General features: G+C 73.5%; 38 protein-coding genes and 3 pseudogenes (1 of these 41 running past the window's edge). 22 read left to right on the top strand and 19 right to left on the bottom strand.

The genetic code is table 11. The features are described from left to right. The 3 genes from ACFUJY_RS18335 to ACFUJY_RS18325 form a co-directional block, all read left to right on the top strand. Window positions 1-11,996, top strand: the 3' portion of a protein-coding gene (locus tag ACFUJY_RS18335) for an amino acid adenylation domain-containing protein (RefSeq protein WP_383300393.1). It extends 2,296 nt beyond the left edge of the window; the window shows 11,996 of its 14,292 coding nt (coding positions 2,297-14,292); its start codon lies off the left edge, out of view; the stop codon is at window positions 11,994-11,996. Further along, window positions 11,993-19,522: an amino acid adenylation domain-containing protein gene (locus ACFUJY_RS18330; RefSeq protein ID WP_383300390.1), complete on the top strand. Its 7,530-nt coding sequence runs from the start codon at window positions 11,993-11,995 to the stop codon at window positions 19,520-19,522. The genes ACFUJY_RS18335 and ACFUJY_RS18330 overlap by 4 nt, the downstream gene beginning before the upstream one ends. 107 nt (window positions 19,523-19,629) lie before the next feature. After that, window positions 19,630-20,079: a spore-associated protein gene (locus ACFUJY_RS18325; protein ID WP_383300387.1), complete on the top strand. Its 450-nt coding sequence runs from the start codon at window positions 19,630-19,632 to the stop codon at window positions 20,077-20,079. A gap of 62 nt (window positions 20,080-20,141) precedes the next feature. Here ACFUJY_RS18325 and ACFUJY_RS18320 read toward each other — a convergent pair whose 3' ends face one another. After that, window positions 20,142-21,068, bottom strand: a complete 927-nt coding sequence (locus ACFUJY_RS18320) for an NAD(P)-dependent oxidoreductase (RefSeq protein WP_383300384.1) — start codon at window positions 21,066-21,068, stop codon at window positions 20,142-20,144. A gap of 83 nt (window positions 21,069-21,151) precedes the next feature. Between ACFUJY_RS18320 and ACFUJY_RS18315 the strand changes: the two genes are divergently transcribed. Continuing rightward, window positions 21,152-21,523, top strand: coding sequence for a winged helix-turn-helix transcriptional regulator (locus tag ACFUJY_RS18315; protein WP_383300381.1), 372 nt, complete (start codon window positions 21,152-21,154; stop codon window positions 21,521-21,523). A 61-nt stretch (window positions 21,524-21,584) separates the two neighbouring features. Here ACFUJY_RS18315 and ACFUJY_RS18310 read toward each other — a convergent pair whose 3' ends face one another. Next, on the bottom strand, window positions 21,585-24,779 hold the full coding sequence (locus ACFUJY_RS18310) for a TIM-barrel domain-containing protein (protein ID WP_383300378.1): 3,195 nt from the start codon (window positions 24,777-24,779) through the stop codon (window positions 21,585-21,587). A gap of 353 nt (window positions 24,780-25,132) precedes the next feature. Here ACFUJY_RS18310 and ACFUJY_RS18305 point away from each other — a divergent pair, with 353 nt between their 5' ends. Further along, window positions 25,133-25,861: an alpha/beta fold hydrolase gene (locus ACFUJY_RS18305; protein WP_383300375.1), complete on the top strand. Its 729-nt coding sequence runs from the start codon at window positions 25,133-25,135 to the stop codon at window positions 25,859-25,861. A gap of 69 nt (window positions 25,862-25,930) precedes the next feature. On the opposite strand, the gene ACFUJY_RS18300 is transcribed toward ACFUJY_RS18305, so the two are convergent. Together ACFUJY_RS18300 and ACFUJY_RS18295 are read right to left on the bottom strand one after the other, a co-directional pair. Continuing rightward, on the bottom strand, window positions 25,931-27,112 hold the full coding sequence (locus tag ACFUJY_RS18300; protein ID WP_383300373.1) for a hypothetical protein: 1,182 nt from the start codon (window positions 27,110-27,112) through the stop codon (window positions 25,931-25,933). A 157-nt stretch (window positions 27,113-27,269) separates the two neighbouring features. Beyond that, complete coding sequence (locus tag ACFUJY_RS18295; protein WP_383300371.1) at window positions 27,270-28,070, bottom strand: GNAT family N-acetyltransferase; 801 nt, start codon at window positions 28,068-28,070, stop codon at window positions 27,270-27,272. Window positions 28,071-28,184: 114 nt separating this feature from the next. Between ACFUJY_RS18295 and ACFUJY_RS18290 the strand changes: the two genes are divergently transcribed. Then, on the top strand, window positions 28,185-29,123 hold the full coding sequence (locus ACFUJY_RS18290; RefSeq protein ID WP_383301032.1) for an aldo/keto reductase: 939 nt from the start codon (window positions 28,185-28,187) through the stop codon (window positions 29,121-29,123). On the opposite strand, the gene ACFUJY_RS18285 is transcribed toward ACFUJY_RS18290, so the two are convergent. After that, on the bottom strand, window positions 29,083-29,979 hold the full coding sequence (locus tag ACFUJY_RS18285; RefSeq protein ID WP_383300369.1) for a helix-turn-helix transcriptional regulator: 897 nt from the start codon (window positions 29,977-29,979) through the stop codon (window positions 29,083-29,085). The two genes, ACFUJY_RS18290 and ACFUJY_RS18285, sit on opposite strands and share 41 nt — an antisense overlap. 144 nt (window positions 29,980-30,123) lie before the next feature. Between ACFUJY_RS18285 and ACFUJY_RS18280 the strand changes: the two genes are divergently transcribed. The 5 genes and pseudogenes from ACFUJY_RS18280 (at window position 30,124) to ACFUJY_RS18260 (ending at window position 36,344) form a co-directional block, all read left to right on the top strand. Beyond that, complete coding sequence (locus ACFUJY_RS18280; RefSeq protein WP_383300367.1) at window positions 30,124-30,903, top strand: NAD(P)H-dependent oxidoreductase; 780 nt, start codon at window positions 30,124-30,126, stop codon at window positions 30,901-30,903. A gap of 136 nt (window positions 30,904-31,039) precedes the next feature. Continuing rightward, a complete protein-coding gene (locus ACFUJY_RS18275) occupies window positions 31,040-31,834 on the top strand; it encodes an SDR family NAD(P)-dependent oxidoreductase (RefSeq protein ID WP_383300364.1) in 795 nt (264 codons plus the stop codon). Between the two features lie 141 nt (window positions 31,835-31,975). Beyond that, entirely contained in the window at window positions 31,976-33,424 is a 1,449-nt protein-coding gene (locus tag ACFUJY_RS18270; protein ID WP_383300361.1) for a glycoside hydrolase family 76 protein, read from the top strand. Between the two features lie 1,554 nt (window positions 33,425-34,978). Then, window positions 34,979-35,836, top strand: a pseudogene (locus ACFUJY_RS18265) (excinuclease ABC subunit UvrA); the annotation flags it as partial. Window positions 35,837-35,840: 4 nt separating this feature from the next. Further along, entirely contained in the window at window positions 35,841-36,344 is a 504-nt protein-coding gene (locus tag ACFUJY_RS18260) for a GNAT family N-acetyltransferase (RefSeq protein ID WP_383300358.1), read from the top strand. Between the two features lie 6 nt (window positions 36,345-36,350). On the opposite strand, the gene ACFUJY_RS18255 is transcribed toward ACFUJY_RS18260, so the two are convergent. Genes ACFUJY_RS18255 through ACFUJY_RS18240 form a run of 4 tightly spaced genes read right to left on the bottom strand, consistent with a single transcriptional unit; the run spans window position 36,351 to window position 40,535 of the window. Then, entirely contained in the window at window positions 36,351-37,265 is a 915-nt protein-coding gene (locus tag ACFUJY_RS18255; protein ID WP_383300355.1) for an SAM-dependent methyltransferase, read from the bottom strand. Next, the gene (locus tag ACFUJY_RS18250) at window positions 37,262-38,374 is read right to left on the bottom strand and encodes an NAD(P)-dependent alcohol dehydrogenase (protein ID WP_383300352.1); all 1,113 of its coding nucleotides are present in this window, start codon (window positions 38,372-38,374) and stop codon (window positions 37,262-37,264) included. Before ACFUJY_RS18250 ends, ACFUJY_RS18255 begins: the two co-directional genes overlap by 4 nt. After that, window positions 38,371-39,771, bottom strand: a complete 1,401-nt coding sequence (locus tag ACFUJY_RS18245; RefSeq protein ID WP_383300351.1) for an aldehyde dehydrogenase family protein — start codon at window positions 39,769-39,771, stop codon at window positions 38,371-38,373. The genes ACFUJY_RS18250 and ACFUJY_RS18245 overlap by 4 nt, the downstream gene beginning before the upstream one ends. An 8-nt stretch (window positions 39,772-39,779) precedes the next feature. Beyond that, window positions 39,780-40,535 (bottom strand): (5-formylfuran-3-yl)methyl phosphate synthase, encoded by a 756-nt coding sequence (locus ACFUJY_RS18240; protein ID WP_383301030.1) that lies wholly within the window; start codon window positions 40,533-40,535, stop codon window positions 39,780-39,782. 173 nt (window positions 40,536-40,708) lie between these two features. Here ACFUJY_RS18240 and ACFUJY_RS18235 point away from each other — a divergent pair, with 173 nt between their 5' ends. Continuing rightward, entirely contained in the window at window positions 40,709-40,996 is a 288-nt protein-coding gene (locus tag ACFUJY_RS18235) for a hypothetical protein (protein ID WP_383300349.1), read from the top strand. A 66-nt stretch (window positions 40,997-41,062) separates the two neighbouring features. Here the strand turns inward: ACFUJY_RS18235 and ACFUJY_RS18230 are convergent, their stop codons facing one another. Beyond that, on the bottom strand, window positions 41,063-42,964 hold the full coding sequence (locus tag ACFUJY_RS18230) for an RICIN domain-containing protein (RefSeq protein WP_383300346.1): 1,902 nt from the start codon (window positions 42,962-42,964) through the stop codon (window positions 41,063-41,065). A gap of 316 nt (window positions 42,965-43,280) precedes the next feature. Between ACFUJY_RS18230 and ACFUJY_RS18225 the strand changes: the two genes are divergently transcribed. Both ACFUJY_RS18225 and ACFUJY_RS18220 read left to right on the top strand, forming a co-directional pair. Further along, window positions 43,281-43,844 (top strand): TetR/AcrR family transcriptional regulator, encoded by a 564-nt coding sequence (locus ACFUJY_RS18225; RefSeq protein WP_383301028.1) that lies wholly within the window; start codon window positions 43,281-43,283, stop codon window positions 43,842-43,844. A gap of 139 nt (window positions 43,845-43,983) precedes the next feature. Further along, entirely contained in the window at window positions 43,984-44,490 is a 507-nt protein-coding gene (locus tag ACFUJY_RS18220) for a hypothetical protein (protein WP_383301025.1), read from the top strand. A 441-nt stretch (window positions 44,491-44,931) separates the two neighbouring features. On the opposite strand, the pseudogene manB reads toward ACFUJY_RS18220, so the two are convergent. The 3 genes and pseudogenes from manB to ACFUJY_RS18205 all read right to left on the bottom strand — a co-directional run. Beyond that, window positions 44,932-45,650 (bottom strand): annotated as a pseudogene (gene manB / locus ACFUJY_RS18215) (phosphomannomutase/phosphoglucomutase); the annotation flags it as partial. A gap of 82 nt (window positions 45,651-45,732) precedes the next feature. Beyond that, a pseudogene (locus ACFUJY_RS18210) lies at window positions 45,733-46,029 on the bottom strand (alpha-amylase family glycosyl hydrolase); the annotation flags it as partial. Window positions 46,030-46,046: 17 nt separating this feature from the next. Further along, window positions 46,047-46,712, bottom strand: a complete 666-nt coding sequence (locus ACFUJY_RS18205) for a ScbR family autoregulator-binding transcription factor (RefSeq protein WP_383300344.1) — start codon at window positions 46,710-46,712, stop codon at window positions 46,047-46,049. A 384-nt stretch (window positions 46,713-47,096) separates the two neighbouring features. Here ACFUJY_RS18205 and ACFUJY_RS18200 point away from each other — a divergent pair, with 384 nt between their 5' ends. Then, window positions 47,097-47,777 carry an HAD family hydrolase gene (locus tag ACFUJY_RS18200; protein ID WP_383300341.1) on the top strand — a complete coding sequence of 227 codons (681 nt, stop codon included), beginning with the start codon at window positions 47,097-47,099 and terminating at the stop codon, window positions 47,775-47,777. Window positions 47,778-47,790: 13 nt separating this feature from the next. On the opposite strand, the gene dhaL is transcribed toward ACFUJY_RS18200, so the two are convergent. Next, entirely contained in the window at window positions 47,791-48,453 is a 663-nt protein-coding gene (gene dhaL / locus ACFUJY_RS18195; protein ID WP_383300338.1) for a dihydroxyacetone kinase subunit DhaL, read from the bottom strand. A gap of 39 nt (window positions 48,454-48,492) precedes the next feature. Then, window positions 48,493-49,491, bottom strand: coding sequence for a dihydroxyacetone kinase subunit DhaK (locus tag ACFUJY_RS18190; protein ID WP_383300335.1), 999 nt, complete (start codon window positions 49,489-49,491; stop codon window positions 48,493-48,495). Between the two features lie 267 nt (window positions 49,492-49,758). Between ACFUJY_RS18190 and ACFUJY_RS18185 the strand changes: the two genes are divergently transcribed. From ACFUJY_RS18185 to ACFUJY_RS18170, 4 genes are all read left to right on the top strand, one after another. After that, a complete protein-coding gene (locus ACFUJY_RS18185; protein WP_383300333.1) occupies window positions 49,759-50,262 on the top strand; it encodes a hypothetical protein in 504 nt (167 codons plus the stop codon). Window positions 50,263-50,287: 25 nt separating this feature from the next. Next, complete coding sequence (locus ACFUJY_RS18180; protein WP_383300330.1) at window positions 50,288-50,824, top strand: tetratricopeptide repeat protein; 537 nt, start codon at window positions 50,288-50,290, stop codon at window positions 50,822-50,824. 70 nt (window positions 50,825-50,894) lie between these two features. Further along, entirely contained in the window at window positions 50,895-51,404 is a 510-nt protein-coding gene (locus ACFUJY_RS18175) for an ArsR/SmtB family transcription factor (RefSeq protein ID WP_383300327.1), read from the top strand. 50 nt (window positions 51,405-51,454) lie between these two features. After that, on the top strand, window positions 51,455-52,309 hold the full coding sequence (locus ACFUJY_RS18170) for a M23 family metallopeptidase (RefSeq protein WP_383300324.1): 855 nt from the start codon (window positions 51,455-51,457) through the stop codon (window positions 52,307-52,309). Here ACFUJY_RS18170 and ACFUJY_RS18165 read toward each other — a convergent pair. After that, complete coding sequence (locus tag ACFUJY_RS18165; RefSeq protein WP_383300321.1) at window positions 52,297-52,908, bottom strand: dihydrofolate reductase family protein; 612 nt, start codon at window positions 52,906-52,908, stop codon at window positions 52,297-52,299. The two genes, ACFUJY_RS18170 and ACFUJY_RS18165, sit on opposite strands and share 13 nt — an antisense overlap. Window positions 52,909-53,207: 299 nt before the next feature. Here ACFUJY_RS18165 and ACFUJY_RS18160 point away from each other — a divergent pair, with 299 nt between their 5' ends. Beyond that, complete coding sequence (locus tag ACFUJY_RS18160; protein ID WP_383300318.1) at window positions 53,208-53,747, top strand: hypothetical protein; 540 nt, start codon at window positions 53,208-53,210, stop codon at window positions 53,745-53,747. 35 nt (window positions 53,748-53,782) lie between these two features. Here the strand turns inward: ACFUJY_RS18160 and ACFUJY_RS18155 are convergent, their stop codons facing one another. After that, on the bottom strand, window positions 53,783-54,268 hold the full coding sequence (locus ACFUJY_RS18155) for a hypothetical protein (RefSeq protein WP_383300315.1): 486 nt from the start codon (window positions 54,266-54,268) through the stop codon (window positions 53,783-53,785). A gap of 197 nt (window positions 54,269-54,465) precedes the next feature. On the opposite strand from ACFUJY_RS18155, the gene ACFUJY_RS18150 reads away from it, so the two are divergent. Further along, window positions 54,466-55,014, top strand: coding sequence for a YciI family protein (locus ACFUJY_RS18150; protein WP_383300312.1), 549 nt, complete (start codon window positions 54,466-54,468; stop codon window positions 55,012-55,014). A 59-nt stretch (window positions 55,015-55,073) separates the two neighbouring features. Here the strand turns inward: ACFUJY_RS18150 and ACFUJY_RS18145 are convergent, their stop codons facing one another. Further along, entirely contained in the window at window positions 55,074-56,543 is a 1,470-nt protein-coding gene (locus tag ACFUJY_RS18145; RefSeq protein ID WP_383300309.1) for an MFS transporter, read from the bottom strand. Window positions 56,544-56,700: 157 nt separating this feature from the next. Between ACFUJY_RS18145 and ACFUJY_RS18140 the strand changes: the two genes are divergently transcribed. Next, window positions 56,701-57,348, top strand: coding sequence for a TetR/AcrR family transcriptional regulator (locus ACFUJY_RS18140; protein ID WP_383301022.1), 648 nt, complete (start codon window positions 56,701-56,703; stop codon window positions 57,346-57,348). Between the two features lie 10 nt (window positions 57,349-57,358). Here the strand turns inward: ACFUJY_RS18140 and ACFUJY_RS18135 are convergent, their stop codons facing one another. After that, window positions 57,359-57,613 carry a DUF6332 family protein gene (locus tag ACFUJY_RS18135; RefSeq protein ID WP_383301019.1) on the bottom strand — a complete coding sequence of 85 codons (255 nt, stop codon included), beginning with the start codon at window positions 57,611-57,613 and terminating at the stop codon, window positions 57,359-57,361. Window positions 57,614-57,671 lie beyond the last annotated feature (58 nt).

Here is a 57,671-nt window from a genome sequence, read left to right as displayed (position 1 = left end):
TGCAACGGGTGGCCGCCGCCTCGCCCGGCACGGTCGTCCTGCACGTGTACGGCCCCACCGAGACCACCACCTTCGCCACCCGCCACCCCGTCACCGCCGGCACCTCCGGCGCGCCGCCCATCGGCCGCCCGCTGGACGGCATGGGCCTGTACGTCCTCGACGGCACCCTCGCCCTGGTGCCTCCCGGCGTGGTGGGGGAGCTGTACGTGAGCGGGCACGGCGTCGCCCGCGGCTACCAGGGCCGCGCCGCGCTCACCGCCGCCCGCTTCGTCGCCGACCCGTACGGGGCGCCCGGCAGCCGGATGTACCGCACCGGCGACCTGGTGCGCTGGACCGCGGCGGGCGACATCGAGTACGTCGGGCGCGCCGACGAACAGGTCAAGCTGCGCGGCTTCCGCATCGAACCGGCCGAGACCGAGCACGCCCTGCTCGCCGACCCGGACGTGCGCGGTGCCTGCGTCGTCGTCCGCGAGGACACCCCCGGCGACCGCAGACTCGTCGCCTACGTCGTGCCCGCCCCCGGACTCCGCGCGGACACCACCGCGCTCGCCCGCCGCGTCGGGCGCACGCTGCCCGCGTACATGGTGCCGTCCGCCTTCGTCGTCCTCGACGCCCTGCCCCTCAACCCCAACGGCAAGGTCGACCGCCGCGCCCTGCCCGCGCCCCGGACCGCCACCGGCACCGGCCGGGCGCCGCGCACCGCGTACGAGGAAGTGCTCGCCGGGCTGTTCGCCGATGTCCTGGGCGTGGAGGCGGTCGGGGTGGACGACGGCTTCTTCGCCCTGGGCGGCCACTCGCTGCTCGCCACCCGCCTCACCGGCCGGGTCAGGGCCGCCCTCGGCGTCGAACTCGCCCTGGCCACGCTCTTCGACCACCCCACGGTGGCCTCCCTGGCCGCAGTCCTGGACACGGCAGCCGCCGCCCGGCCCGCCCTCGTCCCGCAGACCCGGCCCGACACGCTGCCCTTGTCCTTCGCGCAGCAGCGCCTCTGGTTCCTCAACCGGTCCGAGGCGCCCGGCGACAGCTACAACGTGCCGCTCGTCCTGGAACTCGACGGCCCCCTGGACACCGAGGCGCTGCGCGGCGCCCTGGCCGACGTGGCCGTCCGGCACGAGAGCCTGCGCACCGTCTTCGCCGAGCACGACGGCGTCCCCCGCCAGCGCGTCGTCGACGCGGACCGAGCCGCGACGCTCGTCCCCCTCACCCTCGAACACCCTCCGGCGGACGGGGACGCGGACGCCTGGGAGACGGCGACGGTACGCCGGCTGAGCACCGCCCCCTTCGACCTGAGCCGTGACCCCGCCGTGCGCGCCCACCTGCTCCGGCGCGGCCCGGCCCGGCACGTCCTGGTCCTCGCACTGCACCACATCGTCGCCGACGGCTGGTCCCTCGCCCCGCTCTGCCGCGACCTCTCCGCCGCCTACCTGGCGCGTACACAGGGCACAGGCACCCCGGACTGGGCGCCGCTGCGCGTGCAGTACGCCGACTACACCCTCTGGCAGCACCGGCTGCTCGGCGACGCCGGCGATCCGGACAGCCTCGCCGCCCGGCAGACCGCCTTCTGGCGGGAGACGCTGCGCGGCGCCCCCGGCCTGCTCGACCTGCCCCTCGACCGGCCGCGCCCCGCCGAGCCCAGCCACCGGGGCGCGTCCGTCCCCTTCGACCTGCCCGCCCCGGCGCACGCCGCGCTCGTCCGGCTCGCCCGCACCGCGGGCTGTACGCCGTTCATGGTGCTCCAGGCGGCCCTCGCCGTGACGCTCGGCGCCCACGGCGCGGGCAGCGACATCCCGTTGGGCACGGCGGTGGCCGGGCGCACCGACGAGGTGCTGGACGATCTGGTGGGCTTCTTCGTCAACACCGTCGTCCTGCGGACCGACCTCTCCGGCGAGCCCACGTTCCGCGAACTCCTCGACCGGGTCAAGCGGTCCGACATCGCGGCCTTCGGCCACAGCGACCTGCCCTTCGAACGGATCGTGGAGGCCGTCAACCCGGAGCGGTCCGGCGACCACCACCCCCTCTTCCAGACGATGCTGGTGCTCCAGAACCAGGACCGGGCCGAACCGGAGCTCCCGGGCATCACCGTCCGCGACCGGTCCCGGCACCACGGGGGCAGCAAGTTCGACCTCACGTTCTCCCTGACCGAAACCACCGGGACCGCGGAGGCCGAGGAGGCCGCCGGGGGCATCGGCGGCTACCTGGAGTACGCGACCGACCTCTTCGACGCCGCCACCGCCCGCGCCCTCTGCGCCCGCTTCGCCCACGTCCTCACCCAGGCCGTCACCCACCCCGGCCGCCCCGTCGGCGACCTGGACCCCCTCACCCCCGCCGAGCGGGCCGGCCTCCTCGCCCGGGGACACGGCGCCCCCCGGCCCCGGCCGGCGCTCACCGCCCCCGAAGCGGTCCGGGAACAGGCCCTGCGCACGCCCGGAGCCGTCGCCGTGCGCGACGCGCACACCCACCTCACCTACGCCGAGTTCGACGCCCGGGCCGACGCCCTCGCCCAGGTACTGCGCGAGCGCGGTGCGGGCCGGGAGACCAGAGTCGCCGTCGCCGCGCAGCCCTCCGTGCACACCGTCGTCGCGATGCTGGCCGTGCTGCGGTCCGGCGCCGCGTACCTGCCGGTCGACCCGGCCTACCCGCCCGCCCGCATCCGCCACATGCTGGACGACGCCCGGCCCGTCCTGGTCCTCACCACACAGGACGTGCCCACCGGCGACATTCCACGGCTCGCCCTCGACGCCCCGCTCCCGGCGCCCGCGGCCCCCGCCACCCGGGCCCCGTCCACCCCTCACCCGGAAGATCCGGCCTACGTCATCCACACCTCCGGGTCCACCGGCCGCCCCAAGGGCGTGGTCGTCACCCACGGCGCCCTGGCCAACCACATGGCCTGGATGGCGGGACACCTGGCGCTCACCGCGCGGGACCGGGTCCTCGCACGGACGTCCACGAGCTTCGACGCCTCCGTGTGGGAGGTGTGGCTCCCGCTGATGTACGGCGCCGAGGTGTGCGTGCTGCCGCCCGGAGCCAACACGGAACCGCACACGCTGGTGTCCTGGATGAGCCGATACGACGTCACCGTCGCCCAGTTCGTGCCCTCGCACCTCGCCCTCGTCCTGTCCGAGGCCGCCGACGCCGCGCCCCTGCCCGGCCTGCGCGCCGTCCTGTGCGGCGGGGAGCCGCTGCCGCGCGCCCTCGCCGGGGAGACGGCCGCGCGGTGGCGTACGCAGGTGCACAACCTGTACGGCCCGACCGAGGCCACCATCGACGCGACCGTCCACCGCGTGCCCGCCACGCCGGACACCCCCTTCGAGACGGTGCCGATCGGCCGGCCCGTCGACACCATGCGCGCCTACGTCCTGGACGACCGGCTGCGGCCCGTCCCGCCCGGGGTCACCGGTGAGCTGTACCTCTCCGGCCCCAACCTCGCCCGGGGCTACCTGGACCGGCCCGGGCTCACCGCCACCCGGTTCGTCGCCGACCCCTTCGACGCGGCCGGCGCCCGCATGTACCGGACCGGCGACCGCGTCCGGTGGAACGCGGCCGGGCTGCTCGACCACGTGTCCCGCGCCGACGACCAGGTCAAGCTGCGCGGCTTCCGCATCGAACCCGGCGAGATCGAAGCCGCCCTGCTCGCCCGCCCCGGGGTCACCGCCGCCTGCGCGGTGATCCGGGAGGACACGCCGGGGGACCGACGGCTCGTCGCCTACGCCGTCACCACGGACGAGGGGCCGTCCCCGGCCGCCCTGCGCGACGCCCTCGCGGAGGCGCTACCGCACTACCTGGTCCCGGCCGTGGTCGTCGTCCTGGACGCACTGCCGCTCCTGCCCAACGGCAAGACGGACCGGCGCGCCCTGCCCCGGCCGGACGACGGCGCCGCGGCCAACGCCGGGAGCCCCGGCGCGCTCGGCCCGCGCGAGGACCTGCTCGCCGGGATCTTCGCCGAGGTGCTGGGCCGCCCCGCCGTCGGCCCGCACGACGGCTTCTTCGAGCTGGGCGGTCACTCGCTCCTCGCGATGCGCGTCGTCAGCCGGGTCCGCACGGTCCTCGGTGCCGACCTCGCCGTGCGCACCCTGTTCGAGCACCCGACCGTCGCCGGGCTGGCCCGGGCCCTGGACACCCGGGGGCGCTCCCGCCCGCCGGTCCTGCCCGTGGCCGACCGGCCCGAACCGCTGCCGCTGTCGTACGCCCAGCAGCGGCTCTGGTTCCTGAACCGGCTCGAAGGCCCCAGCTCCTCGTACAACATCCCGCTGGTGCTCGACCTCGACGGACCGCTGGACACCGACGCCCTGCGCGCCGCGCTGCGGGACGTCGTGGAACGGCACGAGGCGCTGCGCACCGTCTTCCCGGAACAGGACGGCATACCACACCAGTTGGTGCTGTCCGCCGACATCGTCGCGCCCCGGCTGCCTGTTGAGAGCACCGCACCGGCCTGGTTGGAGGCCGCCGTCATGAACGCGGTGGACGAGCCGTTCGACGTGGCAGCCGACCCACCGCTGCGCGCCAGGCTGCTGCGGACCGCCCCCGGCCACCACGTCCTCGTGCTGGTCCTGCACCACATCGCGGGCGACGGCTGGTCCCTGGCCCCGCTCGCCCGCCACCTGGGCGACGCCTACCGGGCCCGCCTCGCGGGCCGGGAGCCCGAGCCCGGCGCCGGGCTCCAGTACGCGGACTACACCCTGTGGCAGCACACCGTCCTGGGAGACCCGGACGCCCCCGGCAGTGTGCTGCGCGAGCAGCTGGACCACTGGCACACCGCGCTCGCCGGCCTGCCCGGCCTCATCGACCTGCCGCTCGACCGCCCGCGCCCGGTCACCACCGACCCCTCGGGGGCCGTCCACGCCTTCGACGTCCCGGCGGCGCTCCACACGGGACTCCGGCGCCTCGCACGGGAGTCCGGCACCACCCTGTTCATGGTGCTCCAGGCGGCCGTGGCCACGCTGCTGCACCGGCACGGCGCGGGGGACGACATCCCGCTCGGCACGCCCGTCGCGGGCCGCACGGACGAGGCGCTGGAAGACCTGGTCGGGTTCTTCGTCAACACCCTCGTCCTGCGCACCGACCTCTCCGGCACCCCCACCTTCGGAGAACTCCTCCAGCGGGTGCGGGAGTTCGACCTCGGCGCCTACGCGCACCAGGACGTGCCGTTCGAGCGGCTGGTCGAGAGCGTCAACCCGGTCCGGGCCCGCAACCACCACCCCCTCTTCCAGACCATGCTGGTCCTTCAGAACCAGGACGCCGTACGCCCCGAGCTGCCGGGGCTCGACGTCGAGGACCGGCTCGTCCACAACGGCCTGAGCAAATTCGACCTCACCTTCGCCTTCGGCGAGGAGCAGGACGGGGGCGGCCTCACCGCGGGAATCGAGTACGCCACCGCCCTCTTCGACCGTGCCACCGCCGAAGCCCTGGCGGCGCGCCTGCTGCGGCTCCTGGAACAGGTGGCGGCCGACCCCGCCCGGCCCCTCGCGGACTACGACCTGCTGACCCCGGACGAGCGGACCCGCGCCGCCCACCGGGGCACCGGCCGCGAACTGCCCGCCCCCGCACCGGACACCACCCTGCCCGCGCTCTTCGCCGCACAGGTCCACCGCACCCCGGACGCCGTGGCCGTGACCGGCGACGGCACCACCCTCACGTACACCGCGCTCGACGCCCTCACCGCCGACCTCGCCGGGGCCCTCGCCGGCCTCGGAGCGGGCCCGGAGACCGGCGTCGGCGTGCTGCTCTCCCGGTCACCGGCCGTCGTCACGGCGTCGCTCGGCACCGTGCGCGCCGCCGCCGCGTACGTGCCGATGGACGCGCGCTGGCCCCGGGAACGGCTCGACCAGGTCGCCGACGTGGCGGACGTGCGGGTCCTCGTCGTGGACGAGCCGGCCGCCGGGTCCGCCTGGGTCACCGAGGCCGCCCGCCGCATCCCGGTCCTCGTCGTGGACCGGGCCGGCCGCGTCCTGCGCGGCACGCCCCGGGCACCCGGCGGGCCCGCCGCCGTACCGGGCCCGGACTCGCTCGCGTACGTCATGTTCACCTCCGGCTCCACCGGCCTGCCCAAGGGCGTCGGGGTCACCCACGCCGACGTGGCGGCGCTGGCCGAGGACTCCGCCTGGGAGGACGGCGCGACCGACGCGGTCCTGATGCACTCGGCGTACGTCTTCGACGCGTCCACCTTCGAGATGTGGGCACCGCTCCTGCGCGGCGGCACGGTCGTCGTCGCACCGGAAGGCGTCCTGGAGGCCGGCACCCTCCGCGAAGCCGTACGTGAAAGGGGCGTCACCGCCGTCTTCCTGACGACCGCTCTGCTCAACGTGATCGCGGACACCGATCCCGGCGCCTTCGCCGGACTCCGCCTCGTCTGCGCGGGCGGCGAACTCGCCTCGCCCGACGCCATGCAGCGGGTCGCGGGTGCCGCGCCCGGTGTCCGCGTCCTGCACGTGTACGGCCCCACCGAGACGACCACCTTCGCCACCCGCTACGACGTGGCCGCCGACCTGCCGGCGGGCCCGCCGCCCATCGGCCGGCCCCTGGACGGCATGCGCCTGTACGTGCTCGACGGCTCGCTGGGCCGGGTCCCGGCGGGCGTCACGGGCGAGCTGTACCTCGCCGGGCGCGGCGTCGCCCGGGGCTACACCGGCCTGCCCGCCCTCACCGCCACCCGGTTCGTCGCCGACCCCTTCGACGCGGCCGGCGGGCGCATGTACCGCACCGGCGACCTCGTGAAGTGGACCCCGGACGGGCAGATCGCCTACGTCTCCCGCGCCGACAGCCAGGTCAAGCTGCGCGGCTACCGCATCGAACCCGGCGAGATCGAGTCCGTGCTCGCCTGCTGCGAGGGGGTCGCCGACTCCTTCACCGTCGTACGCGAGGACGTCCCCGGCGACCGGCGGCTCGTCGCGTACGTGGTGCCCGCCGGGACCGTCCGCCCCGACCCCGCCGATCTCGCCGAGGCCGTCGGCCGGTCCCTGCCCGCCTACATGGTGCCGTCCGCGTTCGTCCTGCTGGACGCGCTGCCGCTGACCGTCAACGGCAAGGTGGACCGGCGCGCCCTGCCCGCGCCCGGACAGCACACCGCGCCACGCGGACGCGCCGCCCGCACCGCGCGCGAGGAGATCGTCTGCGGGCTCGTCGCCGATGTCCTCGGTCTCCCGGCCGTGGGCGCCGACGACGACTTCTTCGCCCTGGGCGGCCACTCCCTGCTCGCCACCCGGCTGGTCGCCCGCATCCGCACCGCGCTCTCCGCCGAGGTCCAGGTCAAGGCGGTCTTCGAGCACCCCACGCCCGCCGCGCTCGCCGCCGCCCTCGACGGCGCCGAAGCCGCCGCCCCGCCGCTGCTGCGCGCGCCGCGCCGGCCGGACCCGCTGCCGCTGTCCTTCGCGCAGCAGCGCCTGTGGTTCCTCAACCGCTTCGAGGGCCCCAGCCCCACCTACAACGTGCCGATGGTGCTCCGCCTGGACGGCCCGCTCGACGCCCCGGCCCTGGAACGCGCCCTCAGGGACGCCGTGGAGCGGCACGAGAGCCTGCGCACCGTGTTCCCCGAGACCGGCGGGGTGCCGCGTCAGCTCGTCCTCGCCGCCGACCTCGCCGACCTGGACCTGACCCCCCGGGCCGTCCGCCCGGACGGCCTGGACGAGGCGCTGGCCGCCGAGGTGGCGCACGCCTTCGACGTCACCGCGGACCTGCCGGTACGGGCCCGGCTGCTCCGCCTGGACGCCGAGTCCCACGTGCTCGTCCTCCTCGTCCACCACATCGCCGGCGACGGCTGGTCCCTGGCCCCGCTGGCCCGGGACCTCGGCGACGCCTACCGCCACCGCAGCCGGGGCGAGGCACCCGACCGGCCCGGACTCCGCGTCCAGTACGCCGACTACACCCTCTGGCAGCGCGCTCTCCTCGGCGACGAGGACGACGCGGACAGCAGGGCCGCCCGCCAGCTGGACTTCTGGCGCACCGCGCTGGCCGGCAGCCCCGGTCTGCTCGCCCTGCCCCTGGACCGGCCGCGCCCCGCCGTCCTCACGTACCGGGGCGACGCCTTCGCCTTCCCCGTGGAGGCGGACACGCACCGGGCGCTCGCCGAGCTGGCGCGGGCCCGGGGATGCAGCCTCTTCATGGTGCTCCAGGCGGCCGTGGCGGTCCTGCTCTCCCGGCACGGCGCCGGCGAGGACATCCCCCTCGGCACCGCCGTCGCCGGACGCACCGATGAAGCCCTGGACGACCTGGTGGGCTTCTTCGTCAACACGCTCGTCCTGCGCACCGACCTGACCGGCGACCCCACCTTCGCCGAAGTCCTCGACCGGGTGCGGGCGTTCGACCTGGCCGCCTACGCCCACCAGGACCTGCCGTTCGAACGCCTGGTGGACGCCCTCGCCCCGGACCGGGCACAGGACCACCACCCGCTCTTCCAGACCATGATCGTCCTCCAGAACCAGGCGGACACCGCGCTCGGCCTCGACGGTCTCACCGTGACCGAGCAGCCCGTGCGGACCGGGATCAGCAAGTTCGACCTCACCTTCACCTTCACGGAGACCCGCGACGACGCCGGCCGGCCCACCGGGCTCGACGGACACCTGGAGTTCTCCACCGACCTCTTCGACCCCGCCACCGCCCACGCCCTGGCCGCGCGCCTGACCCGCCTGCTCGCCTCCCTCGCCGCCGACCCCGACGGACGCGTCCGCACCGCCGCGTTCCTGGACGCGGCCGAGCTCGCCGGACTGGACCGGGCCGCCCCGGGCCCCGTCCGCCCGGTCCGAGCCCGGACCGCCCCCGAGGCGTTCCGCGCCCAGGCCGCCCGGACGCCCGGGCGGATCGCGGTCCGGGCCGGCTCCCGGCAGCTCACCTTCGCCGAGCTGGACGCCCGCTCCGACGACCTGGCCCACCACCTCCACGACCGGGGCATCGGCCGCGGCGACCTCGTCGCCCTCGCCGCCGACGGCACCGCCGACCGGGTCGTCGCGATGCTGGCGGTCGCCAAGGCCGGGGCCGCCTGCCTCCCCGTCGACCTGGACTACCCCGAAGCCCGCGTCGCCCATATGCTCGACGACGCCCGCCCGGCCCTGTTCCTGGTCCACGACGCACCGCGGGCCGCCCGGTTCACGGCCGTCCCACGCCTCGCGCTCGGCGACCCCGCCGCCCGGACCGCCGGACGGGGGGCACCACCGGCCGCCGCCGCGCCCGGCCCGGACGACGCCGCGTACGTCATCTACACCTCGGGCTCCACCGGCCGGCCCAAGGGCGTCGTCGTCACCCACGGCGCGCTCACCAACCACATGGCCTGGATGGCCGGCCACTTCGGCCTCACCGACGACGACCGCGTCCTCGCCCGCACCTCGCCCAGCTTCGACGCCTCCGTGTGGGAGACCTGGCTGCCCCTGCTGCACGGCGGCGCCACCTGCCCCGTACCGGCCGCGCTCAACCACGACCCGGCCGGGCTGCTGGCCCGGATGCGCGACGAGGGCGTCACCCTCGCCCAGTTCGTGCCCTCCCACCTCGCGCTCCTGCTCACCGAGACCGGACCCGAAGCGGCGCCCCCGGCGCTGCGGGCCGTCGCCTGCGGCGGCGAGCCCCTGACCCGCGCCCTGGCGGCCCGGGCCCGGCGGGCGTGGGCGGCCGAGGTGCACAACCTCTACGGCCCGACCGAGACCACCATCGACGCCACCGCCCACCACGTCCGCCCCGAGGGCGCGGGGGAGGAGGGCGGGGTCCCGCTCGGCCGCCCCGTCGACAACACCCGCGCCTACGTCCTGGACGCCGCGCTCCAGCCCGTGCCGGCCGGAGTCACCGGCGAACTCCACCTCGCCGGCGACGGCCTCGCCCGCGGCTACCTCGGCCGCCCCGGGCTCACCGCCGCCCGGTTCGTCGCCGACCCCTTCGGCCCGGCCGGCAGCCGCATGTACCGCACGGGCGACCTCGTCCGCCGGGACACCGACGGCCTCCTCCACTACGTCTCCCGCGCCGACGACCAGGTCAAGCTGAACGGCTTCCGCGTCGAACTCGGCGAGATCGAGGCCGCCCTCACCGCCGTCGACGGCATCACCGCCGCCTGCGTCCTGCTCCGCGAGGACCGGCCAGGCGAACGGCGCCTGACCGCGTACACCGCGGGCGACCGCCTCACCGACGGCGCACTGCGCACCCGGCTCACCGCCGCCCTGCCGCCGTACATGGTGCCCGCCGCCTTCGTGGCCCTGGACGCACTGCCCACCCTGCCGAACGGCAAGACGGACCGGGCCGCCCTGCCCGCACCGGCGCGCCCGGACGCCGCCCGGCCGGGCCGGGAGCCCCGCACCGGGCCGGAACGCGTCCTCTGCGAGGCGTTCGCCTCCGTCCTGCGCGCGCCCGCCGTCCGCAGCGACGACGACTTCTTCGCGCTCGGCGGCGACAGCATCCTCTCCATCCAGCTCGTCAGCCGCGTCCGGGAAGCCGGGCTCGCCGTCCACCCCCGGGACGTCTTCGTCCACCGCACACCCGAGGCCATCGCGGCCGTCGCCGCACCGCTGGACGACGCCACCGAGGAACCGGACGGCCACGGCACCGGCACGATGGAACCGACCCCCATCGCCGCCTGGTTCCTGGAACGCCCCGGCACCACCGACGGCTACAACCAGTCCGGTGTGCTCAGCACCCCCGCCGGGGCCCGCGAGGACACCCTCGTCGCCGCGCTCCAGCTCCTCGCCGACCACCACGACATGCTCCGCCTGCGCGTCACCCGCACCGCCGGGGTCGACCCCGTACTCGAAACGCTGCCGCCCGGCGCCGTCACCGCCCGGCGCCGCTTCACCCGCATCGACATCGCCGGGCTCGACGCGGAGGCCGCCCGGGCCGCGCTCACCGAAGCGGGCGAACGGGCCCGCAGACGGCTGCGGCCCTCCGCCGGCGCGGTCTTCGAGGCCGTCTGGGGCGACGCGGGACCCGGCGCGCGGGGGCGGCTGCTCCTCGTCGTGCACCACCTGTCCGTCGACGCGGTCTCCTGGCGCATCCTCGCCGACGACCTCGCCCACGCCTGGCGGACCGCCACCGGGGCCGGCGGCTCCGCATCCGCGCTGCCCGCCGCCACCACCTCGTACCGGCGCTGGTCCCAGCTCCTCGCCGAACAGGCCCGCACACCGGCCCGCACCGGCGAACTGCCCCTGTGGGAGGAGGCACTGAGGACACCGGACCCCCAGCTCGGATACCGGCCGCTCGACCCCTTCCTGGACACCGCGGACGGCACCCGCACCCTCACCACCCACCTGCCCGCCACCTGGACGAAGCCCCTCCTCACCACCGTCCCCGGAGCCTTCCACGCCGGAGTCGACGACATCCTGCTCACCGCGCTCGCCCTCGCCGTCAACACCTGGCGGGGCCGCCCGGACACCGCCGTGCTGCTCGATCTGGAGAGCCACGGCCGGGAACAGATCGCCGACCACGTCGACCTGTCCCGCACGGTCGGCTGGTTCACCAGCCTGTACCCCGTACGGGTCGATCCCGGGCCCCTGGACGTCCGTGACCCGGCACGCTTCGACGGCTCGCTCGTTGAACGTGCAGTGAAGCGCGTCAAGGAACAGCTGCGCGCCGTCCCCGACCACGGCCTGGGCCACGGCATGCTGCGCCGGCTCAACCCGGCGACCGCCCCCCGCCTGTCCGCCCCCGCCCCCCAGATCGGCTTCAACTACCTGGGACGGTACGCGGCGCCCGGCCGGGCGGCGGGCGGCGACTGGGAGGTCCTGCTCGACGCCGGCGGACCCCGCGCCCAGGACCCCGACATGCCCGTGCACCACGTCCTCGACATCAACGCGCACACCGAGGACCTGCCGGAGGGCCCGCGCCTGGTCGCCCGCTGGACCTGGCCCAGCGACCTGCTGAAGGAGGAGGACGTGGGCGCACTCGCCGAGGCGTTCAACCGCGCCCTGCGCGCCGTCGCGGAACACGCCGAACAGCCCGGAGCAGGCGGCTACACGCCGTCCGACCTTCCCCTGGTCTCGCTCAACCAGGCCCAGATCGACCGACTGCAGAACAAGTGGGGTGGACGCAAGTGAACGGGTTCCGACTGGAGGACGTACTCCCACTGACGCCGCTGCAGGCCGGGATGTACTTCCACGCCCTGTACGACTCGCACGCCGTGGACGTCTACACCGCGCAGTTCGTCTTCGACCTCGACGGCCCCGTCGACGTCGCGACGCTGCGCGCCGCCGTCGCCGGCCTGCTCCGCCGCCACGCCAACCTGCGCGTCGGCTTCCTCCACGAGGACCTGGACGAACCCGTGCAGGCGGTGGCGGCCGAGGTCCCCGTACCCCTGGACGAACTGGACCTGTCCGGCGACGACGCGGACACCGTCCCGGACCGCCTCACCGCCTTCCTCGCCGCCGACCGCACCCGCCGCTTCGACCTGGCGACGCCGCCCCTGATGCGGTTCACCCTGGTGCGGACCGCGCCGGACCGGCACCGCCTGGTCATGACGAGCCACCACATCCTGTTCGACGGATGGTCCCTGCCCCTCCTCGTGCGGGAGCTCTTCGAGCTGTACGCGGCCGGCGGCGACGACAGCGCGCTGCCGCGCGTCACCCCGTACCGCACCTACCTCGTCTGGCTCTCCCAGCAGGACCGCGCCGCCGCCCTCGACACCTGGTCGGCCGCCCTCGCCGGCATCGAGGCGCCGACCCTCCTCGCGGAACGCGACGGCCCGGACGGGGCCGCCGAACTGCCCGAGACGCTCGTCCTCGACCTGGACGCGGCCGTCACGCACCGGCTCCGCGAGACGGCCCGCGCCCACCGCCTCACCCTCAATACCCTGGTCCAGGGCGCCTGGGGCCTGCTGCTCGGCCACCTCACCGGCCGCGACGACGTGGTCTTCGGCACCACCGTGTCCGGGCGCCCCCCGGAGCTCCCCGGCGTCGAGTCCATGGTCGGCCTGTTCATCAACACCGTGCCCGTGCGGACCGGCCCCGCGCCCGGCGAGACCTTGGCGGAGTTCCTGACCCGGCTCCAGGCCGAGCAGGGCCGGCTCCTCGGCAGCCAGCACGTCGGCCTCAGCGACATCCGGGGAGTCACCGGCCTGGACGAACTCTTCGACACCCTCGTCGTGTTCGAGAACTACCCGATGGACGCCGAGGCCCTGCGCACCGCCCAGCGCGGACTGCCCGGCCTCTCCGTCACCGGTTTCAGCGGCACCGACGCGGCCCACTACCCGCTCACCCTCACCGTCGCCCCCGGCGACACCCTGCGGATCACCTTCGGCTACCGGGCCGCTGTGCTCGACCGCCAGGAGGTGGCCGAGACCGTCTCGCGCATGCGGCAACTGCTGACGGCGATGGCCGAGGACCTCGGCCGGCGCGCCGACACCGCGCCCCTCCTGCTCGACGGCGAACGCGACCGGCTCATTGCCCGGGGGACCGGCGCCCCCCTGCCCGGCGGCACCACGGCCCTGAGCATCCCGGAGGCCGTCGCCGACCGGGCCGCCCGCCGCCCGGACGCGGTGGCCGTATCGGGCTCCGGCGAGCAGCTGACGTACGCTCAGCTCACCGGCCTCGCGGACCGGCTCGCCGCCGCCCTGACCGGTCTGGGGACCGGGGCCGAGGACGGCGTCGGCATCCTCGTCGCCCGCTCGGCCGCCACCGTCACCGCCTCACTGGCCACCCTGCGCGCGGGCGGAGCGTATGTGCCGCTCGATCCCCGCTGGCCCACCGAACGGCTCAACCGGGTCACCGAGGTCGTCCCCCTGCGCGTCCTCGTCGTGGACAGGACGACCGCCTCGCTGCCGTGGGTCCGCCAACTCGGCCCGGAAACCGCCCTGCTGACCGTCGACAGCACCGGCCGCGTCCTCACCGGCGGCCCCACCGCCCCCGGCCCGCTCCCCGCCTCACCGGGCGGCGACCGGCTCGCCTACGTCATGTTCACCTCCGGGTCCACCGGGCTGCCCAAGGGCGTCGGCGTCAGCCACGGCGACATCGCGGCCCTGGCCGCCCACCGCGGCTGGGACGGCGCCGCCGACGCCGTCCTGCTGCACTCCGCCTACGTCTTCGACGCCTCGACCTTCGAGCTGTGGGTCCCGCTCCTGCGCGGCGGGCGCGTCGTCGTCGCCCCGGAGGGCCCGCTCCAGCCCGACACCCTGCGGGAGCTAGTGACCCGGCACGGCGTCACGGCCGCCTTCCTGACGACCGCCCTCTTCAACGTGCTGGCCGAGACCGACCCCGGCGCCCTCGGCGGCCTGCGCCTGGTCGCCGCCGGCGGTGAGGCCGCCGCGCCCGGGGTCATGCAGCGCGTCGCCGCCGCCCACCCCGGGACGACCGTCCTGCACGTGTACGGCCCCACCGAGACCACCACCTTCGCCACCGCCCACCACGTCGGCCCCGACCACACCCCCGGCGGCGCCCCGCCCATCGGCCACCCGCTCGACGGCATGCGCGCCTACGTCCTCGACGCCGCCCTGAACCCCGTCCCGCCCGGCGCCGAGGGCGAGCTGTACCTCGCGGGCCCCGGCGTCGCCCGCGGCTACCTCGGCCGGGCCGCCCTCAGCGCGACCCGCTTCGTCGCCGACCCCTTCGCGGGCGACGGGGCACGCATGTACCGCACCGGCGACCTGGTGCGCCAGGACGCCGACGGCACCGTGCGCTACGTGGCCCGGGCCGACCAGCAGATCAAACTGCGCGGCCACCGCATCGAACCCGCCGAGATCGAAACGGTCCTGCGCGACCACCCGGCGGTACGCGCCGCCTGCGTCCTCGTACGCGAGGACCTGCCCGGCGACCGCACCCTCACCGCGTACGTCGTCCTCGCCCCCGGCGAGACCCCCGACCCCGGACTGCTCGCCGCGCACGTCGGCCGGCTGCTGCCCGCGTACATGGTCCCGGCCGTCGTCCAGCCGCTGGACGTTCTGCCCCTGACCCCCAACGGCAAGATCGACCGGGCCGCCCTGCCCGCGCCCACCGCGCCCCGCACGGCGGCCGGGCGGGCACCGCGCAGCGCCATGGAGGAGATCCTGGCCGGGCTGTTCGCCGATGTGCTCGGCGTCGACCGGGTCGGCACCGACGACAGCTTCTTCGCCCTGGGCGGCCACTCGCTGCTCGCCACCCGCCTCGTCGGCCGCATCCGCACCGCCCTGCACACCGAGACCGACATCCGCACGCTGTTCGAGCACCCCACCGTCGCCGCGCTCGCCACCGCCCTGGAGGGCGCGGAGGGCGGTACGCGCCCCGCCCTGGTCCCGCAGCCACGCCCCGCCGAACTCCCGCTGTCGTACGCCCAGCAGCGGCTGTGGTTCCTGCACCGGCTCGACGGCCCGTCCGCCACGTACAACATCCCCCTCGCCGTACGCATCGACGGACCGCTCGACGCCGACGCCCTGTGCACCGCCGTGGCCGACGTCATCGCACGGCACACCGCCCTGCGCACCGTCTTCCCGGAGGGCGAGGACGGCCCCTGCCAGCACATCACCGCACCCGGCGACGTCGTCATCCCGTTCGCCATGGAGAGCGTCGAGGAGGCGAAGCTGCGCCACCGCGTCGCCGCCGCCACCGCCGAGGCCATCGACATCGAGCGCAGCCTGCCGCTGCGGGCGACCCTGCTCCGCCTGGCCCCCGACGCCCACGTCCTGGTGCTCGTCGTCCACCACATCGCGGCCGACGGCACCTCACTGCCGCCCCTCGCCCACGACCTCGGCCTCGCCTACCGCGCCCGCGCCCGGGGCGAGGCGCCCAACTGGGCACCGCTCCCCGTCGACTACGCGGACCACACCCTCTGGCAGCGCGACCTGCTCGGCGACGAGAAGGACCCCGACAGCCTCGTCTGCCGGCAGCTCTCCCACTGGCGGCACGCGCTGGACGGGCTGCCCGAGGCCATCGAACTGCCCTGGGACCGGCCGCGCCCCGCCACCTCCCGGCACACCGGCGCCACCCTCGGCTTCTCCGTGGACCGCGCCACCGCCCGCCACGTGACGGAGCTCGCCCGCAGCTGCGGTTCCAGCGCCTTCATGGTCCTCCAGGCCGCCCTGGCGACCGTCCTGTCCCGGCACGGCGGCGGTGAGGACATCCCCCTGGGCACCGCCGTCGCCGGACGGACCGACGAGGCGGCGAACGGTCTCGTCGGCTTCTTCGTCAACACCCTCGTCCTGCGCACCGACCTGAGCGGCGACCCCACCTTCCGTGAACTCCTCTGCCGCGTGCGGGAATTCGACCTGGCCGCCTACGCCCACCAGGACGTGCCCTTCGAGCGGCTGGTCGAACTCCTCAACCCCGCGCGCGCCCAGAGCCATCACCCGCTCTTCCAGACCATGCTGGTCCTCCAGAACCAGGCACCCGCCGCCATCGACCTGCCCGGCCTCACCGTCACCGGGGTGCCCGCCGAGGCGGAAGTCAGCAAGTTCGACCTGTCGTTCGCGCTCACCGAGACCTACGACGACACCGGCGCACTCGACGGCATGCGGGGCACCGTCGACTACGCCACCGAACTCTTCGACGCGCCCACCGTCCAGGGTCTCGCCGACCGGCTCGTCCTCCTCCTCGGTGCCGTCACCGCGGACCCCGACCGCCCCCTGCACACGTACGACCTGCTCACCCCCGCCGAGCACGACCGCCTCACCGCCCTCGGCACCGGGCCCGCCGACGACCTGCCCGCCACGACGGTCCCCGCGCTCTTCGAGGAGCGGGCCCGGCGCAGCCCCGCCGCCCCGGCCGTCCGGGACGCGCACACCACCCTCACTTACGGCGAACTCGACGCCCGGGCCGACGCCCTGGCCCGGCACCTCACCGAGCGGGGCGTGGGCCCCGAGGACCGGGTGGCCGTCGCGCTGCCCCGGACGTCCGAGCTCGTCGTGGCGCTCCTCGGCGTCCTCAAGGCGGGCGCCGCCTACCTGCCGCTGGACCCCGACTACCCGGCCCGGCGCCTGTCCTACATGCTGGACGACGCCCGCCCCCGCCTGCTCCTCACCACCCCGGAGCTCCACCGCCGCCTGCCCGAGCACCCGGTGCCGCACCTGTACACCGACGCCCTCGGCGCGAGCGGCGCTCCACCCCGGCCGGTCCGCGTCGACCCGGCCAACCCGGCGTACGTCATCTACACCTCCGGCTCCACGGGCCGCCCCAAGGGCGTCGTCGTCACGCACCGGGGCGTGCGGGCGATGGCCCGGACCCAGAGCGAACGGCTGCGCGTCGGACCGGGCAGCCGGGTGCTGCACATGGCGTCGGTCAGCTTCGACGCCGCGTTCTGGGAGCTGTGCATGGGGCTGCTCACCGGCGCATGCCTGGAGATCGACACCCGCGACGCCCTGCTGCCGGGACCGGCCCTCGCCGGCCTGGTCCGCGACCGGGGCGTCACCCACCTCACCATCCCGCCCGCCGCCCTCGCCGTGATGCCCCCGGACTCCCTCCCCACCGGCCTCACCATGGTCCTCGCCGGCGAGGCGTGCCCGCCCGCCCTCGTCCACGCCTGGGCGCGGGACCGCTTCCTCGTCAACGCCTACGGCCCGACGGAGACCACCGTCTGCGCCACCATGAGCGCCTTCCAGCAGGCGGACGGGCCCCTCGCCCCGGACCGCGCCGTCCCCATCGGCGCCCCCGTCGACGGCACCCGCGTGTACGTCCTGGACGACCGGCTGACGCCCGTACCGCCAGGTGTCACCGGCGAGCTGTACGTGGCCGGCGAGGGCGTCGCACGCGGCTACCACGGCCGGGCCGGGCTCACCGCCAGCCGCTTCGTCGCCGACCCCTTCGACCGCGCGGGCGGCCGGATGTACCGCACCGGGGACCTGGTGCGGTGGACGCCCGGCGGGCGCCTCCTCTACGTCTCCCGCGTGGACGACCAGGTCAAGCTCCGCGGCTTCCGCATCGAACTCGGCGAGATCGAGGCCGCCCTCTGCTCGCACCCCGGGGTCGCCGCCGCCTGCGTCACCGTCCGCGAGGACCGCCCCGGCGACCGGCGCCTCGTCGCCTACACCGTGGCCGCCGCGGGCCGGCCCGCCCCCCGCTGGGCCGAACTGCGCGCCCACCTCGCCGCCACCCTGCCGGAACACATGGTGCCCACCGCCCACGTCCGGCTCGGCGCCTTCCCCGTGACGCCCAACGGCAAGACCGACCGGCGCGCGCTGCCCGCCCCGGAGAGCCCGGCGGCGGCCGGCGGACGGGCCCCGCGCACCGCCCGCGAACGCGCACTCTGCGAGGTGTTCGCGCAGACCCTCGGCGTGCCCGAAGTCGGCGTCACCGACGACTTCTTCGCGCTCGGCGGCCACTCCCTGCTCGCCGTGACCCTGGCCCGCCGGATCGGGGAGCGCTGCGGAGTACGGCCGTCCCTGCGCGCCCTGTTCGCGACACCCACCGTCGAGGGCGTCGACCGCCTGCTCGGCGGGGCGCCCGGGGAGGAGGAGCGGGCGGAGCCGGCCGCGCCGGACTTCGCCGCCGAGGTCCGGCTCGCGCCCGACATCACCGCCGAGCGCCGGGGCCCCGGGGAGCGCCGTCCCGCGCGACCCTCCGCGCGGCCTCTGCTCACGGGCGCCTCGGGCTTCCTCGGCGCGTTCCTCCTGAGGGACCTGATCGAGGCCACGGACGGCCCCGTCGACTGTCTCGTCAGGGCCGCGAGCCCCGCCGTCGCGGCCCAGCGGCTCCGGGCCAACCTGGAGCACTACGGCCTGTGGCAGTCCCGGTACGCAGACCTGATCCACGCCGTCCCCGGCGACCTCGCGGCCCCCGGCCTCGGCCTCGACCCCGACGAACGGACCGCCCTCGCCCGGCGCCTGGGACCGGTGCTCCACAACGGGGCGCGCGTCAACTTCGCCGCCCCGTACGGGGATCTGCGCGCCCCCAACGTGGCCGGCACCGAGGAACTGCTGCGCCTCCTCGCGGACTCCGGCTCGCCCGGCCTGCACTACGTCTCCACCACCGGTGTGTACGCCCCGTCGCGCGGGACGGACCCCGCGCCGCTCACCGAGTCGTCCCCGACCGGCCCGGCGGCCGACCTGCCCGACGGGTACGCGCAGAGCAAATGGGTCGCCGAGCAACTGGTGGGCCTCGCCCGCGAGCGCGGCCTCCCGGTGACCGTGCACCGTCCGGGCCGCATCAGCGGCGACACCGCGACCGGTGCCTGCCAGGACCGCGACCTGCTCTGGCAGCTCATCAAGGGCTGCCTCCAGGCCGGAGCGGTGCCCGATCTGGCGCACGGCACGACCGACTGGGTGCCCGTGGACTACGTCAGCGCCGCCGTCGCGGCCCTCAGCACCTCCGACCGGCCGGGGGCGCGGGCCTACCACTACACCAACCCGGACGCGCCCGGCCTCGACCGGGTCTTCGAGGTGGCCGCCCGCCTGGGATACGCCCTGCGCCCCGTGACGCCGGGGGAGTGGCGGGCGTGCGTGGCCGAACACCCGGACAACGCCGCACAGTTGTTCCTCGGCGACGACGGACAGGCCGGTCACGACGAGGCGGACCACCGCCGCTTCGACTCCGGCCGCACCGCCCGGGCGGCGGCGGAGGCGGGCGTGCGCCAACAGCCGCTCACCGACGAGGTGCTGACGCGCTACCTGACGTACTTCCAGGTCACCGGCTTCCTGCCGGCCCCCGGAACGCTCCCGGAGGCGTGAAAGATCACCAAACGGCAGGTCCCCGGCAATTCGCATACAACCATCCGTGCCCCTCGGAGGTCACAACAAGTGGGAGCAAATCGCTCCCGGAGCTACAAGGGGGAAATATGCGAAACATCCGTATGCTCGCCACCGCCGGGGCCCTGACCACCCTGATGGTGGGTGCGACGGCCGTCTTCGGCCCGACCGCGTCCGCCGCACCCAACACCACCCCGCAGAAGGTCTGCGGCAGCTCGTACAAGACCGTGAACTCCGCCGCCATCGGCTCCCTCGGCACGGTCTACCTGACGTACAACGCGTCCAACGGGAAGAACTGCGTGGTGACCATCCGGTCCACCCCCGGCGTCGCGAAGGACATGTCGACGTACATCTACGTCGCCGACACCGACGAGTCGGCGGGGGACTACGGGAACTACACGTCGTACGCCGGTCCGGCCTACGTCTACGGCAAGGGCCACTGCGTCAGCTGGGGCGGTCACATCGCCAACGTGTACGTGTCCGTGGAGAACTCCAACTGCGCCTCGTTCAAGGAGCAGCGGACCCTCGAAGTCCGCTGAGCCACCGCTCACCGGGCCCGCCTCCGGTTCCCACCGGGGACGGGCCCACGCCCGCGCACCGGTCAGGGGCGCCCGGTGTGCGGGCGTGGTTCCCGGATGCCGTCGATGATGCGGGTCCAGTTGTCGCCGCCGTGGCCGTCCGCGATCGCGCGCCGGTAGTGGGCCTGCACCGCCACGGGGAGCGCCAGGTCGAGGCCGAGCGCCGTGCTGGTCTCCACGATGTGGTCGGCCGTCGCGCCCATCATGGTGACCGTGCTGAGGTCGCCGGGGTGCTCCCCGGCATCGAGCGAGGCGCCCGGCCGGGCTTCACCGGCCCTCAGGATGTCGCCGATCGAGTCGGCGGAGGAGAGCAGCTCCGGCAGCGCCTCGCCGGCCTTCATGCCCGCCGTGCCCAGCATGGCCGTGGCGTGCATCAGCGCGGACAGCGTGGTGAGGAACACCGCGAGCTGGGCCTGGTACATCATCTGGGCGAGGCCCGGGTCCTCGCCCAGATACCGTGGTGCTCCGAGCAGGGCCAACGTCGCCCGGTGGCTCTCCAACGCCTGCTCGCGCCCGCTGTAATAGACGAACGCCGCCTCCGTGCCGACCATCGGCGCGGGGACCATGACGCCGCCGGCGAGGAACTGGGCGCCGTGACCGGCCGCCCAGTCCGCCGCCTCACGGGTGCGGCCGGGGGTGTCGGAGCTCAGGTTGACCAGGGTCCGGCCGGCGAGCGCTCCGGTGGCGTCGCCGAGGACGTCGTACAGCGCCCGGTAGTCGGTGAGGCTGAGGATCACGAGGTCACTCGCCCGGACCGCCTCGCCGGGGGTCGTCGCGAGTGTCGCTCCGTCGGCGACGACACCGTCGGCCCGGCCGGGGGTGCGGTTCCAGACGGTCACCGGGTGGCCGGCGGTGAGGAGGGCGCGGGTCATCGCCCGGCCCATCGGGCCGAGTCCGATCAGGGTGACAGGGGTGCTCTGCTGGGTGGTGTGGTTCTGTTGTCCGTTCACGCCTCCATGCTCGAAGAGCGCCGCTAAACTCGGAAGTACCCACTATTTTCTGCGGTACTTACCTTTTCGTAAGGGGACCAGTGATGGCCGAGGCGCCGAGACGCGGGCCCTACATCTGCGGGATCGACGCCGCGCTCGACGTGGTGAGCGGCAAGTGGAAGGGCCTGATCCTCTGGGAACTCGACGCCCACCGCGTACGCCGCTTCGCGGAGCTCCGGCGCGGTCTGCCGGGGGTGAGCGAGAAGATGCTGACGCAGCACCTGCGGGAGATGGAGGCGGACGGGCTGGTGCACCGCGAGGTCTACGCACAGGTGCCCCCGCGGGTGGAGTACTCCCTGACCGAACAGGGGCGCGCGCTCAACCACGCTCTCGGGCCGCTGGGCGCCTGGGGGATCGGACGGATGCGTCGCGAGGGCCTCGAACGGGTCGAGGTCGCCGACACCGTGCACGGCTGAAGGTGCCGGCCGCTCCGCGAAGTCCCGCCGCGTGCACGGACGGGACTTCGCGGGCGCGTGCCTAGTAGGTCACGCTGACCGGCGCATGGACGCTGCGCTCGGGCAGGGTGATGGTCAGCGTCCCCGAGGCCTCGTCCCAGCGACAGGCACGAGGAGACAGCCGCTTACCGCTCGCGGTGACGTGCCGGGGCGCGTGGTCGGCCCGGACCGACAGGGTCCAGGTGCGCTTCTTCGCCTGGCCCCGGAAGGACCCCTTCGTCGGGGCGATGGACACGGTGTGACGTCCGCCGGACTCCTTGTACGAGATCTTCGTCGTGGCGCTCCGGACGCTGCCGGGGGCGCCCCCGTCGTCCTCGTACAGGCGGAACGAACCGGAACCGCCGGGGGCGATGGTGAGCGTGAGGTCGTCCGCGCCCGCCGCGCCGTCGTGGGCGACGTCATGCGTACGGCTCGGGACGATCCCGCCCGCCCGGACGAACACGGGCATGGTGTCGAGCGTCGTCGTGACGTCCTGCGTGGTGCCGCCCTCGTACGTCCTGCCGGTGAAGTAGTCCGTCCACCGCCCCGGCGGGAACCACACCGACGTCTTCGCGGAGGCGCCGGGCGTGGTGACCGGGGCGACCAGCACGTCCGAGCCGTAGAAGTACTCGTTGCCGGCCGTCTCGTACGCCTGCGGCTCCTCCGGGTACTCCAGGTACATGGGCCGGACGATCGGCACACCGGTCCGGTTGGCCTCCTCCGCGAGCGTGTACGTGTACGGCAGCAGGCTCTCGCGCAGGTTGAGGAAGTTCTTCGCGGACGCCGACGCCTCGGGGCCGTACTGCCAGGGCAGCCGGTCGCTGTGGTTGCTGTGCAGCCGGTCGACGGGCTGGAAGGTGCCGAACTGGACCCAGCGCGCGTAGAGGTCGTCGGGCAGCTTCGTCGTGGTGTGCGTGTCGCCGCCGTCCGTGTACGTCTCCGATCCCCTCAGGCCCGTCGTGTCGTTGTGGCCGCCGATGTCGTGCGTGATGTTGGCCATGCCGGTCGCCGCCGACTCGGCCGGGGTGTACCCCACCTCGAACTTCAGCGTGCCCCAGGTGGACGACGTGTCGCCGGAGAAGTGGACCGTGGTGCGCTTGTCCGCCCAGGGTCCGGTGGGCACCGCCTGCTGGCCGCTGTACCCGGCCGCCTGGAGCGAACCGAAGGCGCGCGACAGTACGAACCCGCGCTCCTGGTGCGCGGCGGTGGCGTCCGCGTACTGCTGGTTGATCCAGGCGTCCGGGGTCACACCCGGCAGCGACGACTGCGCCGCGTCACAGCACCAGTCCAGCCACCAGAAGTCATTGCCCTGCTCGTCCATGGTCCGGTGCAGATCCATGTACGCCTGCAACTGATCGGGGTCCCCGAAGTCGAAGACGTAGCAGTCCGGCCCCGCGCCACCTCCGCAACTCCCCTTCTTCAGCTTGCCCTTGGCGGTCTTCTGGGCCTGGGCGAACTGGGGGTCGGCGGCGAGGATGCTGGGGTGCACGTTGAGCGTGTTGTGCAGGCCCTGGGACTCGGACCAGTCGAAGAACCCCTTCGGATCGGGGAACTTGGCCGTGTCGATCTCCCAGCCGCTCCACGCGTTCACGGCCTTGTAGTCGGTGTCCGTCACCAGCACGTCCAGCGGCACGCCCTCCGACCGGAACTTCGGCAGGATCGTGTTCCGGTAGTCCGCGTCCGTGCGGTCGATGTACTCCGAGTACCAGACCCCGTACGCCCAGGAGGGCAGCAGCGCGGGCGGTCCGGTGAGGGTCGCCAGGTCACCGAGGCCCTGCTTGTAGTCGTGCCCGTAGCCGAAGAGGTAGCCGTCCTGGTACGGGGCGCCGCCGTGCGCGGAGCGCTGGGTCACCTTCCGGGACCCGGCGTCGTAGAGCGCGGACGGGGTGTCGTCCAGGAGGTACCAGCCGTCCTGGCTGAGGAGCCCGGGTGTGGTGACGGGCGGGGCGCCGTTGCCGGTGACGCCGTCGAGGCCGCGCCGGTATCCGCCGAGGGCCAGGTGCGGCCGCGGAGCCGGGGCGCCGGTCGCGGCGACGGACACGGTGTCCGCGTTCACATGGCAGCTCTCGGCTCCCGGGCAGGCGAGGGTGACGTCGTTGGCGCCCGCCTCCAGGCGGACGGGCACGGTGGCCGTGGACCACGTGTCCCAGTCGTCCGTCGCGGGGAACGACAGGGTGCCCGTGGCGCCGCCCACCGACACGGCGGCGGTGCGCGTCTCGTGCCGGCCGTCGCCGCCCGGGCCGTTGGCGTAACGGACGCGCAGGCTGTACGTGCCGGCCGAGGGGACCTCCACCACTCGGGTGGTCAGCGAGGAACCCTGGTTGAGCTCCGCGACGAAGCCCGTCCCGGCGAAGCCCTGATGATCCGTGGCGGCCGCAGCCGTACCGATGACGCGCCCCGCCTCCGCCTCGCAGCTCACCCCGAACCGGCAGTCCGCGATCGCCGTGCTGGACACGGGCGGGAACGCCTCGCCCGCGCCCAGCAGGGCGACGCTGTCCACGTTCACACTGCCGGAGTCCGCGGCGCCCCGGGTCAGGCTGACCGTGTGGTGCCCGGCGTCCAGCCGGACATCGGCGAAGGCGGTGTCCCAGGAGTCCCAGTCCGCCGTCGGCGGCAGCGTCACCCGCTGCTCGTCGCCGCCGTCCACCGACAGGGTGAGGGTGCGCGGCTCGCTCTTGCCGTCGCCGCCGCGCGCATTGGCGTACCGCACGGCGAACCGGTAGGCGCCCGCCGCTTTGACATCGATGTCAGAGGACAGGGAGGCGCCGGTGCTCTCGAAGCCGGCGGCGAACCCGGACCCGGTGTAGCCCTTGTGGTCCGACGCCACGGAGACGCCGCCGGCCCGCAGGTTCTCCGCCTCGCAGAGTGCGCCGGGTGCGCAGGTGATGCGGTGCCAGGGGGTGGCGGTCACGGGGGAGTCGCCGGCGTCGAGCCGGACCGAGAGGTTCTTCGCGTCGAACGGACCGGAGCCGACCTTGTACCGCAGCGTCAGCGCGCTCGTCCTGATGGTGAGCCAGCCGTCCGCCGTCTTGGCGGTGTACGCCGCGGGGGCGAAGGAGCCCCGGCCGATGGCGTTGAACGTCGCCTCGTCGGTGAACGCGCCATCCCCCGCGTACTCGGTCCGGATCAGCGTGGGCGACAGCACCTGGAACCGGGCGTCGCCGGAGGTGACCGTCGGGATGCGGTGGCTGTGCGGGCCGCCTGCGGACGCCGGACCCGCCGTGCCCGTCACCGTCATGGCCGCGGCGGTCCCGAGGACAGCGGCGGCACCGATCCACCGCCGCAGCCCTCTTTGCCGCCTCGCGGATGGAGGTTTCACATGCGACTCCGTTCTCACACCGTCCGGCAGGTCCGTTCGTGCCGCACCGGTCGTTGTGCATCGTTGGAAAAGTGCAAGTGGCATGAGAGCACGCCCATGGCGCGGTGTCCATATGCGCGGCGACGACTCGTCGTTCCACATGCTCCGCCCCCCCGGCCGGGGGCGGATCACCTCCGGAAGACCGGTGAATTAGCCGATGGCGTGGGCACCCCGTGCCGGGCACCTTGTGCGGGCAGGCAACCACATCCCCGCGTCCTCCTCAGGAGTGCCCCATGCCTCGTCGTTCACCGCGTCGCCTCCTCGGCGTCCTCGCGGCCGTCACGTTCGCGTTCACCCTGTTCTCCTCGGCGTCCACGGCCGGTGCCGCCGAGACGCCCGCACCGGCCCGCGCGGCCGCGGTCCAGCCGCTGTCGACCAGCACCCCGGTCGTCTTCGTGCACGGGTACACCGGCAGCGCCTCCAACTGGGTCACCGCCATGAGCGTCTTCCGTCTCAACGGCTGGTCGAGCTCCGACCTGTTCGCGTACGAGTACGACTCCTACGGCAACAACGTCACCAACGCGCAGGGCCTCGCCGCATTCGTCAACAACGTGAAGTCCCGGACCGGGGCGAGCAAGGTCGCGATCGTCAACCACTCCATGGGCGGTCTCGTCAGCCAGTACTACCTCAAGGTGCTCGGCGGCAACACCAGCGTCAGTCACCTCGCGTCCATCGCCGGCGCCAACCACGGCACCACGTTCGCCGGGGCCTGCCTGATCTACACCACCTGCCAGCAGATGTACCCGGGCTCCTCGTTCATCTCGCAGATCACCTCCGGTGACGAGACCCCGGGCGCCACCAGGTACGCCACCTGGTACTCGGCGTGCGACGGCATCATCCTCCCGTACACCAGCACCCGCCTGAGCGGCGCGACGAACAACAACGTGCTCTGCCAGACCCACATCGGGTACCTGGCCGACACGATCGTCCTCGGCCAGGTCGCGCGGTTCATCGCCTCCTGACCCCGCGCGGCCCGAACAGGTCCGGTCCCCGGCGCCTTGCCGCCGAGGACCGGACCCGTCCGCTTCCGCTCAGGCCCGTCCGCGCCGGCGACGCACGGCGGTGAAGCCCACGGCCCCCGCCCCGGCCGCGACGAGACCCGCCGCGCCCGACGCCGCCGCCGAGAGGCCGCTGCTGCCGGTCTCCGCCAGCTGCGCGGTCATGCCGGAGGCCGTCGAGGCGGTGCCGGTGCCCGCCGGGGTGGGGGAGGGCGACGCGGTGGCGGTCGCGGAGGGGGAGGGGGTGGCGGCCGCCGCCTTCTTCACGGTGACGGTGGCCCCCTCGCCGCAGCTGGTCGTGCCCCGGAAGGTGCCCGGCCCCTCGTTCACGACCACGCACGGGCTCACGGTGGTCTTCCCGGCCGGGGCGTCCTTGCGGTAGGCCACCCTGACCTGCGTGGTCGTGCTGCCGTTTGCCGCGAGGGACACGTCCGGGCCGATGACGTTGAAGCCGTACACCTCGGGTTCGGCGGCGTCGGTGATCGGCTTCAGCGTCGTCCACTTGCCCGAGCGCAGTACCTGGACGGTGGCGTACCGGTCGGTGAACAGCACATCGCTCACGTTCTCGTACGCGGACGGCGTCGGGTTGACGACCGTGGCCTTGAAGGCGATCGCCGGGCCGCCCGCCGTCGCGGTCGCGGGGACACCGGACAGGTGGGTGCTCAGCCCCTTGACCGCCACGTCGTCCACATCGGTGTCGTTCGCGGCGCCCGCGGCCCCGTAGGAGATCATCGTCGTCAGCTTGAGGTGGTCGGTGCCACCGTTGCCGGCGCCGTTGTGCGGGGTGCCCATCGGCATCCCGAGCCGCAGCTGTACGGTCCGCGACTTCCCGGCGGCCAGCGGGAACTGCTCGGGCAGCTCACCGCTGTACACGGAGCCCTCGGTGACTTCCAGCGGCACGGACTTCCAGGTCGTTCCGTCGAGCCGGTACTCCAGGCTCAGCGCGTGCTCCGGCAGGCCGTTGCCGCCGTCGATGCGGTAGATGAGGCGCGCCGACGAAATGTCGTTCGGGCCGGTGTTGGACGCCGTGGTGGTGAAGGCGACGGGCAGGCCACCGCCCCCGATCAACGCGGGCGCGTCGGTGGACACCGTCAGCTCGGGCGTCCCGGTGTCGGCCAGGGCGACCGGGGCCAGGGCGGCTCCGGTGACGGTCAGCAGAAGCCCCGCGGCCGAGGCGACGAGGGTCGAACGCAGGGTGCGCGCAACGGTGTTCAAGGTTTTCCCCCAAGACGTGTGGGCGGCGCGACCGGGTGCCGCGCTCGCCGACGGCGGGTGGATCGGCCCGCCGTCTCACCCAGTTGGACAGCCCATCCGGGCCACGGGTTGTGACCCCGGATGTCATGGTTCTGCGACAGCGGCGACCGGCTCACCCTCACCCCCGCAACCCGTAGAAACGCATGGCCGAATTCGGGGTGAAGCCGATCCGTGGGTACACCGGAGCACCCGCCGCCGTCGCGTGCAGGGTGGCGCGGGTCAGGCCCGTGGCCCGGGCCCCCTCGAACAGCGCCTTGCGCGTCACCGCCTCCCCGTACCCCCGGCGCTCCCACGCCGGATCGGTGGCGACCAGCACGACGAACAGCCGGCCCGCCGCCTCCACCGTCGCGGCGCACGTCACCGGCACCCCCTGGCGCAGCCCCAGATAGGCGTGCACCCCGCTCTTCCACAGCTCGGACCCCGCCAGCCCGTCGCGGCCCGCCTCCAGGGGGAATCCGTACGCGCGCGAGTTCAGGTCCGCGTACGCCAACAACTGCTCGTCCTCGCGCACGCGTACGAACTCCAGCTCGGGGTGCGCCGGTTCGGGCAGCGGGAACAGATCGCCCGCCATGCCCGTGCCGGGAAAGGCGTACGCGAGACCGGCGCGCTCGGCCGCCGCGTCCAGCGAGTCGAGCGCCTCCGCGTCGAGGAGCCCCTCGAAGACCCAGAGGAAGCCGGGCCGCGTCTTGGTCCGCATGATGTCGGCCGCCTCACTCATGCGGCGGGCGGCGAGCGCCGCGTCCGCGCCGGCCTCGGTGAGGGTGACGCAGTTCCAGAAGGCGAACCCGCAGTCGGCCCAGCGCACGGCGATCCCGGGCAGGTCCCGCACGTCCGCTCCGGCGTCCCGGTCCAGCACCATGGCCCGCCAGCCCACGGTGAGTTGTTCCATCGATTCGACCGCTTCCGCGAGATCCGCCACCACGACTCCCTCAGGGTTTCGAACTACCGGCTTGACCTGGAGCGCACTTCAACGTCGAGCATGACGGACATGAACCACGCAGACACGCAGCACGCGAACACACACCGCACCCACATGAACGACACGAGCCCCCGGATCGTTCTGGGCACCATGGGCTTCGGCACGCAGGTCGACTCGGACACGTCCTTCGCGATCCTCGACGCCTATGTCGCCGCCGGCGGCGAATGGCTCGACACCGCGAACTGCTACTCCTTCTGGGCCGACCCCAGTGGCGTCGGCGGCGCGAGCGAACGCGTCATAGGCGCCTGGCTCGCGGCCCGCCCCGGCGCCCGCGACGCCGTGAGGATCGCGACCAAGGTGCGGCAGAACCCGCTCGTCCCGCACTCCTGGCCGCAGAGCGCGGAGGGCCTGTCGGCCCGCGCCGTCCACGCGGGTGTGGCGGAGAGCCTCGAACGCCTCGGCGTCGACCACGTCGACCTGCTCTGGGCCCACGCCGAGGACCGCACCGTCCCCCTGGCGGAGACGGTCGGAGCCTTCGGCGAACTGGTCACCAAGGGCGTGGCGTCGCGGGTCGGCGCAGCGAACCACACCGCCTGGCGCGTCGAGCGCGCCCGGACCCTGGCCCGCGAACAGGGAGCGGAGCCGTGGACCTCCCTGCAACTGCGCCACTCCCTCGTCCAGCCGCGCCCGCTCACCCCGCTCGCCGAGGGCGGCCACCGTCTGCTCACCGCCGAGGACCTGGACCTCGCCGAGGCGGAAGGGCTCGACGTGTGGGCGTACAGCTCCCTGCTCTGGGGCTCCTACACGCGTCCGGACAAGCCGTTCCCGGACACGTACGACCACCCCGGCACCGCCAGGGTGCTCGCGGTCCTGGACGAGGTGGCCGACGAGGTCTCCGCGACGAAGAACCAGGTCGTCCTGGCGTGGCTGCTGCACCAGGGCATCGCCCCGATCGTGGGCGTGAGCCGCGTACGACACGTCGAGGAGGCGCTGGCCGCCCGGGACGTCCGGCTCAGCGACGGCCACCTGGCGCGCTTCGCGGCGGCGCGCTAGCGGGGTCCTCCCCGCGGACGCGGGGCAGCCCGGCCGCGTCGCCACCCTCGGCGCCGGCCCCCAGCGCGGCCAGCAGCCGCAGCCCGTCCTCCGCCGGGCTGCCGGGCGCCGCCGACAGCACGATCAGCTCCCGGCCCGGCGCGTCCGTCAGGGAGAAGTTCTCCTGGTGCAACTCCAGCACGCCGACGAGCGGGTGCCGGTACACCTTGCGGCCGTGCGTACGGCAGCGCACGTCGGCACGGGCCCACAGCCGGCGGAAGCGGTCGCTGCCCATCGAGAGCTCCCCGATGAGCGAGGCCAGCCGCGCGTCGTCCGGGTACTTGCCGGCCGCCAGCCGCAGGTGGCCGACCGCGTCCAGGGTGCACTGCTCCCACTCCGCGTACAGACCCCGTTCGGCCTCCTCCAGGAAGAGGTGCCGGGCGGTGTTCATGCCCGGCAGCGCCCGGCCGTACAGCAGCCGCGCCAGTCGGTTGCCCGCGAGGACGTCCATGCGGTGGTCCATGAGCAGCGCGGGAGCGTCGGTGACCAGGTCGAGCACGCGCAGCAGCTCCGGCCGCACCCGTCCGCCGGGCGTCTGCACGCGCCGTCGCCGCTGCCGGGCGAGCCGGTCGAGGTGCTCGCGCTCGGTCTCGTCCAGGCCGAGGACCCGGGCGAGCGCGTCCAGCACCTGCTCCGAGGGCTGGGTCGCACGCCCCTGCTCCAGGCGCACGTAGTAGTCGACACTCACCCCGGACAGGTGCGCGACCTCCTCGCGGCGCAGTCCGGTGACCCGGCGGCGGCTGTCGGCGGAGATGCCGGCCGAGGCCGGGTCGACCCGGGCGCGCCGGGTCCGCAGGAATCCCGCGAGATCGTCCATGGACCCAGTATGGCCACGCCCACCCCGCGCGAGGGTGGCCCTGCCGGTACCAGGAAGTCCCGTCCGACGGAAGCGGCGCCCCTGAACAGCGGGCGCCCGGGCGTCCAGGATCGAACCCATCCGATCCGAAGGAGTGCGGTTCCCATGAAGACGCTCATCGTCCACGCCCACCCCGAGCCGAAATCCCTCAACGGCTCGCTCAAGGACCTCGCGGTCGCGACCCTGGAGAAGGCCGGGCACGAGGTGCGGGTGAGCGACCTGTATGCGATGAACTGGAAGACCACCGTCGACGCGGCGGACTACGGACCCGATGCCTCGGACCCGCTCAAGCCGGCCCGCGACTCCGGCCGCGCCTTCGACGCCGGCACGCTCACCCCGGACGTGCGTGCCGAGCAGGAGAAGCTGCTGTGGGCGGACACCGTCATCTTCCAGTTCCCCCTGTGGTGGTACACGATGCCGGCGATCCTCAAGGGCTGGGTGGACCGCGTGTTCACGTACCACTTCGCGTACGGCGTCGGCGAGCACAGCGACACCAAGTACGGCGAGCGCTACGGTGAGGGCACCCTCGCGGGCCGCCGCGCCCTCCTCTCGGTGACCGTCGGCGGCCTGGAATCCCACTACGCTCCCCGGGGCATCAACGGCCCCATCGACGACCTGCTGTTCCCGATCCAGCACGGCATCCTCCACTACCCCGGTCTGGAGGTGCTGCCGCCGTTCGTCCTGTACGGCGCCGACCGGATGACCGAGGCGGACTATCCGGAGGCGGCCAAGGCATGGCGGGAGCGCCTGCTCACGCTGGAATCGACCGCCCCGGTCCCGTACCGCCGCCAGAACTTCGGCGACTACGAGATCCCGTCCCTGCACCTCAAGGAGGGCCTGGAGCCGGTGGGCCGCACGGGCTTCGGGCTGCACGTGGAGGGCTGACGGCTCGGCCGGCCCAGGCGTCCGTACGGCGTAACGCCGCACGGGTCGTGCTGCGCCGGCGCCCGGAGCCGGGCAACATCGGACCCCCACGTCCGTCACGGGCCGTGTCGCCGGCCCGGCGCGAGGAGGACCCGCCGTGCACATCGATCTCTCCGGCCGTACCGCCCTGGTCACCGGCTCCACCCAGGGCATCGGCGAGGCCATCGCCGTCGGGCTGGCCCGGGCCGGCGCCCATGTCGTCGTGAACGGCCGCGGCCAGGAGCGGGTCGCCGAGGCCGTCCACGCCGTACGAACCGCCTCGGGGAGCGACGAGGTCACCGGCGCGGCGGGCGACCTCGCGACCGAGGACGGCGCCGCGGCCGTCCTGGCGGCCGCACCGGCGGTCGACATCCTGGTCAACAGCCTCGGCGTCTTCGGGTCCGCGGCGCCGTTGGAGATCGAGGACGCGGAGTGGCGCCGTTACTTCGAGGTCAACGTCCTCTCCGCCGTCCGGCTCATCCGCGCCTGTCTGCCGCGGATGAAGGACAACGGCTGGGGGCGCGTCCTCAACATCGCCAGCGACTCGGCCGTGGTCATCCCCGCCGAAATGATCCACTACGGCATGACCAAGACCTCGCTGCTCGCGGTCTCCCGGGGCTTCGCCAAGGAGGCCGCGGGCACCGGCGTGACGGTCAACTCCGTCATCGCGGGACCCACCCGCACCGGCGGCGTCGAGGACTTCGTCCGCGAACTCGTCGGGGACGACCTCCCCTGGGAGGAGGCCCAGCACGAGTTCATGGTCAAGCACCGCCCCCAGTCCCTGCTGCAACGTCTCATCGAGCCCGAGGAGATCGCGCACATGGTCGTCTACCTGGCCTCGCCGTACGGCTCCGCCACCACGGGCGGCGCCCTCCGGGTGGACGGCGGCTACGTCGACTCGATCCTGCCCTGAGGGCCCCGCCCGCACGCGGGCCGGCCGGGCCGGGGTCCGCCCCGTTGACGTGCTCATGGCGCTTCGCTAGCGTCGGAGAGCGTTCTCCTGAGCGTCGGCGGGGTGCCCTCCGTCGCCCCCCACTCGTTCCGGGAGTCCTTCATGACACCTGCGCGCCCCCGGGCGGCCCTTGTCGGTGCCGTTCTGACAACGTTGTCCACACTTTTCGTAGGCACCCTGCCCGCCGCCGCGGCCCCGGAGGCGGCGGTGTGCAACAAATACTGCGACGCGCGGGACCCGGGGCTCAGCCCCCAGGACCGGATCCCCGTCACGGCCGGCGTCGGCTCCCGCACGATCGCCCTCCACTTCGACGACACCGACGCGATGGGCTGGGGCTCCATCGACAACGGCGGGGCCGGCGACCACGTCTGGCTGGACCGGTCCATGGACGGCGGCAGGACCTGGGCGTCGGGCAGCAAGCTGGGCGACACCGCCGTGCCGTCCGGGGGCCGGGGCTGGCGCACCCAGATGTACAACGTGGACGACTGGAACACCCAGGGCGTCGGAGCCCTGCGCGCCTGCGGGCAGCCGGCGGGCGGCGGCACCATCGCGTGCACTCCCTGGGCCCGCACGACCTGGAACGCGGGCAGCAGGAGCACCGCCGCCGCGACCGCCCTCATGATGTCGTACGACCGGTCCACCAAACTCTTCGGCGGCAACGGCTGGTGGACGGCCGCCAACGCGCTGACCGCCGTCATCGACAACATCCGGATCACCGGCATGGGCAGCTACCGGTACGCCATCTCGGACACGTACGAGAAGAACATCAACGCCCAGGGCGGCCGGTTCCGCAACGAATACCTGGACGACACCGGCTGGTGGGGCCTCGCCTGGATCGCCGCCTACGACCTGACGGGGGAGAGCCGCTACCTCGACACCGCGCGCGCCGACGCGGACCACATGTTCGCCAACTGGAACGGCACCTGTGGCGGCGGGGTCCGGTGGAACACCGGAGGCAACTACAAGAACGCCATCACCAACGAGCTCTTCCTCGGCCTCACGGCGGCCCTGCACAACCGCATCCCCGGCGACACCGTGTACCTGGAACGGGCGAAGAACGAGTGGGACTGGTTCCAGCGCAGCGGCATGATCAACGGTGACCGCATGATCAACGACGGCCTCGACGGCAACTGCGCCAACAACGGCCAGCCCACCTGGACCTACAACCAGGGCGTCATCCTGGGCGCGCTCACCGAACTGCACCGCGCCACCGGCGACCAAGCCCTCCTGACCACCGCGCGCGGCCTCGCCGACGCGTCCACCGTGCGGCTCCAGACCGACGGCGTCCTGCGCGAGCCCGGCGAGGGCGACGGCTGCACCGGAGACGGCCCCAGCTTCAAGGGCGCCTATGTGCGCGGCCTCGGCGTCCTCAACCGCACGCTCTCCGACCACCCGTACACCGCACCCCTCACCCGGTGGGCCGACAGCGCCCACGACCGCGACCGCAACGCCCTCGACCAGTACGGCCCGCACTGGAACGGCGGCGGCGGGTCCACCGACTACGGCTGCCAGCAGAGCGCACTCGACCTCCTCAACGCCGCCACCGGCTGACCCTCCGGGGCGCCCGGCACGCGGAATGCCGGGCGCCGTCAACCGTGAGGGAAACACACGGCTGGGTACGATCCCCTGATGAGCGATGCGCATGCGGCCGGAGTGATCCGCGTGGTCGGCGCGGCGACGAACAACCTGAAGGACGTCACCGTCGACGTGCCCAAGAAGGCGCTCACCGTCGTCACGGGGGTGTCCGGCTCGGGCAAGTCGTCGCTGGTGCTGGACACGATCGCGGCCGAAGCCCAGCGACTGGTCAACGACGCCTACCCGACGTTCGTACGCAACCGGCTGCCGCAACTGCCCGCGCCCGAGGTCCAGTCGATGGACGGGCTCACGTTCACGGCGCTGATCGACCAGCGTCGCTTCACCGGCAACGCCCGCTCGGTCGTGGCGACCGCCTGCGACGTCGCACCGCTGATGCGGCTCGTGTTCTCCCGGATCGGCGAGCCCTCCGCCGGCTACACACCCGCGTACTCCTTCAACGACCCCACCGGGATGTGCCCGGAGTGCGAGGGCATCGGCACCGTGGTCGACATCGACCCCGCCGAACTCGTCGACGAGGAGAAGTCGATCAACGAGGGGCCCGTCCGGTTCAGCCTGTTCCGGCGGGGCGGATACCGGTGGAAGCGGTTCGCGTACAGCGGTCTGTTCGACCGGGACAAGCCCCTGAAGGACTACACGGACGAGGAGATGGATCTCTTCCTCCACGCCGAGCAGCTGAAGCCGCCGAAGCCGGACCCGGAGTTCCCGAAGACCGCCCGGTTCGACGGTGTCGTCACCCGTATGCGCGACACCTTCGTCAAGAACCACCCGACGAAGATCTCCGCCCAGGTCCGCGAGGAACTGGACCGCATCACCACCCGCCGCCCCTGCCCGGAGTGCCACGGCGCCCGGCTCAACGAGGCAGCCAGGGCCAGCCTGATCGACGGCCGCTCCCTCGCGGACTGGTCGGCCATGTCCGTCACCCGGTTGCGGGAACTGCTGGAGGACACCCACGACCCGCGCGTCGCGCCCGCACTCGACGGCATCCGGGCCACGCTCGACGCCCTGCGCTCCGTCGGCCTGGGCTACCTCTCCCTGGACCGGACCTCCTCCACCCTCTCCGGCGGCGAGGCCCAGCGCGTGAAGATCGTCCGGCACCTGGGCAGCGCGCTCACCGACGTCACCTATGTGTTCGACGAGCCCTCCGTCGGCCTGCACCCCGTGGACGTCCACCTCCTCACCCATCTGCTGCTCCGGCTGCGGGACGCCGGCAACACCGTGCTCGTCGTCGAGCACCACCGGCAGATGATCGGCATCGCGGACCACGTCATCGACGTCGGCCCGGGCGCCGGGGCGGACGGCGGCCGTGTCGAGTTCGAGGGCACGCCCGACGCGCTGCGCACGAGCGGGACCGTGACCGGGCGGCTGCTCGGGACCCCGCTGGAGGTCGCGTCGACCGCCCGCCCGTGGCGCGGCTCCACCGTCGTCCGAAAAGCCAGGGCCAACAACCTGACGGGCTTCGACATCGAGATCCCCCATGGCGTCCTCACCGCGGTCACCGGGGTCGCCGGCTCCGGCAAGAGCTCCCTCGCCACCCGGGAACTCCCCTCCCAGCACCCCGAGTTCACTGTCGTGGGCCAGGACCCGCTGCGCGGCGGGCAGCGTTCCACCTCGCTGTCCATCCTCGGCGTCGCCGACCACGTCCGGGGTACGTTCGCACGGGCGTCGGGCCTGGACCCGTCCTGGTTCAGCTTCAACTCCAAGGGCGCGTGCCCCGCCTGCCGGGGCAAGGGCCATTTCACCACCGAGCTGGCGTTCCTGGACGACGTCTCCACACCGTGTGACGTCTGCGGGGGCCTGCGCTTCAACGGGACCGCCCTCGGCGTCACGGTCCGTGGCAGCACCATCGCGGACGTGCTCTCCATGGCCGCACACGACCTCGCGGACCGGTTCTCCGACGACCCCCGGATCGTCGCGGCGATGTCCTGGCAGCAACGCGTCGGCCTCGGTTACACCGCCGTCGGCCAGTCCCTCGACACCCTCTCCGGCGGTGAGAAGCAGCGCCTCCTCCTGGCGCGCCACCTCAACGGCGTGGACGACCTGGCCGGCGAGCGGATCGTCCTGGACGAGCCGACCACCGGACTGCACCCCAGCGACGTGGACCGGATCAACGCGCTCTTCGACGACCTCCTGGAGGCCGGTGCCACGCTCGTCGTGGTCGAGCACAACCTCCGCGTCGTCGCCCGCGCCGACCACGTCATCGACATCGGTCCCGGCGCCGGCACCGACGGCGGCCGGGTCGTCTTCACCGGCACCCCCGCCGCCCTGCTCGGCGACGACACCTCGCTGACCGGCCGCGCGCTCCGCCTCGCGTCCGCGCCGGAGACCCGGCCTCGCCGGAGGAAGGCTCGTGGCCGTACGGCAGAGTAGGGGCATGCCGACCTACGCGACCATGCCGTACCACCTGGAGACCGAGCGGCTGATCCTGCGGCCCTGGGCCGCGTCCGACGCCGACCGGTTCAGTGAACTCCTCTCCGAACGCGGCGAGGAGAACTACACGGTGGAGCGCGCCCGCAAGGGCATCGCCGGTCTCCTCGCCGGCACGGAGGACACCGGCATCGCGCTGCTGCCCATCCAGCGCCGCGACGAGGGGGACTTCATCGGCTACTGCGGACTGATCATCGGGCGCTCCACCCCGGAGGAGCCCGAGATCGCCTACGAGCTGTTCCGGCGTGCCCACAACCGGGGTTACGCCACCGAGGCGGCCCGGGCCGTGCTGGGCGCCGCCGCCGCGACCGGGCGGCGGCGGCTCTGGTCGACCGTCCGCTCGTGGAACGCGCCCTCGCTCCGCGTCCTGGAGAAGCTCGACTTCGTACGGGATCACGTCACCTCGGACGAGGACGGCGAGATCGTATGGCTCACCCGGGAGTTGCCGTAGCGCGGCTCACCACCTGCGCCGGTACGCGAACACCCACCTGTTCCCCTCCAGCGCGTCGTTCGGCTCCGGCAGCGGGCCGCGCCCGTGGCGCCGGGTGAACTCGAAGGGAGTGTGCGTCGAGGCGGACCAGCCCCTCGCGGCGAGGCGGCCCGCGGAGTCGGGGCGCGGGCCCTTGTCGAAGAGGTCGAGCAGGTCGATGCCGATCTGTTCGCGCGTCGCCGTGTAGATCGCGCTGTCCCGGTACGCCAGGAGATCCGCCTCCAGTTTCGCCTCGAAGGCCAGGGCGCTGCCCTCGGTGGCCAGCAGGTCCACGCTGTCCACGAGATACGTTTCGGCAGGCCCCGGCAGGTAGAACAGCAGGCCCTCCGCCAGCCAGATGCTCGGAGCGGCCGGGTCGAACCCCGAGGCGGTCAGCGCGCCGACCCAGTCGTCGCGCAGGTCGACCGGGACCAGCACGCGCTTCACCTTCGGCGCGGCCGACACGTCCGTCAGCACCTGGTGCTTGAAGGCCAGCACACCCGCCCGGTCGACCTCGAAGAACACGCAGTCCGACGGCCAGTCCAGCCGGAACGCCCGCGTGTCCAGCCCGGCGCCCAGGAGCACCACCTGGCGGGCCCCCGTGAGCACCGACCGTACGACGAAGTCGTCCAGGACCCTGGTCCGCAGCCCGAAGTAGCGGGCGAACCGGCCCCACAACGCGTTCGCGTCCCCGTCCGGCACCTGGTCGATGCGCACGGGCCACCCGGCGCACGCCGGCGCGGCCCGCACGAAGTGTTCGGCGTAGACGTCGTGGGCCAGGCTGTCCCGACGACGGGTCTCGATGGCGCGGGCGGCGGCCACCAGCAGGGCGGTCAGCCCCACGCCGCCGTCCACGCCTTCCGCCGCCGGCTCCTGGGACGTCGTACCGCGTGCCTCGTTCATCGGCTTCTTCCCTCCGGGATCAGGACGGGTTTGACCACCCGGCCCGCGTCGCAGTCGCGTTCGGCCTCGTTGATGTCGGCCAGGGGATAGGTACGGATCAGCTGGTCGAAGGGGAACCGCCCGGCCCGCCACAGCTCCGTCAGGACGGGGACCAGCAGCGCCGGCACCGCGTCCCCCTCGCAGATGTGGCGGACGCTCCGGCCCCGGTCCAGCGTGCCCGGTTCCAGTGGGAGGGCGGTGTGCAGCCGTGCCACCAGGCCCAGCGTCCCGGTGGGGCGCAGCGCCCGGAGCGCGTCGTTGATCAGCGCGGGCGACGCCGTCGTGTCCAGCGCGTACCGCGCGCCGCCGTCCGTCAGCCGGCGGATGCGGTCCGGCAGCCCGGCCGCGTCGGCGGGCAGCGGGACGGCGCCGAACCGTTCGGCGAGTTCCAGCCGCCGCCGGTGCCGGTCCACCGCCACGACCGGCACCCCGGTCGCCCCCGCCGCCATGACCGCGGCAAGACCCACCGCCCCGGCCCCGAGGACCACCAGCGGGTCGGCCGGACCGGCGCGGAAGGTGTTCAGCACCGCCCCGGCCCCGGTGAGGAAGCCGCAGCCGAGCGGCCCGAGCAGCTCGACGGGAAGCGCGGGGTCGACGCGCACGGCGTTGCGGGCGGACACGAGCGCGTACGCGGCGAACGAGGACTGGCCGAACCACCGGGGCGCCAGCGCCTTCCCGTCCGCGTCGCCGAGCCGGGGCGGCTCCTGCGCACGCCCTCCGAAGAGGTTGAGCGAGGCGAAGGAGTCGCAGTACGCGGGGGCCGCCCCCCGGCAGTTCCGGCAGTGCCCGCACGAGTCGAAGCTCAGCACCACGTGGTCGCCGACGCCGATCTCCGTACCGGGCCCGCCGCCCGCCCCCACGACGACCCCCGCCCCCTCGTGGCCGAGGACCGCCGGCAGCGGACTGCGGCCGGCCGACCTGCGCACCGCCAGGTCGGTCCGGCACATCCCGGCGCCCGCGATCTCCACCAGCAGCTCACCGGCGGCGGGTCCGGTGTGCAGGACGACGTCCTCGACCGCGAACGGTTCCTCGTACGCGCGCAGCACCGCCGCCCGGAATCTCCTGCTCATGGTTCCTCCGGGCGGTGGACGACGAACGGCCGCAGGTTCCCGTACAGCCCCCACGGCCCGCCCGCGACGCCGACCCCGCTGTCCTTGGTCCCGGCGAACGGCTGGGCGAGCGACAGTTCGGCGTGATGGTTGATCCAGGCCGTCCCGCACTCCAGCCGGTCCGCCACCGCCTCCGCCCGGTCGAGATCGGTGCCCCAGACGGAGCCGCCGAGTCCGAAACCCGTGCCGTTGGCCGCGTCGACCGCCTCGTCGAGACTCCGGTACGGCAGCACCGGCAGGACCGGCCCGAACTGCTCCTCCGTCACCACCGCACTTCCGGGCGGCACGTCGGTGAGGACCGTCGGGGCGAAGAAGTGGCCCGGCCCGTCCAGCCGGTGCCCGCCGGCCGCCGCCCGGGCCCCGTCGGCCACCGCCCGCTCGGTGAGCTCCGCCACCCGGGCCAGCTGCGGGGCGTTGTTGACCGGACCGATGCGGGTGTCCGGGTCGAGGCCGCTGCCCACCCTGACGGACTTGGCGCGCTGGGCCAGCGCCTCGACCACGTCCGCGTGCAGCCGGGCGGGGGCGTACACGCGCTTGACGGCCATGCACACCTGCCCGCAGTTGCGGAACGCGGACCAGAACAGCCGGTCCGCGACCGCCTCCACATCGACGTCGTCCAGCAGGACGGCCGCGTCGTTGCCGCCCAGCTCCAGGGTGACCCGGGCGAGGGAGGCCGCCGCCCCCTCGGCGACCGCCCGCCCGGTGGGCACGGAACCCGTGAAGGTGACGTGCCGGATGCCCGGATGCGACGCCAGCCGCGCACCGAGGGGTTCGCGCCCGGTGACGACGGTCAGGACGTCCTCGGGCAGAGCCGCCGCCAGGACGGACCCCAGCAGCCGGGTGGCCAGCGGGGTGTACGGCGACGGTTTGAGGACCATGGTGTTGCCCGCCGCGAGCGCGGGCGCGAACTTCGCCGCCGCCAGTTGCAGCGGGAAGTTCCACGGCACGATCGCGGCGACCGGCCCGACGGGCCGCCAGCGGACCTCGCTGCGCACGGGCCGCCCGTCACTGATCCGCCGCGTCCTCGGGGACAGCTCCGCGAAGTACCGCAGCCGGGCCGCCGTGCGGGCGACCTCCGCACCGGACTCGGCCAGCGGCTTGCCCTGTTCCCGGGTGAGCAGCCGCGCCAGCTCGTCACCGGCGCCCTCCACGGCGTCGGCCGCGCCGAGCAGCGCGCGTGCCCGGGCGGCGGCGTCGGCCCGCCACCCGGACCAGGCCCGGCGGGCCCGGCCGATCACCGCGTCCAGCTCGTCCGGCCGCGTGTCGGGGGCCTCGCCGCAGATCTCCCCGGTGGCCGGGTCGGCCACGGAGAACGACGCGCCCCGGCTTCCGCGTCCCGTCTCGTCCGAAGTGCGCATCCCCGCGGTCAGCCCGCGAGGGTGGCGCCGGTCGCGAGCTCCCGGGCATGCTGGTCCATCTCCGCCCGGAACGCGGCCACCAGATGCGGCTGAATCCTTCCTGCGTTGCGGTCCCCGCCCTCGCAGACCGCCCCGCGCACCCCCACGATGTCCGTGCCGATCCGGGTGAGCGTGGCGAGGTCCGCCTGTTTGACGCTGCCCGCGAGGGCCGCGAGCAGTCCGGAGGCGTGGGCGAGACCGACGAACTCGGCGCAGACGTCCGGCGGCACATGGTCGAACAGCCGGGAGCCGTCCTTGATCGCCGTGTCGAGCATGGCCGCGTCGGCACCGGACCGGGCCGCGATGTCGGGCAGGGCGAGCGGGTTGACGCACCCGATGCGATGCGCGTCGGCGTAACCGGAGGCGACGACCAGCGCCTCGGGACGGTGGTCCTTCACCGCCCGCACGACCGCCCGCATGACGTCGATGCCCTGGTCGGGCGTCGTGCACCCGTAGAGCCCGACCTTGATGTACGTGGCACCCGAGACGACGGCCCCCAGCGCCGCCTGGGCCACCGTGCCGGGCTTGTACGGAACGTCGCCCACGGTCGCGGACACCGGTTTGCCGGCCGGGACCGCCTCCCGGATCTCCCGGATGACCCAGGGGAAGTTGGCACCGAGCGACCCCTCGTCGGGCTTCTTCACGTCGACGATGTCGAGGTACTCCGCGGCCTTCGCACAGTCGACGGCTTCCTCGACGCTGTCCGGAGAGATGAGAAGCAACACCATGGGCTCCTTCCGCCGCAGGGGTGCGGATCACCAGGTTGACCTGCGGTGTGCTCATCATTTCCGTCCCCCACGGGCCCCGGTAGAGCGCGCGGGACCCCCTGGGAGCACGGCGCCCCACCTCGATGCGCCGCACACCCCGGCGCAAGGAAGCACCGTGGGATCATGCGTGGATGAACAGTGATCTGGAAGTGAGCGCGTCCGCGGTCAACGTCTCGATCCCGGCGGAGCTGCGCTGGACCGACACCCGGCGCGGGACGGAGTTCCAACTCACCACCCTCAACATCCGGCTCCTGCCCGACGGCCACCTGGCCGCCAAGGCGTACGGCCGCCCGGTGGCGGGCGGACGGGGCGCGTACGTCTCGTTCCCGGTGCCGGACCGGCCCGAACTGGCGGCCCTGATCGCCGAAGGGGCCAACCGTGCCGGCGCGCTGTGGACCGCCCATCGCGGTCTGGGCTGAGCCCGGCGGCGTACCCACGGTGCCCCCGCGAGCGGACCGCTCGCGGGGGCACCCGGCCGACGGGGCTCAGCGCTCCAGGGAGAACGTCTGTGCCGCTGATCCGTCGCACGGCTGCTGCGAGAGGTGCGCCCCGTTGGCGGTGGACGCACCGTCCACGGCCAGGCACTTGCCGCTGTTCCGGGCGACGAAGCGGTAGCGGCCGGCCGCGCTGGACTGCTCCGCCCGCCACTGCTGGTTGGTGCCGCCCACATACGACCACAGGTGCACGCGGGTGCCGGAGGCGGTCGCGCCGGGCCCGCCGTCGACGTCCCACACCTTGCCGTTGTGCCGGTTGACGACCTGGTAGGTGCCGTCACCCGTGGACCGGAGCTGCCAGCTCTGGTTGGCGCCGGTGGTGCAGCTCCACTGCTGGAGCGCGGTCCCGTCGGCGGTGCCCCAGTCGGCGGCGTCCAGGCAGGCACCGCTGTTGGCGTTCTTCACCCGGTACCAGGCGGACGGGTCGATGGAGCCCGCGGGCGGCTCCGTGGTGCCGCCGTCGGTGCCGTTCCACACGAAGGTGGCGACCGCGCCCGCGGGCAGCGTGTAGACCAGCGACCGGCCGTTGTCGGTCAGCGAGAACCGCTGCGCGCTCGCGGCCGAGTTGACGACGTACGCGGCCCGGGTGCCGTCCGGGTTCTGGAAGGCGACGTTCTCCACCCCGCCGCTGCCCTGGCTGGTCGAACCGATGCGGGTGGCGCCGGGCTCGACGAATTTGGCGAGCTGTCCCAGCACGTAGTACTCGGCGTTACGCGTCACATTGCCGTTCGCGATCTCCACGACGCCGTTGCAGCGGTCCGAGCAACCGCCCTGGTGCGGCCCGCCGTTCTGGTCCAGCGCGAGGTTCCAGTCGATGACCGTCTCGCCGCCGTTGCGCATGTTCTGCACGACGAGGTTCTCCGCGTGCCACTTGAGGGTGTCGGCGAAGGTGGTGGACCGGTCGGCGCTCTCCGTACCGGAGCACTCGGTGAAGAACACCCGCTTCCCGGCGTTGACGACCTGCTGCTGGGCCGAGGGGTTGCCGCCGTAGCAGTGGAACGCGGCGCCGATCACCCGGCTCATGCCCGGGGTCCCGGAGAACACCTCCAACGGGTAGTCGGGGTGGTCCCAGTTGTGGTCGAAGGCCAGCAGGTTCGTCGGCAGGTCCGCCGCCGTCAGCGTACGGTCGAGCACCTTGAAGAAGTCCGCCTGCTGGGAGGCGGTCATGGTCATCGACGGGTAACTCGCCGCGAACTCGGGCTCGTTCTGCACGGTCAGATCGGTCAGCGTGATGCCCTGCTGTCCGTACGCCCTGATCGCCCTGACCAGGTAGTCGGCGTACGCCTGGTAGCTCTCCGTCTTGAGGCTGCCGCCGTTCAGCGCGTTGTTGGTCTTCATCCAGGCGGGCGGCGACCAGGGCGTGCCCATGAAGCGGATGGCCGGGTTGACCGAGGTGGCCTGCTTCAGGACCGGGATGATCTCGGCCTTGTCCCGGTCGATGGAGAAGGAGCCGGGGGTGTCCTCGTACGTGTAGAGGCTGTTGTCGGCGTTGAAGTCGCTGCTGCCGAGCGGCTGGCGCAGGTAGCTGAGCCCGATGCCGTCCCCGGCGGTCGAGAACAGCGAGGTCATCAGCGCGTTGCGCCTGTCCTGCGGCAGGCTCTGGATGAGGTGGGCCGAGGCCCCGGTGACCGAGGCGCCCGCCCCGGTGAACTTCTGGCCCTTGCTGGTGGCGTCGACGCGGATGTCGACGCTCTGCGGCGAGCCGGTGAAGGCGACGGTGCCCTCGGCGGACAGCTTCTTCGCGCCGTCGGGGGTGGTGACCCATACCTGAGCCGTGGGGTCGGCGGCCTGCGCGGCCGTACCGCTGCCGGCGAGGCCGACGGCCGCTACGGCCATCGCCAGGGCCGCGCCTGCGGCGCGCGCCCGGGGGCGCGGGGGAGTGTCGTGGGACATGTGCGGCTCTCCTTCGGTCATGCCTGGGGGAGGACATGGCGCGTCCCTCGGACACCGTGGCGGGGCGCGGCTCCGTGGACGACGGCGATATGAAAGCACACCCACTAAGTGGTTAGTAAGTAGTCGTGCGCGCTTCGGTGCGGGGCGGCCCCGTGCGCCCGTCGCCCCCAGGTCAGCGGCCCGGACGGCCCGTTGACCCGCGTTCCGGCCGGTCTAAGCTGTGCCGGTGACCAACCACTCAGCAGGCAGGTCCGGCCGGTCGGCCAAGCCCCGCACGCCCAGGAGCCCGGAAGCGCAGCAGCGCCAGCGGGACATCTTGCACATCGCGATGGACACCTTCGCCGCCCGTGGCTACAACAACGCCTCGCTCGCCGAGATCGCCGACCGGGTCGGCCTCACCCAGGCCGGTGTCCTGCACTACTTCCGGTCCAAGGCGCTCCTGCTCACCAGCGTCCTCGAACTGCGCGACCAGTCGGACATCGAGCAGCTGGGCCCGGACCGCCCGCAGGGGCTGGCGTTCCTGCGCCACCTGGTCGACACGGCGCTCCGCAACGCCGAACGCGAGGGCATCGTCCGCCTGTACACCGTCCTCTCGGCGGAGTCCGTCACGGACGACCACCCGGCGCAGGAGTACTTCCGGGACCGCTACGACGGACTGCGGGGCTTCGTCGCCGACGCCCTCCGCGAGGCGTGCGGCCTCCCCGACGACGGGTCGGACGAGGTCGAGCACGCGGCCAACGCCCTGATCGCCGTGATGGACGGCCTGCAGGTCCAGTGGCTGCTGGCCCCCGGCGCCGTGGACATGGCCGCCTCGACCGACCTGGTGGTCGACGCCCTGCTCAGGACGCTGGCCCCGGACCGCTTCGAGGCCGACGGCTGAACGGCCCCACGGCGGCTCCTGCGTTCCGGTGATCTTCCGGTGGCGGGCGATCCGTACCTCCCCCGGACGCCGTTACCCAGAGGGTGCGAACGCGCACCCGTAGGAGACGAGCGAAGGTGTGAGGCACCCGATGACCCACATGGACCGCAGAAGCGTGCTGCAACTGGCCTCGACGGCGACGATCACCGGCGGACTGGTGGCCGGAGCCGCCGGAACCGCCCGCGCGGCACGGAGGGCCGACCGGCAGTTCACCCTGCACGGCATGCGCACCGGCGCGAACATCCCGGACATCCTGACCGTCGGTGTCCCGTACTTCGTGCGCTACGACCTGACGGACGCCGAGGGCCGCGCCGTGGGCACCGAGAACGCGCACTGCCTGCCCGTCACCGTGGGCCCCGACGGTTCCTTCGTCATGGCGACCCTGGTCCTGGCCCTCGCCGACGGCATGATCACGGCCTCCACCGCCTTCCAGCGTCCCCTCCCTGCCGTGACCGAACTGCCCGTCGACTCACGTCGCTGGACGCACGAGTTCGCCGTCACCGGCGGCACCGGCGGTTACAGCGGCGCGGAGGGCTCGGTCACCATCGAGCACCTGACCCGAGACGAGGACACACTTACCATCGCCCTGACGGACGGCGCGGCGTAGCCGGGGCGGGCGTCAGGCTCCCAGCGGGCCGTAGCCGCCGTCCCGGAACGTGAAGACCGTGGGCCCGGTCTCGTCCTCCTCGCGGAAGAAGCCGCCGAAGCCGGGGCTCGCGACGTGCGGGGCCAGCAGGTCCAGCACCGTGACCAGTTCGCCCATGTCGTCGTCCAGCCAGTAGTTGCGGCTGTACAGGCCCCACCCCGCGTCCTGGAGCCGCAGGGACGCGAAGTCCCCGCCGGGGAGGCGGCTGTGCGGGTCCGGGCTGAGCAGCGGATACGCGTACTCCTCCGCTCCGTACCCCGGCGGTGGCACCTCGGTCAGGCCGAGGTGCCACCGCAGTGCGTCCAGTACCGGGGCGGGCGTGTCCTCGCGGAGGAAGCAGGTGAAGACGACTTCGTAGTGCAGGCTCATGGGCCGCATTGTGCCCGGCGGCGTCCGTCGGGCTTCGCGCACCGTCGCCAGCACCTCGTCGCGGACCCGGCGCATCAACTCCTCCGTGCGCGCTTCCACGTTGAGCCGCAGCAGCGGTTCCGTGTCGGACGGGCGGAGGTTGAACCACCAGTCCGGGCCGCTGACGGTGAGACCGTCCAGGGTGTCGGCCGACGCGTCGGGACGGGACTCCCACGCCGCGCGGACCGCCGCCGTACGGGCGGCCCGGTCGGTGACCGCGGAGTTGATCTCGCCCGACGCGGCGTACCGCTGGAAGCGACGGGTCAGCGCGGACAGCGGGCGGGTTGTGGATGACCGTCGCACCCGGGTGCCGTGCCAGCTCGCGCGAGGCGACCAGGGCGGTGATCGCCGACGGCGGGACCGGGGCGCCGTTCTCGTCCACGACGAAGCAGCGGTCCGCGTCGCCGTCGAAGGCGAGCCCGAGATCGGCGCCCTCCGCACGCACCCCGCGCCCGGAGGTCCACGATGTTCGCCGGCTCCAGCGGGTTGGCCTCGTGGTTCGGGAACGTGCCGTCCAGCTCGAAGTACATCTCCACCACGGTCAGCGGCAGCCCCGCGAGCACCGTCGGCACCGTGTGGCCGCCCATGCCGTCGCCCGCGTCCACCACCACCTTCAGCGGGCGGATCGCGGACGGGTCCACCAGCGACTGCAGATAGGCGGCGTACCCGGCCAGGGTGTCGCGCCCGGAGACGGCGCCCGCGCGGGCGGCCGGGCGCACGTACCGGCCCGTCGCCCGTTTCCAGGAAGGCGAAGTTGAACGCCTGGTGCATCTCGTCGGGCCGGATGTAGCGGGCCGGCCGCGCCGGGTCGAAGACGGCCGACTCCGCGACCATCACCCGGTCCTGCGGCGCCACGGCCCCCGGCGGCGCCGGATGGGTGTCCAGGAGCGCCCGCCACTCGCGGTACAGCGGGTGCAGCTCCTCCTGGTCGTCGTATGGCATCAGATGGTTGCGCAACGGGTCGGTGTGCTGCCCGGGCCCCGCCTCCGGCAGGCCCTCCGCCTTGAACGGGGCGTGCGCCACGTCCACCCGGAAGCCGTCCACCCCTCGGTCCAGCCAGTACCGCAGGACGTCCGCGAACGCGTCGCGCACCTTCGGCTCGCGCCAGTTCAGGTGGCCGCCCGCCCGGCCCGCGAGGCGTCCGGCTGTGCGGGGATCAGGGCGTGGGCGCGGGCGAGGAGTCCCGCGGCGTCGGGCTCCGCCTGGAGCGAGGTGAGTGCCATCCGCCACCACTGGTCGAGCCGCTCCGTCCAGCCCCACTTGCCCGGCATCTCGTCGGTCAGGGCGCAGTGCCCGTAGAACCCGCACACCAGCGCCACGGCCGCCGCCGACGGCTCTACTCCGTCCGCGAGTTCGCCCCGGGTCCGGGCCTGGGCCAGGAGTCGGGCGCAGGCCAGCGCCCAGCCGCCGAACGGCGTCGGCACGGGCGCCCCGATGGCGCGGCGCTCCGCCCACAGCCGTGCGCCGGCCCGCGCCACGACGTCCTCGCTGAGGGACTGGGCGACGTGGAAGCTGAGCGCGACCAGCTTCTCCAGCGGGGGGATGCCGGGCGCGGCGTAGGTGGCGGCGAGCTGCGGCCAGCTGGCGAACTGCTCGCGGACGACGGCGAGCGCGAGCTTCTCCTTGCTGGAGTAATGGAAGTAAATCGCTCCGCTGGTCTTTCCCGAGTGGTCACTTATGTCATTGACACTCGTGCCCGCATATCCCCGTTCTACGAATAGGTGTGCCGCCGATTCCAGCAGCACTCTGCGGGTTGCGCGCGCCCTGTCCTGCACCTGTTCCCCCTTCGCTCATACGTGCTAGCGCCGCGACGTGAAAGGCCGTGACTCCCCGGGTGAGGGGCGTAGTCGCATCGCGCGACGATCCTATTATTCATCGTCGGGGCCGCGCAGTCGGCCGATGCTTCTTCGTATTCCGGTGCACTCGAATCGGTGATTGCGGAATTCGGGGCCGTCGAAATAACGTAACGGTCATGATGTTTCGGACGGTCTGACTCTCGGGGTCTCAAGTCCGGCGCGGTGCCCAGCGGTTCGACCTGGCCGCCGCGAGTACGGAGCGACGCCCGCGTCCGATTCCTCCCTTCCATAGGTGTGCCTCCCGGCACATGTCTGCGCCCTCGCGCCTCACCGCTCGGCGCAGCCTCCGAGAACGGCGGTTACATGACAGCTCATCGCATCCTTTCCTGGTCCCCGTCCGCCATCGTCTTCGACTGCGACGGCACCCTGATGGATACGGAAAGGCACTGGCAGGAAGCCCGCAACATCACCTTCCGGTTCTTCGGATTCACCCCGCCCGCAGGGTTCGCCGACCGCGCGAAAGGCGTGCACTACGTCGAGTGCGGCGCCCTGATGGCTCAGGAGACCGGGAAGCCGGACCTGGCCGAGGACTTCGCCGACACCCTCCTGAGCACCTTCACGGCGCTGGTCGACGAGGACCCGGTCACCATGCCCGGCGCCGCCTCGCTGGTCCGGCTGGCCGCCCGCCACCGCCCCCTCGCGGTGGCCAGCAACTGCCCCCGGTCCACGGTCGAGTCGTGCCTCGACCGGGCCGGGCTCCTCCGCTGCTTCCAGCACGTCGTGGTCGCCGGCGAGGAGGTACGGCCGAAGCCCGAGCCGGACGTGTACCGGGCGGCCGCCCGCCTCTGCGGCGTACCGCCCGAGGAGGCCATGGCGGTGGAGGACTCGCTCACCGGCATGGAGTCGGCGCGCCGGGCGGGCCTCCGCGTGCTCGGCATCGGGACGCGCCCGCCGGACCCGGACGGCGAGCAGGCCGACCTGTGGGTCACCAGCCTGGCCGACCCGGAACTGCTCAGCTGGGCCCGCAGCCGCCTCGGCCCCTGACCGGCGGGGCGGATCAGCCGCCGGCGAGGTGGGGTGCCAGCGTCCGCACCGTGCCGGCCGCGGACGCGAAGAACAGCGCCATGCCCACGGCCCCCGGGTCCGGGACGCCGGTGGCCCGCTCGCCCAGGTAACTGGCCCGCCCCATGCGGGCCGCCTGGGAGGCGGTCTCCCGCACCCCCCGCCACGCCTCGGCCGCGGCGACGGCCAGGGCGTCGGCGGGTGGCGCGTCCCCGGCCGCCCGCAGCGCGTCGGCGGCCGGGGCCAGCGCGTCGACCAGCGTCTTGTCACCGGGCGCCGCGTCCCCGACGCGGCGGATGGCGGCGAGGCCCTCGGCGGCGCCCTCGGCGAGCGCGCCCGTCGTCAGCTCCGGTCCGGACCCGGCGGCCCGGCCCAACGCCTGGAACAGCAGGCCGAACAGCGGACCGCTCGTCCCGCCGACCTCGTCCAGGAAGGCGGTGGCCAGGGCGCCGAGGTACGCACCGGGGCCGGCCGGCTCCGCCACCCGGTCGAGCAGCGGACCGGCGGCCCGGACCCCGGCGCTGAGATTGGCGCCGAAGTCCCCGTCGCCCGCCTGCTGGTCCAGTTCCGTCAACTCGGACTCCGTCGCGTGGACCGAGTCCGCGAAGCGCTCCGCCCACTCACGGGTGCGCGTGCCGTCCAGAGCGTCGCTCGTCATGGGCCCTCCTCGTACCTTCGTCCCGCAGGGGCTGACCGGTCACCACCGCAGTGCCGGGGTGTGCACGGGTGCGTCGTAGAGGTCGAGTTCGGCCCGGCCGGCGACCATGAGCGTGAGGGAGAACCCGCGCATGTCCAGCGCCGTCACGTATTCGCCCACCAGCTGGCGCGCGAGCCGCACCCCTCCGGCGTCGAGCACCCGACCCAACTCCCCGAAGACTGCGTACAGTTCCAGCGAGGTCACCGAGCCCAGCCCGTTGACCAGAGCGACGACGGACTCCTCGGACCCAGGCCGCAGCGCGTCCAGCAGAGCCCCCGTCATCTCCTCCACCAACGTGCCCAGGGGTGCCTGCTCCCGGGTGCGGGCGGCGCGCTCCCCGTGGATTCCGACGCCGTACTCCAGTTCGCCGGGCGGTAGTTCGAACGCGGACTCGCCGGTGGCGGGTGCGTGGTGCGCGGCCGAGGCGACGGCGAGCGTGCGGCACCGGCCCGCGAGGCCCGTGCCCAGCTCCACCAGTGCGTCGAGCCCCATCCCCGTGTCGGCGGCGGCGCCCAGGACCTTCTCCAGCAGCACGGTGGCGCCCGTGCCGCGCCGTCCGGCGGCGATGTCCTGCGAGTCGGTGGCGAGGTCGTCGTCCACGAGGACCCGCGCACAGGCGATCCCCGCGTCGGCGAGGCGCTCGGCCGCGATGCCGAAGTTGATCCGGTCGCCGGTGTAGTTCTTCACGATGTGCAGCACGCCCCCGGGCCCCGCCACCGCGCGCGAGGCCCGGAAGATCTGCCGGTTGTGCGGCGAGGCGAACACCCTGCCCGGGCAGGCGGCGTCGAGCATGCCCGCCCCCACGAACCCCGCGTGCAGCGGCTCGTGCCCGGACCCGCCCCCCGACAGCAGCCCCACCCGCCGCGTCGGCGCGGTGTGGCGGGCGGTGACGAAACCGTCCGCCGCGTCGTACCGCACCAGATCCGCGTGCGCACGGGCGAAGCCGGACAACGCGTCGGTCACGAGTTCACCGGCGCCGTTCTCGAAGTACCTGGCCATGAGCCGCACCCATCCCGTCCCTGGCGGTGAGGCCGTACGAGCCGACCCGGACGATAATCCCATGGTGCGGGTAACGGTACGCAGGCGGCAACTCGCGGAGCGTGGCACCGGGGCGGAAGGCGCGGGGGGTGCGGGAGAGGTGAATGCGTAGGGTGGCGCCGGGGCGCCCGGGAGGGCTGGGCGGGGGAGGGGTGGACGCGCGCCATGACGCAGCTCGACAGAGGACTTCCGGCCGAGCGGACGGGGTCGGCGCCGTCATTGGTCTCGATGACCGTACTGTGCCTGGCCTTCTTCGCCTCCGTACCGCTCTGGTCCGACCGACTCGCCGCACCGGAGAGGTCCGTCGCGCTCACCTTCCTGTTCATGCTGGCGGCGGGTGTGCCGGTGCTGTGCGTGCTGAGCGGTCTGGTCACCGTCGCCTATGTCCTGCCGTTGGTGGCCCTGGCGCACCGGTTCGGCCGGCGTGGGGGCCGGGGTGAGCGTCGGCGTCACGTCGTGGCGGCGACGTTCCTCGGGCTGCTGCCCGCGGCGGTGCTTCCCACCCTGGTCCTGGTGGCGCGGAGCGGGGGCGGGGAGTGGCGCCAACTGGCCGCGAACGGCGCCGTGGCCGCGGCGGCGCTGTGGACCGCCACGGCGCCGGCCGCCCTCGCCGTCCACCTCACCCTGCGGCGCGAGCGGGCCGGCCGCCCGGTGCGGCCGGTGATCGACATCCTCCTCTGGGGGACGCTGGGCCTCGGCGTCGAGTACACCGGTCTGCTCGTGTTCGCGTGATCCGGGTGTGCCACCGTGGGGCCGCATGAGCGATGACCATGAGAAGAGCGTGGCCCTGGCGCGTGCCGTGCGGCTGCGGGAGCAGGGCGAGGCCGAAGCGGCCCGGGAACAGTTGCTGGAGCTGGCCGGGCGGTTCCCGGGCGATGCCGTGATCGCGTACCAGACCGCCTGGGTGCACGACGTCCTCGGCCTGGAGGCGGAGGCCGTGCCGTTCTACGAGCGGGCGCTGGCGGGGGAGGGGCTGACCCGTGAGGACCGGCACGGGGTGTTCCTCGGGCTGGGGAGCACGTACCGGGTTCTGGGGCGCTACGACGAGGCCGCGCGGACACTGCGGCGCGGGCTCGCCGCGTTTCCCGAGGACTCGGCGCTCCGGGCGTTCCTGGCCATGGCGCTGTACAACCGCGGCGAGGGCCGGGAGGCGGTGGGGCTGCTCCTGAAGACGCTCGCCGCCGCCACCGAGGACCCCGGGGTGCGGCGGTACCGGCGGGCGATCGAGCACTACGCCGACGATCTGGACGCTGTGGAGCCGATGAGCGGGGAGGCGGCCGGCCGGGACGCGTGATCCGGACGTGCGGCGCGGCACCCGCCGGATCACCCTTGCACGTAACTCCGTAATTACGTAACCTCGTCATATGGACCTGGAAGCGCGTGTCAGCGCGCTCGAACGACGCCTGGCCGAGCTGGTGGAGGCCGCGGCACCCGCCGCGCCCCCCGTCGCGGAGGCCGACTTCTGGGCGCTCGACGCGCTGAAGGCGCGGCACCCGGTGACGGAGGACGCGGACGGCGCCGTGCTGTTCACCGGCTCGGTGCGCGTGCCGACCGGACACCGCTACGACTGGCAGTACGGGCTGCTGACCGAGACGGTGATGGACGACGACTGGTCGGAGGCCGCCGCGTCCTTCGCCGCCCTCGGCCATCCCGTGCGGCTGACGCTGCTGCGCGAGGTCCTGGGCGGCCTGCGCACCGCTGCCGAACTGGCCGCGCTCGACGGCGTCGGGACGACCGGCCAGGTCTACCACCATCTGCGTCAGCTGACGGGCGCCGGCTGGCTGCACTCACCGGAGCGCGGCCGCTACGAGATACCGGCGGGACGAGTCGTGCCGCTCCTCGTGGTGCTCACCGCCGCGCGCCCCGTGGGCTGACCCATCGCGTGCACCGATGACGTGCACCGACGACGTACAAGGGGGAAAGCATGTCGGTCGACCGCCGGAAGATCGCCGCGAAGGTCCAGTACGCGCTATGGGTGATCTTCCTCGCCCAGATCGTGATCGGGTCCTTCGTGGAGCTGCCGTACAACTACTGGCTGAGCTGGCTCCCGGCGCTCGGGGCGTTGGGAATCGGGCTGGTGACGGCCCGCTCCGCCCGTCACCGGATCAGGACCCGGCCCCCGGTGCCCGTCGCGGTGGCGCCGCCGGTCACCGGCCGCTGGTCCGCGGTCAACAGCCCCGCGGACAAGGTCCCGAGCCACGGAACGCACGGCCTCGCGCAGACGTACGCCATCGACATCGTGGCCGAGCCGGAGGGGGGACCCACCCGCCCCGCCCCGGTCTGGTTCTGGCCCGTCGCCCGGCGCAACCGGGACTACCCCGCCTTCGGCGCGCCCCTGTACGCGGTCGCCGCCGCGACCGTCGTGCACGCGGAGGACGGCCAGCGCGACCACCTGAGCCGCAGCTCGCTCGCGGGGGTCCTGTACTTCTGGGTGGTCGAGGGGGCGGGCAGGACCATTGGCGGCAGCCGCCGCGTCGTGGGCAACCACATAGTCCTCGACCTGGGCGACGGAACGTACGCCATGTACGCGCACGTCCAGCGAGGCTCCCTGCGCGTGCGGCCGGGGGACGAGGTCGAGCCCGGCCGCCTGCTCGGCCGCTGCGGCAACTCGGGCAACTCGACCGAGCCGCACGTGCACTTCCAGCTGATGGACGGACCCGACCCGGAGACGGCCCGGGGCATTCCGTTCACCTGGCACGGAGTCGGTGTGCCCGGCAACGGTGAGACGTTCACCGTCGACGCGGACGCCGCCGCTCCGGTGCGGCCTCAGGACGCCTGATCCGGACCACCGGCATCCTGCCCGCCGGTGCCGCCGGGCGGTGCGTCGAGGACGGTGGGGGTGTACTCCAGCAGTTGCAGCCGGCCGTCGAAGGTGCGGCTCTCGACCAGATCGAGACGGACGTCGGGGTATGCGTCGAAGATCCTCTCCCGCCCGGTGGCACCGGTGATGACCGGGAAGACGACGACGCGGAAGCGGTCCACGAGACCGGCCGCGAGCAGGGCCCGGCACAGGCTGAGGCTGCCGAGCGTGCGCAGCGGTCGCGTCTCGTTCCGCTTCATCTCCCGCACGGCCTCGACGGCGTCGCCTCTGACGAGCTCGGTGTTCTCCCAGAGGAGCGGCGGTTCCAGGGTGGAGGAGAACACGACCTTGGGCATGGCGTTCAGCTCGGCGAAGCCGGGGTCGTCGGGGGCCTGGGCGGCGAACCCGGACATCAGCCGGTAGGTCGTGGCCCCCATCAGACTGACGTGCCGCTTCTCGTCCTCACTGTCGATCCAGGCGAGGTATTCGGGCCCTTCCCTCCCCCAGAAGCCGGGCCAGCCCTCCGCGGACGCGTATCCGTCGAGCGAGATGATGAAGTCCACCATGAGACCGGTCATCGGACTGTCCCTTCACGATGTGCGTGTGTCCTTGGTGGTGACTGCCGCCGCCCCGCGAACTCATCGCCGGCCGCCGCAGGTGACGCGTTGCCCGACCCGCACGACATCCTGCGCACCGTCGAGGTGCCGCCACGACAGCTCCGGCATCGTGAGGAACCGGACGCCGGGGAAGACGGGATGCGCGGGGCCCTCGTCCAGCGCAAAGGTCCGGAGTTCCGGGCTCCCGGCCTGCCAGTCCTTGTCGCACACCCTGGCACGACCACGGTCCCGATGTCAGTCCCCGTTCGTACGATCACGTCATGTCCGATGCTTTCACGGTCCTGTGGACCCACGACGTGTGCCGGGCGCTGCGCAAGGCGGGCCGAGCGGGCGAGCGACCGCCCGTCGCCTTCAGCGGCGTGCACTCCTCCTTGCCCCGCTGGGCGGGCGCGAGCCCCGGGGACACGGTCTACGCGCTCCATGTCAACCAACGCCAGGTTTATCTGGTGAGCCGGCTGCAGGTGGTGGACCGGGAGCGGGGCGCCTGCTGCGGTACCCCGCCCGCCACCTGGAAGGACCCCGCCTTTCCGGGCCACGACGACTGGGCGATGCTCGGTGCGGGTGGCTGCGGCGCGGAGGCGGTGCATGTGGAGGCGACCCCCGTACGCTTCGACGTGCCGGTTCCGGGCGACCTGCTCCCGCAACTGACCTGGCAGAACCGCCGAGGCCGGACACGTGTCCTGAAGTACGTGGTGGACGGCCGCCTCGAGAACTCGATCAGCCTGCAGGGCTTCTACCGCCTGACGCCGGAGTCCGCCGACGCGTTGACCGGAGTGGTCGAGGGCGCGGCCGGTCGCTGACGAGGGCTGGCGCGGGCCGGGGCTGAGCCCGGTGGTCACCACCGGTGCGGGCGGCGGGTGGCGGCGAGGAGTGCCGCCACCACCGTGACCATGGCCAGGGCGATCGCGAAGTGGGCCGCCCAGGCGCCTGCCGCGGTGGGGCCGCCCCAGGCATGGGAGGGGTCCTCGCCCGCCGTCGCCAACGGGTACAGCAGGCCGCGGCTGAGGAAAAGGGATACGGAGGGGGCGGCCAGGGCGAACGCGAGAACGTTCGCCGGGAGACCGCGGAAGGCCCGGCCGACGACGGGGCGGAAGCGGTCCGGCGCGGGCGGCAGGGCCGCGCCCGCCCGGGACACGGCCGGACCGCCGAGGGCCGCGAGGTGCTGCTGAAGCCGGCCGGCGGCCGACGCGTTGCCGGTCACGGCCAGCACCAGTGCCAGGACCGTGACCGGCAGCGCGAGCAGCGCATGGGCCAGCAGCAGGGCCGCTTGCCGGGGCAGCGGACGGCGGCGTGCGGGGACGGCGTCGGGTGCGAGCGTCATGGGGAGTCCCTCCTCCGGTTCGGCGCGATGACCGGACGGTAGGGGCGCGACCGCGACGACGGCGTCATACCGGGGAGCCAACCCGGCCGTCAGACCTCGGTAGCACTGCCGGTCTTCCCGGACCGGGCCGCCGGTACCGCGCACCCGTGGTCGAAACCGGTTGAGCGGGCGCCGTCGGCACGGCAGGGTCTGTGCTCATGGAGTACTTCTGCTACCACCGAGACCGGCCGGGCTCCCTCGCCCTGCGCGAAGAGTTGCTGGAGGAGCACTGGTCCTACATGGACCGGTACGCGAAGGAGTTCATCGCCCGGGGCCCGACCTTCACCGCTGACGGTGAGACCCTCACCGGAAGTGTGCACATCGTCGACCTCCCCGACGCGGCCGCCGCCCGGGCGTTCGCCTTCGACGAGCCCGCCTACCAGGCAGGTGCCTATCGGGACGTGCTGATCCGTCGCTGGCGCAACGTGCTGGGCCGCACCATGTGGGACTTCCCCGGGGGACCGGAGGGTGGCAGCCGCTACCTGGTGATCGGTCTCGGCGAAGGACCCGCCGCCGACCTCGGCCTGCCGCCGGCCCGTGACGACCTGATCGCGTACGGACCGCTGCTCTCCGACGACGGCGGGTCGTGGCTCGGTACGGCCTGCCTGCTCAGGGCCGCGGGCCCGGAGGAGGCGCGTGCCGTCCTCACAGCGGACCGGTACGCGGACATCGAGGTCCACGACTGGGAGTTCGGCGGACGCCGGTGAAGCCGCGGCCGCCCGGCAGCTGAGCCCGGGACCGACGGGCCCGGCTGCCGGAGCGGGCGTCAGGCGGGTTCCTCGACGGGGTGCTCCTCCACGCTGCGGGAGTCGGTGAGGCTCAGCGCACCGCCGGCCGCGACCACGCCGACGACGACGGCAAGCAACGCGTAGGTGATCCGTTCGCCGTGGAAGAAGGACGCGACGAGGTCGCCGCTCCAGACCCCGGCGGGCAGCGACGTGGTGACCAGCGCGGCGATCAGCGTGCCGACCACCGCGGTGCCGACGCTGGAGCCGACCTCCTGGGCGGTGTCGTTCAGGGCGGCGGCGATCGAGGTCCGGTTGCCCGGCATCGCGTCCACGAGGGCCACCGCGCAGATCGTCATCACGGTGCGCAGCCCCACGGTCATGACCACCATGCACACCGCGATGACGGCGTACCCGTGCTCGACGCCCCAGGCGAGCCCGGCCAGCGACCCCGCCAGGCAGGCCGCGCCCACCAGGCAGGCGACGCGGTGGCCGAAGCGGCGGGCGAGCCACTCGGACAGCGGGGTGGCCATGAGCATCGTCACGATGATGGGCAGGTTGGCCAGGCCGGCCCGGACCGGGCTCCACCCGTACGCGTACTGGAAGTGCAGGATCAGCCCGAACATCACACTGGCCATCGCGATGGACGTCCCGATCTGCGCGAGGGCGGCCCCCCGCACCGTGCCGTTCGAGAAGACCCGGAGATCCAGCATGGGCGCCGCGCTGCGCCGCTCGTGCCGGACGAAGGCGTACGCCGCCGCGACCGCGCCCACGACCGACGCGAGAGTGATCCCGGAGAGCCAGCCGTGCTCGACCCCGCTGGTCAGCGCGTAGCAGGCGAGCCCGATGGCGGCCACGCTCAGCAGCGCGCCCGGCACGTCGAGTGCGTCCTTGGTCAGGTCCTCGGGCCGGTCGGCCGGGACGCCGAGCCGGACGCCGACGCACGCGAGCAGCGCGATCGGGGCGTTGACGAGCAGCAGCCACTCCCACCGCACATGCGCCAACGCCGTACCGCCGAGCAGCGGGCCGAGCACGAAGCCGGACATGCCCACGATGATCATGACGGTCATCGCGCGCATCCGCAGGGCCTTGTCGTCGAACAGGCGGAAGACCAGGGAGTTCGTGATCGGAGCCATCGCGGCGGCGGCCACGCCGAGCGCGGCGCGCAGGGCGATCAGCTCGCCCGCGGTGGAGACCAGGGCGACGCACAGGCTGAGCCCCCCGAACACGGTGAGCCCGATGAGCAGCACCCGGCGGCGGCCGAGCCGGTCCGCCATCGAGCCGGCGGTCAGCAGAAGGCCGCCGAAGGTCAGCGAGTAGGCACCGGTGACCCACTGCAACGCGGTCGTGCCGCTGCCCAGGTCGCGGCCGATCGTGGGCAGGGCGATCGACAAGAGGGTGTTGTCGACCATCTCGACGAAGAAGGCCAGGCACAGGGCGGCCATCGGTATCCACGCCGCGCGCAGCGAGGGATAGGAGCGGGACCCGTTTCCGGGTGGGGCGGTGGTCATGGCGCGGTCCTTTCGATCGAACATCGTTCGGCTATCGAACGCCGTACGATGCGCTACGATAGAACAGCGTTCGATGAGATGCAAAGAGTGAGAGGAAGAGGCCATGGCACAGCAGCGGCGCCGGTCCGAGGGAGGACGCCGCCGGGCTTCGCACTCGATGGAGTCCGTGCTGACCGAGGCGGTGGCCCTGCTGGACGAGGCGGGCGCGCCCGCGCTGACGTTCCGCGCGCTCGCGCAGCGCCTGGGCGGCGGCGTCGCCAGCATCTACTGGTACGTCGCGAGCAAGGACGAACTGCTCGACCGTGCCACCGACCACGTGATGGGCGCGGTGCTCGACGAGATCGAGAGGCTTCCGGGCGGCGACGACCCCATCGACGACCTGCGCGCGATGGCCGTGACGCTGTTCGACGCGGTCGTGGAGCGGCCCTGGCTCGGCGCGTACTTCATGCGCAACACCGATGTGCAGAGCAATTCCCTGCGCCTGTACGAGAAGCTGGGCCGGCAGACGCTCCGCCTGAAGCTCGACGCGCGTCAGCGGTTCCACGCCGTCTCCGCGGTCGTCGGCGTCGTCGTCGGCTCGGCCGTCGACATGGGGCAGGAGCCGCCGCAGGAAGTTCTCGAAGGTGCGGTCGACCGCGAGGAATACCTCGGCCGGTTCGCCACGGCCTGGCGGGGGCTCGATCCGGAGGACTATCCCTTCGTCCACGAGATCGTCGACGAGTTCGACGGCCACGACGACGTGGACCAGTTCCGCTCCGCGCTGGACCTGACCCTGGCCGGCCTGCGCCTCCAGGCAGGAGCGTGAGCCTCGCGGGTCAGTGCCCCTTGCGGCGCTGGACGTCGAACCGGCGCAGTACCCGCACCACGCGCCACACCCCGGCCGCCGCTCCGAGCAGCGCGCCTCCGGTCAGCGTGCGTCCACGCGCCGGACCGCTGACGTCGCACACCAGGGCGAGGGCGAAGGACGCCGCGAAGACGGCCGCCCCCAGCACGGCGGCCGTCACCAGAGCGAAGACGATCTCCACCGTCATCGCGTCCTTCTCCCACCGAGACTCACGCCCCATGTCCATGGCAGCAAGTCTCACACGGCGGCCGACCCCTGCCGCCGGATCACGGATGATCCGGCGG

It is taken from the genome of Streptomyces sp. NPDC057249, assembly GCF_042669245.1.
GTDB lineage: Bacteria > Actinomycetota > Actinomycetes > Streptomycetales > Streptomycetaceae > Streptomyces.
This window is presented reverse-complemented; position numbering and strand designations above follow the sequence as displayed.

Bases quoted from the DNA above. Each gene is read 5' to 3' on its own strand.
- ACFUJY_RS18325 (WP_383300387.1), top strand. From the start codon at position 19,630: ATGCGAAACATCCGTATGCTCGCCACCGCCGGGGCCCTGACCACCCTG.
- ACFUJY_RS18315 (WP_383300381.1), top strand. From the start codon at position 21,152: ATGGCCGAGGCGCCGAGACGCGGGCCCTACATCTGCGGGATCGACGCC.
- ACFUJY_RS18310 (WP_383300378.1), bottom strand. From the start codon at position 24,779: ATGACGGTGACGGGCACGGCGGGTCCGGCGTCCGCAGGCGGCCCGCAC.
- ACFUJY_RS18305 (WP_383300375.1), top strand. From the start codon at position 25,133: ATGCCTCGTCGTTCACCGCGTCGCCTCCTCGGCGTCCTCGCGGCCGTC.
- ACFUJY_RS18290 (WP_383301032.1), top strand. From the start codon at position 28,185: ATGAACGACACGAGCCCCCGGATCGTTCTGGGCACCATGGGCTTCGGC.
- ACFUJY_RS18285 (WP_383300369.1), bottom strand. From the start codon at position 29,979: ATGGACGATCTCGCGGGATTCCTGCGGACCCGGCGCGCCCGGGTCGAC.
- ACFUJY_RS18280 (WP_383300367.1), top strand. From the start codon at position 30,124: ATGAAGACGCTCATCGTCCACGCCCACCCCGAGCCGAAATCCCTCAAC.
- ACFUJY_RS18270 (WP_383300361.1), top strand. From the start codon at position 31,976: ATGACACCTGCGCGCCCCCGGGCGGCCCTTGTCGGTGCCGTTCTGACA.
- ACFUJY_RS18260 (WP_383300358.1), top strand. From the start codon at position 35,841: ATGCCGACCTACGCGACCATGCCGTACCACCTGGAGACCGAGCGGCTG.
- ACFUJY_RS18255 (WP_383300355.1), bottom strand. From the start codon at position 37,265: ATGAACGAGGCACGCGGTACGACGTCCCAGGAGCCGGCGGCGGAAGGC.
- ACFUJY_RS18250 (WP_383300352.1), bottom strand. From the start codon at position 38,374: ATGAGCAGGAGATTCCGGGCGGCGGTGCTGCGCGCGTACGAGGAACCG.
- ACFUJY_RS18245 (WP_383300351.1), bottom strand. From the start codon at position 39,771: ATGCGCACTTCGGACGAGACGGGACGCGGAAGCCGGGGCGCGTCGTTC.
- ACFUJY_RS18235 (WP_383300349.1), top strand. From the start codon at position 40,709: ATGAACAGTGATCTGGAAGTGAGCGCGTCCGCGGTCAACGTCTCGATC.
- ACFUJY_RS18230 (WP_383300346.1), bottom strand. From the start codon at position 42,964: ATGTCCCACGACACTCCCCCGCGCCCCCGGGCGCGCGCCGCAGGCGCG.
- ACFUJY_RS18220 (WP_383301025.1), top strand. From the start codon at position 43,984: ATGGACCGCAGAAGCGTGCTGCAACTGGCCTCGACGGCGACGATCACC.
- ACFUJY_RS18200 (WP_383300341.1), top strand. From the start codon at position 47,097: ATGACAGCTCATCGCATCCTTTCCTGGTCCCCGTCCGCCATCGTCTTC.
- dhaL (WP_383300338.1), bottom strand. From the start codon at position 48,453: ATGACGAGCGACGCTCTGGACGGCACGCGCACCCGTGAGTGGGCGGAG.
- ACFUJY_RS18190 (WP_383300335.1), bottom strand. From the start codon at position 49,491: ATGGCCAGGTACTTCGAGAACGGCGCCGGTGAACTCGTGACCGACGCG.
- ACFUJY_RS18185 (WP_383300333.1), top strand. From the start codon at position 49,759: ATGACCGTACTGTGCCTGGCCTTCTTCGCCTCCGTACCGCTCTGGTCC.
- ACFUJY_RS18180 (WP_383300330.1), top strand. From the start codon at position 50,288: ATGAGCGATGACCATGAGAAGAGCGTGGCCCTGGCGCGTGCCGTGCGG.
- ACFUJY_RS18175 (WP_383300327.1), top strand. From the start codon at position 50,895: ATGGACCTGGAAGCGCGTGTCAGCGCGCTCGAACGACGCCTGGCCGAG.
- ACFUJY_RS18170 (WP_383300324.1), top strand. From the start codon at position 51,455: ATGTCGGTCGACCGCCGGAAGATCGCCGCGAAGGTCCAGTACGCGCTA.
- ACFUJY_RS18165 (WP_383300321.1), bottom strand. From the start codon at position 52,908: ATGACCGGTCTCATGGTGGACTTCATCATCTCGCTCGACGGATACGCG.
- ACFUJY_RS18160 (WP_383300318.1), top strand. From the start codon at position 53,208: ATGTCCGATGCTTTCACGGTCCTGTGGACCCACGACGTGTGCCGGGCG.
- ACFUJY_RS18155 (WP_383300315.1), bottom strand. From the start codon at position 54,268: ATGACGCTCGCACCCGACGCCGTCCCCGCACGCCGCCGTCCGCTGCCC.
- ACFUJY_RS18150 (WP_383300312.1), top strand. From the start codon at position 54,466: ATGGAGTACTTCTGCTACCACCGAGACCGGCCGGGCTCCCTCGCCCTG.
- ACFUJY_RS18145 (WP_383300309.1), bottom strand. From the start codon at position 56,543: ATGACCACCGCCCCACCCGGAAACGGGTCCCGCTCCTATCCCTCGCTG.
- ACFUJY_RS18140 (WP_383301022.1), top strand. From the start codon at position 56,701: ATGGAGTCCGTGCTGACCGAGGCGGTGGCCCTGCTGGACGAGGCGGGC.
- ACFUJY_RS18135 (WP_383301019.1), bottom strand. From the start codon at position 57,613: ATGGACATGGGGCGTGAGTCTCGGTGGGAGAAGGACGCGATGACGGTG.